48 protein-coding genes (2 of these 48 cut by a window edge) are annotated in these 57,671 nt (G+C 59.6%); 22 read left to right on the top strand and 26 right to left on the bottom strand.

Annotation, left to right across the window (positions count from 1 at the left end; genetic code table 11):
* Positions 1 to 1,098 carry the final stretch of a tetratricopeptide repeat protein gene (locus ACSQ9D_RS22200; protein WP_436284122.1) on the top strand. It extends 1,782 nt beyond the left edge of the window, so only the last 1,098 of its 2,880 coding nucleotides appear in the window; its start codon lies beyond the left edge, outside the window; it ends in the stop codon at positions 1,096 to 1,098.
* A 24-nt stretch (positions 1,099 to 1,122) separates the two neighbouring features.
* Positions 1,123 to 2,415, top strand: coding sequence for a tetratricopeptide repeat protein (locus ACSQ9D_RS22195; RefSeq protein WP_436284121.1), 1,293 nt, complete (start codon positions 1,123 to 1,125; stop codon positions 2,413 to 2,415).
* Positions 2,416 to 2,455: 40 nt separating this feature from the next.
* Here ACSQ9D_RS22195 and ACSQ9D_RS22190 read toward each other — a convergent pair whose 3' ends face one another.
* Positions 2,456 to 3,322 carry a hypothetical protein gene (locus ACSQ9D_RS22190; RefSeq protein WP_436284120.1) on the bottom strand — a complete coding sequence of 289 codons (867 nt, stop codon included), beginning with the start codon at positions 3,320 to 3,322 and terminating at the stop codon, positions 2,456 to 2,458.
* A 420-nt stretch (positions 3,323 to 3,742) separates the two neighbouring features.
* On the opposite strand from ACSQ9D_RS22190, the gene ACSQ9D_RS22185 reads away from it, so the two are divergent.
* From ACSQ9D_RS22185 to ACSQ9D_RS22120, 14 genes are all read left to right on the top strand, one after another.
* Positions 3,743 to 4,114 (top strand): hypothetical protein, encoded by a 372-nt coding sequence (locus ACSQ9D_RS22185; protein ID WP_436284119.1) that lies wholly within the window; start codon positions 3,743 to 3,745, stop codon positions 4,112 to 4,114.
* Positions 4,115 to 4,826: 712 nt separating this feature from the next.
* Entirely contained in the window at positions 4,827 to 6,266 is a 1,440-nt protein-coding gene (locus ACSQ9D_RS22180; protein ID WP_436284118.1) for an exopolysaccharide biosynthesis polyprenyl glycosylphosphotransferase, read from the top strand.
* Between the two features lie 50 nt (positions 6,267 to 6,316).
* Positions 6,317 to 7,366, top strand: coding sequence for a dTDP-glucose 4,6-dehydratase (rfbB, locus tag ACSQ9D_RS22175; protein ID WP_436284117.1), 1,050 nt, complete (start codon positions 6,317 to 6,319; stop codon positions 7,364 to 7,366).
* Entirely contained in the window at positions 7,363 to 8,259 is an 897-nt protein-coding gene (gene rfbD / locus ACSQ9D_RS22170) for a dTDP-4-dehydrorhamnose reductase (protein WP_436284116.1), read from the top strand. Before rfbB ends, rfbD begins: the two co-directional genes overlap by 4 nt.
* A complete protein-coding gene (rfbA, locus tag ACSQ9D_RS22165) occupies positions 8,256 to 9,140 on the top strand; it encodes a glucose-1-phosphate thymidylyltransferase RfbA (protein WP_436284115.1) in 885 nt (294 codons plus the stop codon). The genes rfbD and rfbA overlap by 4 nt, the downstream gene beginning before the upstream one ends.
* A complete protein-coding gene (gene rfbC / locus ACSQ9D_RS22160) occupies positions 9,137 to 9,697 on the top strand; it encodes a dTDP-4-dehydrorhamnose 3,5-epimerase (protein WP_436284114.1) in 561 nt (186 codons plus the stop codon). The genes rfbA and rfbC overlap by 4 nt, the downstream gene beginning before the upstream one ends.
* A gap of 70 nt (positions 9,698 to 9,767) precedes the next feature.
* Positions 9,768 to 10,151, top strand: a complete 384-nt coding sequence (locus ACSQ9D_RS22155; protein ID WP_436284113.1) for a VanZ family protein — start codon at positions 9,768 to 9,770, stop codon at positions 10,149 to 10,151.
* Positions 10,152 to 10,253: 102 nt separating this feature from the next.
* Positions 10,254 to 11,291, top strand: a complete 1,038-nt coding sequence (locus ACSQ9D_RS22150; protein ID WP_436284112.1) for a LacI family DNA-binding transcriptional regulator — start codon at positions 10,254 to 10,256, stop codon at positions 11,289 to 11,291.
* Between the two features lie 298 nt (positions 11,292 to 11,589).
* Positions 11,590 to 12,669, top strand: coding sequence for a Gfo/Idh/MocA family protein (locus ACSQ9D_RS22145; protein WP_436284111.1), 1,080 nt, complete (start codon positions 11,590 to 11,592; stop codon positions 12,667 to 12,669).
* An 11-nt stretch (positions 12,670 to 12,680) separates the two neighbouring features.
* Positions 12,681 to 13,583, top strand: a complete 903-nt coding sequence (locus ACSQ9D_RS22140) for a sugar phosphate isomerase/epimerase family protein (RefSeq protein ID WP_436284110.1) — start codon at positions 12,681 to 12,683, stop codon at positions 13,581 to 13,583.
* A 65-nt stretch (positions 13,584 to 13,648) separates the two neighbouring features.
* A complete protein-coding gene (locus ACSQ9D_RS22135) occupies positions 13,649 to 14,881 on the top strand; it encodes an ABC transporter substrate-binding protein (protein ID WP_436284109.1) in 1,233 nt (410 codons plus the stop codon).
* A gap of 110 nt (positions 14,882 to 14,991) precedes the next feature.
* Positions 14,992 to 15,894 (top strand): carbohydrate ABC transporter permease, encoded by a 903-nt coding sequence (locus ACSQ9D_RS22130; protein WP_368515601.1) that lies wholly within the window; start codon positions 14,992 to 14,994, stop codon positions 15,892 to 15,894.
* Positions 15,891 to 16,718 carry a carbohydrate ABC transporter permease gene (locus ACSQ9D_RS22125; protein ID WP_436284108.1) on the top strand — a complete coding sequence of 276 codons (828 nt, stop codon included), beginning with the start codon at positions 15,891 to 15,893 and terminating at the stop codon, positions 16,716 to 16,718. Before ACSQ9D_RS22130 ends, ACSQ9D_RS22125 begins: the two co-directional genes overlap by 4 nt.
* The gene (locus ACSQ9D_RS22120; protein WP_047519340.1) at positions 16,715 to 17,785 is read left to right on the top strand and encodes an ABC transporter ATP-binding protein; all 1,071 of its coding nucleotides are present in this window, start codon (positions 16,715 to 16,717) and stop codon (positions 17,783 to 17,785) included. Before ACSQ9D_RS22125 ends, ACSQ9D_RS22120 begins: the two co-directional genes overlap by 4 nt.
* A gap of 43 nt (positions 17,786 to 17,828) precedes the next feature.
* Here the strand turns inward: ACSQ9D_RS22120 and ACSQ9D_RS22115 are convergent, their stop codons facing one another.
* The 3 genes from ACSQ9D_RS22115 to ACSQ9D_RS22105 are packed head-to-tail and all read right to left on the bottom strand — an operon-like array spanning position 17,829 to position 22,627.
* Positions 17,829 to 18,860, bottom strand: coding sequence for an aldo/keto reductase (locus tag ACSQ9D_RS22115; RefSeq protein ID WP_436284107.1), 1,032 nt, complete (start codon positions 18,858 to 18,860; stop codon positions 17,829 to 17,831).
* 48 nt (positions 18,861 to 18,908) lie between these two features.
* Positions 18,909 to 20,807: an ABC transporter ATP-binding protein gene (locus ACSQ9D_RS22110; protein WP_436284106.1), complete on the bottom strand. Its 1,899-nt coding sequence runs from the start codon at positions 20,805 to 20,807 to the stop codon at positions 18,909 to 18,911.
* An 11-nt stretch (positions 20,808 to 20,818) separates the two neighbouring features.
* Positions 20,819 to 22,627, bottom strand: coding sequence for an ABC transporter ATP-binding protein (locus tag ACSQ9D_RS22105; RefSeq protein WP_436285141.1), 1,809 nt, complete (start codon positions 22,625 to 22,627; stop codon positions 20,819 to 20,821).
* Between the two features lie 449 nt (positions 22,628 to 23,076).
* Between ACSQ9D_RS22105 and ACSQ9D_RS22100 the strand changes: the two genes are divergently transcribed.
* A complete protein-coding gene (locus ACSQ9D_RS22100; RefSeq protein ID WP_436284105.1) occupies positions 23,077 to 24,483 on the top strand; it encodes an FAD/NAD(P)-binding protein in 1,407 nt (468 codons plus the stop codon).
* On the opposite strand, the gene ACSQ9D_RS22095 is transcribed toward ACSQ9D_RS22100, so the two are convergent.
* From ACSQ9D_RS22095 to cyoA, 5 genes are read right to left on the bottom strand one after another with little or no spacing between them, the layout of a single operon-like run.
* Positions 24,484 to 25,239, bottom strand: coding sequence for an SURF1 family protein (locus tag ACSQ9D_RS22095; protein WP_436284104.1), 756 nt, complete (start codon positions 25,237 to 25,239; stop codon positions 24,484 to 24,486). It lies immediately after the preceding gene.
* A 46-nt stretch (positions 25,240 to 25,285) separates the two neighbouring features.
* Entirely contained in the window at positions 25,286 to 25,687 is a 402-nt protein-coding gene (gene cyoD / locus ACSQ9D_RS22090; protein WP_037118684.1) for a cytochrome o ubiquinol oxidase subunit IV, read from the bottom strand.
* Positions 25,684 to 26,304, bottom strand: a complete 621-nt coding sequence (gene cyoC / locus ACSQ9D_RS22085; RefSeq protein ID WP_436284103.1) for a cytochrome o ubiquinol oxidase subunit III — start codon at positions 26,302 to 26,304, stop codon at positions 25,684 to 25,686. Before cyoC ends, cyoD begins: the two co-directional genes overlap by 4 nt.
* Before the next feature lie 4 nt (positions 26,305 to 26,308).
* Complete coding sequence (cyoB, locus tag ACSQ9D_RS22080; protein WP_436284102.1) at positions 26,309 to 28,312, bottom strand: cytochrome o ubiquinol oxidase subunit I; 2,004 nt, start codon at positions 28,310 to 28,312, stop codon at positions 26,309 to 26,311.
* 45 nt (positions 28,313 to 28,357) lie between these two features.
* On the bottom strand, positions 28,358 to 29,527 hold the full coding sequence (gene cyoA, locus ACSQ9D_RS22075; protein ID WP_436284101.1) for a ubiquinol oxidase subunit II: 1,170 nt from the start codon (positions 29,525 to 29,527) through the stop codon (positions 28,358 to 28,360).
* A gap of 380 nt (positions 29,528 to 29,907) precedes the next feature.
* Between cyoA and ACSQ9D_RS22070 the strand changes: the two genes are divergently transcribed.
* Positions 29,908 to 31,239, top strand: coding sequence for an MFS transporter (locus tag ACSQ9D_RS22070; protein ID WP_436284100.1), 1,332 nt, complete (start codon positions 29,908 to 29,910; stop codon positions 31,237 to 31,239).
* A gap of 71 nt (positions 31,240 to 31,310) precedes the next feature.
* Here ACSQ9D_RS22070 and ACSQ9D_RS22065 read toward each other — a convergent pair whose 3' ends face one another.
* The 10 genes from ACSQ9D_RS22065 to ACSQ9D_RS22020 all read right to left on the bottom strand — a co-directional run bounded on the left by ACSQ9D_RS22065 (position 31,311) and on the right by ACSQ9D_RS22020 (position 45,939).
* Positions 31,311 to 31,778, bottom strand: coding sequence for a cyclic nucleotide-binding domain-containing protein (locus tag ACSQ9D_RS22065; RefSeq protein ID WP_037118675.1), 468 nt, complete (start codon positions 31,776 to 31,778; stop codon positions 31,311 to 31,313).
* Positions 31,779 to 31,871: 93 nt separating this feature from the next.
* The gene (locus ACSQ9D_RS22060; protein ID WP_436284099.1) at positions 31,872 to 34,586 is read right to left on the bottom strand and encodes an ABC transporter transmembrane domain-containing protein; all 2,715 of its coding nucleotides are present in this window, start codon (positions 34,584 to 34,586) and stop codon (positions 31,872 to 31,874) included.
* A 195-nt stretch (positions 34,587 to 34,781) separates the two neighbouring features.
* Positions 34,782 to 35,930 carry a glycosyltransferase family protein gene (locus tag ACSQ9D_RS22055; protein ID WP_436284098.1) on the bottom strand — a complete coding sequence of 383 codons (1,149 nt, stop codon included), beginning with the start codon at positions 35,928 to 35,930 and terminating at the stop codon, positions 34,782 to 34,784.
* Positions 35,912 to 37,159 carry a glycosyltransferase gene (locus ACSQ9D_RS22050; RefSeq protein WP_436284097.1) on the bottom strand — a complete coding sequence of 416 codons (1,248 nt, stop codon included), beginning with the start codon at positions 37,157 to 37,159 and terminating at the stop codon, positions 35,912 to 35,914. The genes ACSQ9D_RS22055 and ACSQ9D_RS22050 overlap by 19 nt, the downstream gene beginning before the upstream one ends.
* Before the next feature lie 11 nt (positions 37,160 to 37,170).
* Complete coding sequence (locus ACSQ9D_RS22045; protein WP_436284096.1) at positions 37,171 to 38,379, bottom strand: glycosyltransferase family protein; 1,209 nt, start codon at positions 38,377 to 38,379, stop codon at positions 37,171 to 37,173.
* A 90-nt stretch (positions 38,380 to 38,469) separates the two neighbouring features.
* Positions 38,470 to 39,642, bottom strand: a complete 1,173-nt coding sequence (locus ACSQ9D_RS22040) for an ABC transporter permease (RefSeq protein WP_436284095.1) — start codon at positions 39,640 to 39,642, stop codon at positions 38,470 to 38,472.
* On the bottom strand, positions 39,643 to 40,641 hold the full coding sequence (locus tag ACSQ9D_RS22035) for an ABC transporter permease (RefSeq protein ID WP_037118665.1): 999 nt from the start codon (positions 40,639 to 40,641) through the stop codon (positions 39,643 to 39,645). It lies immediately after the preceding gene.
* Between the two features lie 3 nt (positions 40,642 to 40,644).
* The gene (locus ACSQ9D_RS22030) at positions 40,645 to 42,555 is read right to left on the bottom strand and encodes an ABC transporter substrate-binding protein (RefSeq protein ID WP_436284094.1); all 1,911 of its coding nucleotides are present in this window, start codon (positions 42,553 to 42,555) and stop codon (positions 40,645 to 40,647) included.
* Positions 42,549 to 44,441: an ABC transporter ATP-binding protein gene (locus ACSQ9D_RS22025; protein ID WP_436284093.1), complete on the bottom strand. Its 1,893-nt coding sequence runs from the start codon at positions 44,439 to 44,441 to the stop codon at positions 42,549 to 42,551. The genes ACSQ9D_RS22030 and ACSQ9D_RS22025 overlap by 7 nt, the downstream gene beginning before the upstream one ends.
* Before the next feature lie 154 nt (positions 44,442 to 44,595).
* The gene (locus tag ACSQ9D_RS22020) at positions 44,596 to 45,939 is read right to left on the bottom strand and encodes an adenylate/guanylate cyclase domain-containing protein (RefSeq protein WP_436284092.1); all 1,344 of its coding nucleotides are present in this window, start codon (positions 45,937 to 45,939) and stop codon (positions 44,596 to 44,598) included.
* Positions 45,940 to 46,374: 435 nt separating this feature from the next.
* On the opposite strand from ACSQ9D_RS22020, the gene ACSQ9D_RS22015 reads away from it, so the two are divergent.
* On the top strand, positions 46,375 to 47,727 hold the full coding sequence (locus tag ACSQ9D_RS22015) for a nucleotide sugar dehydrogenase (RefSeq protein ID WP_436284091.1): 1,353 nt from the start codon (positions 46,375 to 46,377) through the stop codon (positions 47,725 to 47,727).
* On the opposite strand, the gene ACSQ9D_RS22010 is transcribed toward ACSQ9D_RS22015, so the two are convergent.
* Complete coding sequence (locus ACSQ9D_RS22010; RefSeq protein WP_436284090.1) at positions 47,717 to 48,895, bottom strand: DUF3095 domain-containing protein; 1,179 nt, start codon at positions 48,893 to 48,895, stop codon at positions 47,717 to 47,719. The two genes, ACSQ9D_RS22015 and ACSQ9D_RS22010, sit on opposite strands and share 11 nt — an antisense overlap.
* Before the next feature lie 124 nt (positions 48,896 to 49,019).
* Between ACSQ9D_RS22010 and ACSQ9D_RS22005 the strand changes: the two genes are divergently transcribed.
* Positions 49,020 to 49,499: a class I SAM-dependent methyltransferase gene (locus tag ACSQ9D_RS22005; RefSeq protein WP_436284089.1), complete on the top strand. Its 480-nt coding sequence runs from the start codon at positions 49,020 to 49,022 to the stop codon at positions 49,497 to 49,499.
* Here ACSQ9D_RS22005 and ACSQ9D_RS22000 read toward each other — a convergent pair whose 3' ends face one another.
* Positions 49,500 to 50,378, bottom strand: coding sequence for an FkbM family methyltransferase (locus tag ACSQ9D_RS22000; RefSeq protein WP_436284088.1), 879 nt, complete (start codon positions 50,376 to 50,378; stop codon positions 49,500 to 49,502).
* On the bottom strand, positions 50,375 to 52,096 hold the full coding sequence (locus tag ACSQ9D_RS21995) for an adenylate/guanylate cyclase domain-containing protein (protein WP_436284087.1): 1,722 nt from the start codon (positions 52,094 to 52,096) through the stop codon (positions 50,375 to 50,377). Before ACSQ9D_RS21995 ends, ACSQ9D_RS22000 begins: the two co-directional genes overlap by 4 nt.
* A 192-nt stretch (positions 52,097 to 52,288) precedes the next feature.
* Here ACSQ9D_RS21995 and ACSQ9D_RS21990 point away from each other — a divergent pair, with 192 nt between their 5' ends.
* Together ACSQ9D_RS21990 and ACSQ9D_RS21985 are read left to right on the top strand one after the other, a co-directional pair.
* The gene (locus tag ACSQ9D_RS21990) at positions 52,289 to 53,377 is read left to right on the top strand and encodes a glycosyltransferase family 4 protein (protein ID WP_436284086.1); all 1,089 of its coding nucleotides are present in this window, start codon (positions 52,289 to 52,291) and stop codon (positions 53,375 to 53,377) included.
* On the top strand, positions 53,374 to 54,123 hold the full coding sequence (locus ACSQ9D_RS21985; protein WP_436284085.1) for a polysaccharide deacetylase family protein: 750 nt from the start codon (positions 53,374 to 53,376) through the stop codon (positions 54,121 to 54,123). The genes ACSQ9D_RS21990 and ACSQ9D_RS21985 overlap by 4 nt, the downstream gene beginning before the upstream one ends.
* Here ACSQ9D_RS21985 and ACSQ9D_RS21980 read toward each other — a convergent pair.
* From ACSQ9D_RS21980 to ACSQ9D_RS21965, 4 genes are all read right to left on the bottom strand, one after another.
* A complete protein-coding gene (locus ACSQ9D_RS21980; RefSeq protein WP_037118646.1) occupies positions 54,120 to 54,950 on the bottom strand; it encodes an MBL fold metallo-hydrolase in 831 nt (276 codons plus the stop codon). The two genes, ACSQ9D_RS21985 and ACSQ9D_RS21980, sit on opposite strands and share 4 nt — an antisense overlap.
* Positions 54,951 to 55,321: 371 nt before the next feature.
* Positions 55,322 to 56,038, bottom strand: a complete 717-nt coding sequence (locus tag ACSQ9D_RS21975) for an ABC transporter ATP-binding protein (protein WP_436284084.1) — start codon at positions 56,036 to 56,038, stop codon at positions 55,322 to 55,324.
* On the bottom strand, positions 56,019 to 56,783 hold the full coding sequence (locus ACSQ9D_RS21970) for an ABC transporter ATP-binding protein (RefSeq protein ID WP_436284083.1): 765 nt from the start codon (positions 56,781 to 56,783) through the stop codon (positions 56,019 to 56,021). Before ACSQ9D_RS21970 ends, ACSQ9D_RS21975 begins: the two co-directional genes overlap by 20 nt.
* A protein-coding gene (locus tag ACSQ9D_RS21965; protein WP_436284082.1) for a branched-chain amino acid ABC transporter permease crosses the window boundary here: on the bottom strand, positions 56,780 to 57,671 show its 3' portion. 125 nt of this gene lie beyond the right edge of the window; only the last 892 of its 1,017 coding nucleotides appear in the window; its start codon lies off the right edge, out of view; it ends in the stop codon at positions 56,780 to 56,782. The genes ACSQ9D_RS21970 and ACSQ9D_RS21965 overlap by 4 nt, the downstream gene beginning before the upstream one ends.

Genomic DNA, 57,671 nt, shown 5'->3' with positions numbered 1-57,671 from the left:
GAGGCGTCGGTTCCGACCGGAAATCCGGAGATGCTCTTCGAGCTGGCGAGGCTTTACATCGATCCCGATCCAACACTCGAGCCAGATCCCAAGAGGGCCACCTCCCTCTTCGTCGAGGCGGCGTCCAGGGGCAGCATCCCGGCCATGTTGCGGCTGGTGGACATGAAGGTAGCGACCGCCGACGGCGGCGGAGCGGATTGGCAGCAATGGCTCACCCGCGCCAACGCGTCTGGCGATTTGCGCGCGCTGCTCAAGCGAGCCGAACTTGAAGGCGACACCGAGCGCCAGGCAACTGTATTGAAGGCCGCCCTCAGCCGGCCGCTTTGCCTGGAGAAGGAAAAGATACAGGTTGCCCTGGCGATACGAACCATGCCGCAATTCAGGCAGGACTATCTCGGTCTCTTCGATCAAGTGATGGCCGAGCCAACGAAGGATCCAAGTACGCAATACCAGGTTGCCCGTTTTCTGCTGACTGAACGGCCGGCCGAAAAGGCAAGGGCAATCGAGCTCATGAAGGACGCTGCCGAGGGCGGAAAGCGCGAGGCCATGCGCGAGATCGGCCGAATGTATGGTACCGGCGAGGGTCTGCCGGTGGATGACAAGAACAGCTACATGTGGCTGCTGAAAAGCGCGCGGCTTGGCGACGAGGGGGCCCTGGAAAGCCTGGTGACAGAGATCCTGTCGCAGCAGACCACGCTCGACAACCCGACAAGCGGTGACGAGAAGGTGGAAGCGCTGCTGCGCGATCTCGCAGCGCAGAATTCACCGCAGGTCGCAACGCTTCTGTCCAGGCTTTATCTGCGGCTCTCCGAAGGCAGCCCCGCGTTCACGCAAGCAGCCAAGACTTGGACGCTGAAGGCAGCAACGCTCGGGAATGGAGCCGCCATGCTCAACGTTTCCGATTTCTACGCGGCTGGCACCCACGGGTTCGAGCACTCCGATGCCAAGAGCACTGAATGGCTCTCGAAGGCGGCGCATACGGGCTACCGCGGCGCTTTCGAGAAATATGCAATCGCGCTGCAGATCGGCTTCGGCACAAAAGCTGATTCCGAAGAAGCGCAACGCTGGCTGAGCAAGTCGGTCGACTTGGCAAACTGAAACGTCAATGCAGGAGTAGGCGTCATGAAGAGCATCCCACGCATATTGCTGACCGCTCTGATGGCAACATCAACGCTCGCGACCGCCGAAGCGGTGAAGATCATAAAGCCGACGCCAAGGCCCGTTATCGAGACATACGCGAATTGGGAGGAGCTGCGGATCGCGAAGGGCTGGCCCGAAGTCAATGCGGCGGTCAAGCTTTCCTTGCCCAAGCGTCTGTTGATCGCCACAGCGGCACTTACCACACCCGACCGAAAGGTACGCGATCCCAATTATGGCTTCGCCCTTTTGCTCGCAGGTCCAACGTCGCGGGACGCCACACGGCTTCTCGCCAAGGGCGTCCTGATGAACGAATATGCCTTTGGGGACAGAACCCCGGCCGTCCTGCGCTCGCTTGCGGCGGAGGCCATGCGTGGGTGCAAGAGCTGCGTGGCGGCCTACGGATTGATTCAATACGCCGGGTTGGATGTCCCGCAAAATGACGTCGTGGCCTATAAGTGGTATCGATGGGCAGCTGTTGTCGGGAATGCCAAGGGCATCGAGGCGACAGCGCTCGCTCTTGCCGAAGGCCGCGGCACCCCAAAGAACATCCCTGAGGCGAAGAAATGGGCGAATCGACTTGAACCGGCACGCCGGGCAAAGCTCTACACCGAGATTGCCAAGCGCATCGTGCTCAGCAAGACGCCGGACGATGTCGCGGTGAGCTCAGACTTGCTGCTGAAATCGATAGCGCTCAATCCGCTGGACGCCGGCAGACCCGCGAAGCAATTGCTCAATCTCGATTACCCACAATCGGTACAGGACGAAGCGATGGCTGCCATCCGGGCGGAGGGACGGGCGGCCGATCCAAATGCGCTGAAGGTGATGGCACAGGTCCTTTGGAAGAAAGACAAGCCGGAGGCGGTCGACGAGGCAATTTCGATATTCCAGACCCTGGCGGAACGCGGCAACGCTGATGCCATCGATTATCTGTCACGGGCTCTGTCGCGTTCCGATGTCGACAAGCGCCGGAAGGACCAGATCATCGGCAGTCTTCAGTCGGCTGCAGCCAGCGGATACGCGAGAGCCTCAAAGGTGCTTGGCAATGCCTATTACTACGGCACCGGCGTCGATGCCTCGCTTGCGAAGGCACAGACCTATCGCGAAAGCGCAGCCAAACAGAATGATCCCGAGGCGCAATATCTTCTGGGCATGATGATGCTTCAGTCGACCGACAACGAGCAGGACGACGCGACAGGTCGGCAGTGGTTGGAGAAGTCGGCAGCGGGCGGGTATCCCCTGGCGCAGGCCGCGCTTCAGAAGCTGTCATCCAATTGAGAAGCGGGCCGAGACACCTGGCTGCCGGCGGCAGCAACCGTCAGCATTTGGCGAGTGGTTCGACCGGTACCTTGCCCTTTTTCTTTTCCTTCCTTTCGGAGTTGCTGTGCGAGGTGTTGCCGCACACCTTGCCCTGTGGACCGCGCTCTGCGCGCACGACCGCTACTCCGACTTTGCGAAACGTATTGCCATAGACATCGTTGTTGAGACCATCCTTGTCGCTGTCACCACCGAGACGCACGCCAGCGCCTCGCACATTGCTAACCGTGTTGTAGCGGAAGACGTTGTTGTTGCCGCGGGAATCGAAGCCACCCGAGTTCTTGTCCTTCTGGCCGGAACATTGATTGTGCTCGACGATGTTACGGCTTGACCCCTCCTTGATATCAACGCACTCGTTGCCCTTGGTGTCGATGACATTGTGATGAACGTGATTGGCGTTGGAGGCGTCCACGGATCGGTCCGGAGCTCCATGTGCGCCGCGCTGCTCCGGCGCCGTGCCAATGTAGATGCCCTCGCCGTTCTTGCCTCCGCCTCTGAAGGCGAAGTCGTAGCGGCCGCAATTGCTGATCTGCGAATAGGCAATCTCGTTTCGACGCGTCTGGTAGCGCAGCCTGATGCATTCACCACCGGCATTTTTGACGGACATGTTCAATATTCGCAGGCCGGTTACGCCGTCTCCACGCGCCTTGCCGATGACATAGATGAGCTTGTCGCGGTAACTCCTCTTGTTGTTACCGGCGCCGACCTTTCCATCGACGGTGAATCCGCGCAGCACCGTATAATCGTGGTTGATTTCAATCACCCGCGGCGCGCCGGATCCTTTGACGATTGCCGACCGAGGACCGGTGATCACGATCGGTTTGCCAGGCTTGCCGTTTCGGACCGTCTTGAAATCTTCATAGTACACTCCGGGTTTCAGCCGGATCACATCACCTGGCTCTGCTTTGTTGAGGGCAGCCTGGATGCTGTGCCCTGGCGATGGAGAAACATCAATTGTCGCCGCGAAACCCGCACCGGCGAACGCCGCGCAGCTGCAGAAAACCGACATGCGAGCGACAACAAAAGACGCCAAGAATCCATGAGCCATTGTGAACCTCTTCGCATTCGCCAAAGGATTTAGCTGGCAGTGAAAGCAGCGCTTCCCGAAGGCAAGATCAAAGTACATTCCTGCCCACTGGCCCATAGAAAGAATTTCTCACAAGACTATGTCAAATCATTGATAGAAGCTTGGATCATCTCTCGTTTTTCTTTCTAAAATTCGAAAAAATCTTGTCGATTAACTTGCGTTAATATAGCTTTACATTGTTGACAACGAAGGAGCTGGACCATGTTGAGATTATCCCTTGTCGTCTCCGTCCTACTGTCATTGTCCGTGCCTTACGCTTTCGCCGACAGCCCTTGGTACCAGATTATTCCGGTACCAAACGCGCCGGGCTGCAAGGTCCTTGCCGACCCGAATGGCAGGCCAATTCAACAACGATACGAAACGGGCGGGGCACGCATCTATGCCATCGGTGGCAAGGCATGTCCGAAAAAATTCCCGGGAGAAAGCTACGCCACGATTTCGACCGCGCGGTCGATCACGACGGATGGAAACTTCGCGCGTATCATAACCAAGACGCGCAAATTGGTGGTCAGCCGCGGGGGCACGGGCAACCACTATCAGTTCGCAATCAACAAGCTTGATGCGGTGAGATAGCCGCGACCGGCTGGAAACGGCGCTGGAGCGAAGACGTTGGTCCGTTCGCACAGGTCCGATTGCCATCAGCAAGAGGGCTCCGGCGCCAACCAGTCGTCGACCGCCCATGCGTCAAATGCGAACGCGGTTTGGGCCGTTGTCGCGGGCGACGAGCCCAAAAAACATCATCCAATTTCTCGGGCGACCGGAGGTAAGACGCGCTCATGTGCGGGGCAAATAGCGTTCTTGAGGACGCGCCAGTCGTTATTGCCAGTCGCGGGTTGAGCCATCGGGCATCGTTTGGAATTCTGTGTCGTTGTCGATTGCGCTGAGGCGCAAATGCTGCGCAACAGCTATCCGCCCATACCTTAAAAGACCTGCCGAACGACCAACCTTGGTAGCTTTGTACGCGAGTGGAACCCGGTGCGAGCGTTTGCTCGAGAGGGCGATACTACGCATCTCGTTGATAGATTCGGCGTCCTCTAACTGGTTGATTCGACTAAACTTTGTCGGGCGGCGTGGTGAAAGAGGACACCGACGCGCAACTTGACCTCAGCAGCAGACAATAAATTCCTTCGCTGCCCACAAGTATCAAAAATATATTTAAAGTATACCCTAAGTAAAATATTCTTTTCAAAAGGCATCTCCCGTTACGCAATAAGGCGTATTCGAGGATAATTGTTGCGTACGTTCAACTCATGTTAACTATTAGGCAGGGTTGAGGGTGTGAAACATGACCATTCCAGTCGAGCATAACTGGGACCCGCACCTTTCCGTCAAGAGCGACCGGAGATGGTTCGGTTTCAATAGCTTTGCGATCACCGGCATTGCGGCGACGTTCGATTTTATTCTTCTCCTCGCGGCAAGCGCCGCGGGCCATTTGTTTTACGAACGGATTGCCTTTGGCGGTCTTGCTGACCCGTCACTTTACGTTGGGATCGGCCTGCTCGTTGCCACGATTTTTGTGCTTGCCATGTTTGGCGTCCATGCCTATCGACCCGGCGAGATGCTCTCGTTCCGCCGCCAGTTGGTGTTGATTTCTGCACTTCTGCCCGCGGTGCTTTTGTTCCTTCTGGCCGTTGTCCTGTTCCTAAAGCTCGACACGACAGTATCTCGGGGTGCAATCATAACGACGTCGGTTCTCTCCATGGGTGGACTGATCGCTTTGCGCCTGTGCTGGCACCGCCATCTCCACAGAGCCGTTGCACGCGCTGCATTTCCCACCCGTCGCGTCCTTTTGATTTGCCCAGGCACGATGCCGACCGAACCTGTCGTTCAACGTGCCGCTCTTAGCGGTCTTTCCGTCAAGTACACGATGCGGATCGCCGAGGCCGATCTGGCCCTGGCGTCAACCAGCGACGCCTATGAGAAACATGGCATAGCCGAGGTCGATGAGGTGCTGGTTGCCTGGAGTGACTACGCGAATTTGCGTGCCCTGGAAGAGTGCCTGATCACCCTGCGCCAATTCTGTGTGCCGGTGAGCGTCATGTTCGGCGGCATCGTTGGCGACGTCGTCGAAGGCTTTGCGCAGACGGTGGGCGAACGGCGTGTATTTCAGACACACCGCCCGCCACTCGACGTTTACGAGCGCGGGTTGAAAAGAGCGTTCGATATCGTCTTTTCGATTGCCGCCCTGGTGCTCATGTTTCCGATCTGCGCCGTGGTCGCTGTCGCCATCAAACTCGACAGTCCCGGACCGGTCTTTTTCGCGCAATCTCGAAAGGGCTACAGCGGCCGCGCGTTTCGCATCCTCAAGTTTCGCAGCATGTCCGTCATGGAGGATTCCACTGACGTGCGCCAGGCGACACGCAACGATCCTCGCGTCACTCGAGTTGGCAGCTTCATTCGATCAACCAGCCTGGACGAACTGCCTCAATTCTGGAACGTCCTTCGAGGCGACATGTCGGTGGTCGGGCCGCGCCCACATGCGTTGGTTCACGATGATCTCTACGGAGCGCTTATCGCTCAATATGCCTCACGCCGGCATGTCAAACCGGGACTAACGGGCTGGGCTCAGATCAACGGATGCCGAGGCGAAACTCCGACTGTGGATCGGATGGCTGATCGTGTTCGCCATGACATCTGGTACATCAATAACTGGTCGCTGTGGCTCGATCTGAAAATAGTCTTCTTGACAATGATCTGCATGGTTGACCGCAGCAACGTTTACTAGGTGGTCATCGTTGGCGAGTATTTAGAGTGCGTGTGAAGGGTGTGTAAGCGATGATTTTGGTGACTGGCGGCGCCGGTTTTATCGGCTCGAACTTCATTCTTGACTGGCTGGCTCAGAGCGATGAGCCCGTTCTTAACCTCGACGCGCTGACCTATGCTGGCAATCGTGAGAATTTGGCCTCGCTCATGGGAGACGCCAGGTACACATTCGTCCATGGAAGCATTGGCGACGGTGCTCTGGTAGCCAACCTGATGACGCGATACCAACCGCGCGCAATCGTGAACTTCGCCGCCGAAAGTCATGTTGACCGCTCGATCCACGGGCCCGAGGACTTCATTCAGACCAACATCGTGGGTGCATTCCGCTTGCTGGAAGCAGCCCGAGCCTATTGGGGCGGGTCAAGGGATCGCCAGGAGTTTCGTTTCCTGCACATCTCGACCGATGAGGTTTTCGGCACACTGCGGGCCGGTGATCCTGCCTTCGACGAACAAAATCAGTACCAGCCCAACAGCCCTTACTCCGCCAGTAAAGCAGCTGCGGACCATCTGATGCGAGCCTACCATCACACCTACGGCCTGCCCGTGTTGACCACCAATTGCTCCAACAACTACGGTCCATTTCACTTTCCGGAAAAGCTCATTCCTCTGGTCATTCACAACGCCATTTCAGGTCGGGAATTGCCGCTCTACGGCGATGGGCGGCAAATTCGCGACTGGCTCTATGTAAAGGATCACTGCAGCGCTATTCGGCGGGTGTTGGATGCAGGCCTGCCGGGGCAGACCTACAATATCGGCGGCTGGAACGAGCGGACGAATCTTGAGGTCGTGATGATGCTCTGCGACGTGCTTGACGAACTTAGGCCAAAAGCCGATGGCAGCTCCTATCAGGAACAGATCACATTCGTGACCGATCGTCCGGGCCACGACCGGCGCTATGCGATCAACGCGCGCAAGATCGAAGCAGAGTTGGGTTGGCGACCAGCCGAGACGTTCGAGACCGGCATCAGGAAGACCGTTCGCTGGTATCTGGATCATCCGGACTGGGTCCGCAATGTCACCTTGGGCAGCTACCGCAACTGGATCGCAAAGCAATACGCATGAACATCCTGCTGCTTGGCAAGAACGGCCAGGTGGGCCGGGAACTTCATCGAACGCTTCTTCCGCTCGGTGCGGTGACGGCGCTGGAACGGCGAGACGTCGACATGGCCGCGACTGACACCCTCCCTGCGATCTTGGAAGCTTATGCGCCCGATCTCATCGTCAACGCCGCCGCCTGGACTGAGGTTGATCGCGCAGAATCGGCGCCGGATGCCGCTTTCCGGGTCAATGCCGATGCGCCGCAGATTATCGCGCGCTTTGCCCGCGACCGCCGTGCGACGCTCATTCATTACTCGACAGACTACGTATTCGACGGCCGGAAAGAGGGGCCATACGTCGAACGTGACGACACCAATCCGCTGAACGTCTACGGGCAATCAAAGCGAGCAGGCGAGCAAGCGATCGAGGCATCAGGCTGCCGGTTCGTTATACTGCGGACGAGCTGGGTTTTCTCGGCGACGGGTGCCAATTTCATCAACACCATCCTTCGCTTGGCGCGAGAACGGCCGACGCTGCGTATTGTTGCCGACCAGTTTGGCGCGCCGACATCAGCCGAACTTATCGCCGACGTTACGGCGCTGGCGGTGGCAGCTCATCGCCAAGGGCAATTTGGCAGCGGCATTTATCATCTGACGGCGCAGGGCCAAACCAGCTGGCATGAACTTGCATCCTATGCCGTTTTACGTGCCCGTGAACTGGGGTTCACACTGCGGACTGATGTTGCCGACATCGAGCCGATTGCGACGGAGGAATACCCGCTGCCTGCTGCGCGGCCGCGGAACTCCTTGCTCAACAGCGATGCACTCGCCAGTCGCCTGGGATTGGATCTGCCGCACTGGACCGTGCACGTAGACAGGATGCTTCATCAACTGAAAGAACGGGAGCCGCAGACGTGACTCGAAAAGGCATCATCCTCGCCGGCGGTTCCGGTACCCGCCTGCATCCCGCGACGTTGGCGATCAGCAAGCAGTTGCTGCCGGTCTTCGACAAACCGATGATCTACTATCCGCTGAGCACGCTGATGCTCGCGGGTATCCGAGACATACTCGTGATATCGACCCCGCAGGATACCCCGCGCTTTGAGGCGTTGCTGGGGACCGGCGAGCAATGGGGCATCAACTTCTCCTATGCCGTACAGCCGTCGCCCGATGGCCTGGCCCAGGCCTTCGTCATCGGCGAGGACTTTCTCGAAGGATCACCGAGCGCCCTTGTGCTCGGCGATAATATTTTCTACGGACATGACCTGCCGCTTCTGCTTGCCAGCGGTATGTCGCGCACAAGCGGCGCAACCGTCTTCGCCTACCATGTGCTCGATCCCGAACGCTACGGTGTCGTCGAGTTCGACGGAGCAAACAGGGCCCTATCAATCGAGGAAAAGCCGTCTCGAGCGAAATCGAACTATGCCGTAACAGGCCTTTATTTCTATGACGAGAGGGCTGTCGAGTATGCCAAGCAGCTCAAACCCTCGGCGCGAGGGGAGCTTGAGATTACTGATCTGAATAGCCGCTACCTCGATGAAGGAAGCCTGACAGTAGAGATCATGGGGCGCGGCTATGCCTGGCTCGATACGGGTACCCACGACTCTCTGCTTGACGCCGGCCAATTCATTTCGACGCTGGAACACCGCCAAGGTCTGAAGGTCTCCTGCCCAGAGGAGATTGCCTTCCGAAACGGCTGGATCGACGGTGGGCATCTCGAGCGCCTGGCTGCACCACTTGCCAAAAGCGGCTATGGCAAATACCTGCTGCGGCTTGTGGCGGAGGCCGGCAATCAATGAAGGTAAAGTCGCTGGCGATCGCTGACGTATTGCTGATCGAGCCGACGGTCTATGGCGACGATCGCGGCTTTTTCTTCGAGAGCTTCAATCAGGCGCAGTTTAATGCGCTTGTCGGTCAAGACCTCACCTTCGTGCAGGACAACCACTCCAAATCGGCAAGGGGCGTGCTGCGAGGACTGCACTACCAGATCAAACAACCGCAGGGAAAACTGGTGCGCGTCGTCGACGGAGAGGTGTTTGACGTTGCCGTCGACCTGCGCAAGGCGTCGCCGACCTTCGGCAAATGGGTCGGGGAAACCCTGTCGGCTGACAACAAACGGCAACTGTGGATTCCGGCCGGTTTCGCCCACGGCTTTCTTGTGCTCTCCCAGTCGGCGCAGTTCCTCTACAAGACCACGGATTTCTATTCGCCGGAGAACGAGCGAGCAATTATTTGGAATGACCCCACGCTGAACATTCGCTGGCCGATCGATACGATGCCCATTCTTTCGGGGAAGGATGCGGTGGCGCAGGCGTTCCCAGATGCGGAAGTCTTCACCGAGCCACTGGATTCCTGAATTCGCTTTCGTCGCATGGTTGAAACCTAGCCAGCGCTTCTGCATGTTCGTGCAAAGCGGCGACAAGAGGATGTCTTTCGTGTCCGACCAAATTGTCAGTGGGTTGCACCTGGTCGTCGTTGCGCAGGCAATCGCATGGCTGCTGTTTGCCTTGATTCTCTTCGTGACGATTGCCCCCATCAGGCTGCGCCCGCGAACGATCACCCGCGTCAACCTCGACAGAAGCCTCGCTTTCGCGTCAATGGCGTTCTTCTTTGTCCTCGGCTATTCACACTCCGCGGCACTGGTTGGTATCGCCTGTGTGATCGGCGCGGGCATTTCGGAATTGCTGCAGCTCCTGTCGCCGTCGCGCCATGCGCGACTGCCAGACGCAATGGCGAAATCGACCGGAGCCGCCGCCGGCGCCCTCGTGGCGATGGTGGCGCTGGCGACATCCGGCTCAATGGCAATTTAAGTACCGGGCCCGCATCGCTCGTCGTAAGGACGCTTTCCGGAAACGTTTTAGTATGGCAGATAGGAAGGCAAAACGTTCCATCGGGGAGGAAGATTGCCGCAGATGAAGGGTATTCGCCAACTCGCCAAGCATCTCGACATTTCAATCGGGACGGTTTCGCGTGCGCTAAACGACAGGCCCGACGTCAACGAGGGGACGCGCAAGCGCGTGCTCGCGGCCGCCGAAGAGCTTGGATATGTGGCGAACCAGTCCGGACGCAGCCTGCGTCAGGGCACGACAAACGTCATCGGCCTGATGATCGAATCCAGCAAGGAGACGGTCGAAAACAGCGACAACTTCTTCCTTGGCGTCACCGGCGGCTTGCAGAGCGTCCTGTCCCGTCACAAGCTTGACCTGCTCATGCTGCCGTGCCCGAATGATGAAGACCCCCACGAGTATCTGAAGCGGATGGTCGCGCGGCGGATCGTCGATGCCATGATCATCTCGGCAACGCAGCGCGTCGACAAACGCATCGACCTGCTGGTGAAGGCCAAGATACCGTTCGTCGCGCTGGGCCGCAGCACATCGGGCGGCAACCACACCTGGATCGATCTTGACTTCGAGGGCGTTGCTACCTGCGCCGTCGATCGCCTGGTGTCGAAGGGACATCGTCGTATCGCCATCGCCGCACCATCAAACGATATCAACCTCGGCTACATCTTCGTCGATACCTATCGGCAAGCGCTTGAGCGGCATGGCATCACCTTCGATCCGTCGCTGGTCATCCGCGTCAAATCGAGTGAGCAGGGCGGCTATCAGGCCGGCCACGAGATGCTGCGGCTCGACAGCAAGCCGACGGCGATCATCCTTATTTATGAGCTCATGGCGATTGGTCTCTACCGGCGTCTGACTGAGGCAGGTATCATTCCCGGCCGCGATCTCGCGGTCATCGGCTTCCGCGAAGAACCGCGCGGCAAATTCCTGCAGCCATCACTCACCTGCTTTCGCATGTCACTGCGCGATCTCGGCGTCGAGCTTGCCGAAACCTTGCTTGCGACAATGCCGGCCTATGCGGCGCACTACCCAAAGGGCGCACGCAACACGATCTGGCCTCTCGAACTTGTCCCCGGAGAAAGCGACGCTTTTTCTCTCAAGGCATAAGCTCGGATGTTTTGCCAGTCTGCTTACTGCAGCTTAAATGTGGCGCAAGTCAGCGTCCTCGTTTGCCGAGGGACGACCTCGGCGCCGATGATATCGTCTGTTTGAACGATCCATCCTCGCCGCAACGCTCGTGCACCGGTCAGCCTGGCAAATCGATGGGGATATTTTCCATGCTGCGGCGCAATATCGATTTGCCTAAGAGCCCGCATTTGCAGGTGTTTTCCGCAGCATTCTTGCAAAAACCACATGGTATTGACACCAGGAAACGTTTCCGCTTAGTATCGTAAACGTTTACGGGATGCGTTTCGGGAGGAAAACCAGAAACGATCCACCGGAGGAAATCGTGATTTTGAATGCCGTTCTATGCGGGTGCGGAGCCATGTCCAAGGGTTGGCTGCGCGCTATCAAGGAAACCCCGGCTCTTAAAGCCGGCATTAAGGTCAAGGGTCTCGTCGACGTCAATCCGGCAGCAGCCGAGGCGCTCGCCGCCGAGTTCGGCCTCGAAGGGGCTGTGATCGGCACCGATCTTGCCGACGTCATCAAAAGGTCCAAGGCCGACATCGTGTTCGACGTCGTCATCCCGACGGCACGGTTCAACGTCGTCTCCACTGCGCTGAAGGCTGGCTGCCACGTTCTCAGCGAAAAGCCGATGGCAACCTCGCTTGCCGAAGGGGCGGTTCTGATTGATCTGGCGGCCGAAACCGGCAAGATCCACGCCATCATCCAGAACCGTCGCTTCATCTCGGGCGTGCGCCGCATGCGCCGCTTTATTGAGAGCGGATCAATCGGTGACCTGACTGCCATCCATTGCGATTTCTTCCTCGGCCCGCATTTCGGGGGCTTCCGCGAAGAGATGGACAATGTCCTGCTCCTCGACATGGCGATCCACACTTTCGATGCCGCCCGCTATGTCGCCGACAAGAAGCCGCGCGCCGTCTATTGCGTTGAACGCAACCCCAAAGGCTCCTGGTACAAGCACGGCGCGTCTGCCAATGCGACCTTCGAATTTGCCGATGATGTCGTCTTCACCTATCGCGGCTCCTGGTGTGCGGAAGGCGAGCGCACCAGTTGGGAAAGCGAGTGGCGTCTCGTCGGCTCCAAGGGCATGCTGACCTGGGACGGCGCCGATACGTTCAGCGCCGCTGTTGCCGGCATTGAGCCTGGTCTGTTGCATGGCTTTGCACCCGTAAACGTTCCCGAACCCGCTCACGAGGAAGAAACGCATGGCCATGCCAGCGTCATTTCGAGTTTCGTGGAGGCGATCAACACTGGCAAGCGGCCTGAGACGGCAAGTTCCGACAATATCAGAAGCCTCGCCATGGTCTTCGGCGCGATCGAGAGCGCCAAGACCGGCAAGCGCATTGAAATTTCAGCATAAGGAAAGAGATTGTGAGCAACCCTGCCAAGTCCATTCGTATCGGCACCATGGTCAGCGCCTCCAAGGGCGGTGCCGACAAGCGTATCGGCCAGATCGCCGATATGGGCTTCGAAAGCTTCGAACCCTTCTTCTGGCAGACGACCAACGGCCAGGATCTTGCCGAACTTGGCAAGCGCTGCGTCGATGCCATCAGCGGTCGTGACATCACCATTTCGACGCTTGGCATGTTCGGCAATCCGCTGGAGACCACCGACATCGACCTTGAGACGCTGCAGGGCTGGAAGGAGTGCATCGACAATGCCCACCATTTCGGCGCAACCTGTGTTGCCGGCTTTACCGGCCGCATCCGCAACAAGCCGCTGACCGACAGCCTGCCGCGCTACAAGGAGATCTGGAGCGAGCTTGCCAAGCGTGCAGCCGACAAGGGCATCAAGATCGCCTTCGAAAACTGCGCGATGGACGGCAACTGGGCGAGCGGCGACTGGAATATCGCGCACAACCCGGATGCCTGGGAACTGATTTTTAACGAAACGCCGGACGATCATGTCGGTCTGGAGTGGGAGCCCTGCCATCAGATGGTCTATCTGATCGAGCCGCTGGCGCAGATCCGCAAGTGGGCAAAAAAGATCTTCCACGTGCACGGCAAGGACGCGACGATCCGCTGGGACGTCATCAAGGAACACGGCATCTTCGGCAAGGAAAAGTTCGTCTTCATGCGCACGCCGGGCTTCGGCGACAGCAACTGGACCGACATCATTTCTGAACTGCGGCTTGCCGGTTGGTCCGGCTCGATCGACATCGAAGGCTGGCACGACCCGGTCTATCGCGACGATTTGGAAATGACCGGTCAGGTTTACGCACTGAACCATCTCAAGCATGCCCGGGGCGGCGACTTCGTCGTCGATCCGGTCTGATGACATCGTGGCCGGCGAGGAGGAATCGCCGGCTTCCGACAGGATAACCACAAAGGAGGAGAACTATGGGTATCCGCAAGTTTGCAATGATCGGCGCTTTGGCGCTGGCAGGCGTCTCTCTCTTCGGCCTGGCCGCCAAGGCTGAAGACGTCACCTTGACCCTCTGGTCGCTGGACAAGGACATCCAGCCGGCACCGAACCTCGTCAAGGAATTCAACGCCCAGAACAATGGCATCAAGATCGAATATCGTCTGATCCAGTTCGATGATGTCGTCACCGAAGCCATGCGCGCCTATGCCACCGGCCAGGCACCTGACATCATTGCCGTCGACAATCCCGAGCATGCGATGTTTGCTTCGCGCGGCGCCTTCCTCGACATCACCGACATGGTCAAATCATCTTCGGTCATCAAGCCGGAAAACTACTTCCCCGGTCCGCTGAAGTCGGTCGAATGGGACGGCAAGTACTACGGCGTGCCGAAGGCGACGAACACGATCGCGCTCTACTACAACAAGGACATGTTCAAGGCCAAGGGCCTCGACCCGAACAAGCCGCCGCAGACCTGGGACGAACTCGTCGAGGATGCCCGCAAGCTGACCGATCCGGCCAAGAACGTCTACGGCCTTGCCTTCTCGGCGAAGGCGAGCGAGGAGGGGACCTTCCAGTTCCTTCCCTGGGCCCAGATGGCTGGCGGCGGCTACGAGGACATCAACGCCGAGGGCACGGTCAAGGCATTGGAAACCTGGAAGACGATCATGGACGAGAAGCTTGCTTCTCCCGATACGTTGACGCGCGGCCAGTGGGACTCGACCGGCACCTTCAATTCGGGCAATGCCGCCATGGCGATCTCCGGACCTTGGGAGCTCGATCGCATGATGAAGGAAGCGAAGTTCGACTGGGGCGTTGCCCTTTTGCCGGTTCCGAAGGAAGGGGCGGAGCGTTCTTCGGCAATGGGTGACTTCAACTGGGCGATCTTTGCCAGCACCAAGCACCCGGCTGAAGCCTTCAAGGCGCTCGAGTTCTTTGCCTCGCAGGACGACAAGATGTTCAAGAACTACGGCCAGCTTCCGGCCCGTTCCGACATCACCATCCCGGAGACCGGCGAGAAGCTCAAGGATGAGGCGCTCAAGGTCTTCATCGAGCAGTTGAAGTACGCCAAGCCGCGCGGCCCGCATCCGCAGTGGCCGAAGATCTCCAAGGCGATCCAGGATGCCATCCAGGCTGCGCTGACCGGTCAGATGAGCCCGAAGGATGCGCTCGATCAGGCTGCCGACAAGATCAAGGCTGTTCTCGGCTGATCTTCCCCGCATAACCGGATGGTCCTCGGGCCATCCCACCATTTCCTCCCGGCAGGGGCTGTCTTGAAGCGCAAGCGTCAGGCAGCCCCGTTCGGAGTATCGGAGGACCGATGAGACGGATTCTTTCAAGCGTCAGGGACGGCCGCGGCTTCGACATTGCGCTCGTCGCCTTTCCGCTGACGTTCCTGTTCCTGATGGCGGGACTGCCGCTTATCTACAATGTCGTGATGAGCTTCCAAGAAGTTGACATGTTCAGCCTCGGCACGTTTTCGCGTCCCTTCGTCGGCTTCAAGAACTACGTCGACCTCTTTGCGCAGCCGGAGACCTGGCCGATCCTCGGCAATACGGTCATCTTCGTGGTCGGGTCGATTGCGGGTCAGTTCCTGATCGGCTTCGGCCTGGCGCTGTTCTTCTGGGTGAACTTCCCCGGTGCATCGTGGCTGCGCGGCCTGTTCCTCGTCTCGTGGGTCATGCCCGGCCTGGTCGTCGGCGCGATCTGGAACTGGATCCTCTCCGGCGACTTCGGCGTCCTCAATTTTATTCTCAAGGAAAGCGGCATTATCGGCGCCAACATCTTCTGGCGCTCCGATCCGCATTTTTCACTTTATGCCGTCATCATCGCCAACGTCTGGCTCGGCACTGCCTTTAACATGATCCTGCTATCAGTCGGTCTGTCCGGCATCCCCGGCGACCTCTACGAGGCGGCCGAACTCGATGGCGCCAATGCCTGGCAGCGCTTCTGGACGATCACGCTGCCGATGATGCGCTCGACGATCGGCGCCATCATCGCGCTTGGCCTGATCTTCACGCTACAGCAGTTCGACCTCTTCGCCGCGATCACGTCCGGCGGTCCGAACAACTCGTCCAACGTCACACAGTACTGGGCTTGGGATTTGTCGTTCCGCCAGTATGATTTCGCCAAGGGCGCGACGATCTCCGTGATCATGATCGTCTTTGTCATGTTCGCCTCGGTCGTCTATGTCCGCTCGACACGCCATGAGGTGCGCGGATGAGCGAGACCATGCGCAACCGCCTTATGCTTGGGATCGCCATCGTCATGGCAGCGATCTATCTGTTCCCGCTCTACTGGATGTACATCACCGCACTCAAGGGCGGATCGGAGATGTTCGCCACGCCGCCGAGCTTCTGGCCGGGCGATCCGCAGTGGGGGACCTTCGGCTATGTCTGGGAAAGCCGCGACATGGGCCGCTATCTCTGGAACTCGCTGGTGATTGCCGTCGGTGCCGTGACGCTGATCACCGTCCTCGGCGTCGGCTGCGCCTATGTTCTGGCGCGCTACCGCAACGTCTGGGTCGATATCGGTCTGTTCCTGATCCTGATGCTGCAGGTTTTGCCGGCATCGTTGATGGTGACGCCGATCTTCGTCGGTTTCTCGCAATTCGGCATGCTCAACTATCCCAGGCTTGCCGTCATCATTGCGATTGCCGCCAAGAGCATGCCCTTCTTCGTCGTTCTGGTGCGCGCCACCTTCATGGCCGTGCCGCTGGAACTCGAGGAAGCTGCGCTCGTCGACGGCAACAGCCGCGTCGGCGCCTTCTTCAATATCGTGCTGCCGCTGGCGCGTAACGGCATTCTGGTCAGCGCCATCCTGATCTTCATGCAGGCCTTCGGCGAGTTCGTCTATTCGAAGTCGATGATCCAGGCAGCCGAGCTTCAGCCGGCAAGCGTCGGTCTCAACTCCTTCATGGGGCCGAACACCAATGAGTGGAACAACATCATGGCTTACGCCACGATGTATGTGACGCCGATCCTTGCCATCTTCGTTCTCTTGCAGCGCCGCATCGTATCCGGCCTCACCTCTGGAGCCCTCAAATGACCAATCAGATCGAGCTCAGCGGCGTCAACAAGCATTACGGCGCGTTCCATGCCCTGAAAAATATCAACCTGTCGATCGCCAAGGGCACCTTCGTTGCCTTGGTCGGCCCCTCCGGCTGTGGCAAGTCGACCCTTCTGCGTTCGCTTGCGGGCCTTGAGAGCATCTCCGAGGGCGAACTGAAGATTGCAGGCGAACTGATGAACAATGTGCCGCCGCGCAAGCGCGACGTCGCCATGGTTTTCCAGTCCTATGCGCTCTATCCGCACATGACCGTCGAGGAAAACCTGACCTACAGCCTGCGTATCCGCGGCGTCGCCAAGGCGCAGGCCAAGAAGGCGGCCGAAGAGGTTGCGGCAACCACAGGGCTAGCGCATCTCTTGAAGCGCTACCCGCGCGAGCTTTCGGGCGGTCAGCGCCAGCGCGTCGCCATGAGCCGCGCCATCATCCGCCACCCGAAGGCGTTTCTGTTCGACGAGCCGCTGTCCAACCTCGACGCAGCACTTCGCGTCCACATGCGCAAGGAGATCCGCGCGCTGCACGACCGCTTGCACGCGACATCCGTCTACGTCACCCACGACCAGATCGAGGCTATGACGATGGCCGACCATGTTGTCGTCATGCGCGAGGGTATCATCGAGCAGCAGGGCAAGCCGCTCGATCTCTACGACAAGCCCGCCAACAAGTTCGTTGCAGGCTTCATCGGCTCTCCCGCCATGAATTTCATTCCGGCGGTGATAGCCGACGATGGCAAGAGCCTGGCGATCGATCTCGACACCGTAAAGCACAAGATCGCCATCGACCACCAGGTCCAGCCGGGCCGCAAGGTCACCGTTGGCATTCGCCCGGAGCATATGGGCATAACGGCGGCAGGGCAGGGCACGTTCGACGTGCCGGTGGCGGTCGTGGAATCGACTGGCTCATCCACCTTCGTGACTGCAGCGACGACGCCAGAACTGACGATCGTCGAGACCGGCCGCGGATCAGCGCGAGCGGGCGAGACGATCGGTGTTGTTGTCGATCCTTCGCAGTTGCATCTCTTCGACGATACGAGCGGCGTGCGCCTCTGATCAAAGTGGCAGCCGAAATGCCTTCCGGCTGCCACGACCAATTTTACCGTCCGCCTTCGATTTTTCGATGCCGCTGGTTCGTGCCGCCGGCACCATAGGGGTAGTCGGCCACCTCAGGCCGGCTCACCTCGGTCAGCTTCGTCATCTCCTCATCGGAGAGGCAAAGCTTTGCCGCGGCGAGATTGTCCGAAAGCTGTTCGCTCGTTCTCGCCCCCAGGATAACAGACGTCACGGCAGGTCGTGCCGCCGTCCAGGCGAGTGCAACCTGCGCCATGCTGACGCCGCGGCCCTTGGCAATCTCCTCCACCGTATCGATGATCGCCCAGGTGCGCTCCTGCGCATTGCGCTCAGCGTAAGATTCCATGCCCCTTTTCGGGTTCTCACCGAGGCGGGTGGCGCCGGTCGGCATCTGGTCACGCCGGTATTTGCCCGTCAGCCAGCCGCCGCCGAGCGGTGACCATGGCAGCAGACCCATGCCGGCATCCTGGCATGCCGCGACGATCTCCAGCTCGATGTCGCGCACCAGAAGGCTATATTGCGGCTGCAGCGTTACTGGTCGCGTATAGCCGCGCGCCTTGGCGATTTCCACGGCTTTGGCGATGTGCCATCCCACATAGTTGGAGAAGCCGTAATAACCGATCTTGCCGGCCGATACGGCATCATCGAGAAAGCGCAACGTCTCCTCGATCGGCGTCAGCGCGTCCCATGCATGCATCTGATAGAGATCGATATGCTCGACGCCGAGACGCGAAAGCGAAGCGTCGAGCGCCTGGTTCAGGTGGCGGCGCGAAAGGCCGATGTCGTTTGGACCGGGACCCATCGGGAAGCGCCCCTTGGTTGCGATCACGGCCTGTTTTGCCTCGGTCGGCCGCGTCTTCAGCCACTGGCCGATGATCTCCTCGGACTTGCCGGCGCTGTAGACATCGGCGGTGTCGACGAAATTGCCGCCCCAGGCGAAATAGTCGTCGAGAAGCTTGTGCGATGCCGCTTCATCAGCCTCGGCGCCGAATGTCATGGTGCCGAGGCAGTAGGCGGCGACGACCGCTCCACTATGGCCAAGCCTGCGATAATCCATGGAAGATCCTCCTCTTCAATCAGTAACGTTGCTTGGAAAGGCCTGAATTTAAGTGGCTGAACCGTTCGCCGCCGTTTCTTCCAAAACCGTGTCCGGAATATCGTCGAACGACGCGTAGTTCAGATTGTAGAGCCTGGAATAGAGCTTGCGGTTTTTCATCAGCTGTTGATGGTTCCCGGTCTCGATCAGTTCGCCGTTCTGCAAGACGATGATGCGATCCGCCTCCCGGATGGTGGCGAGGCGGTGGGCTATGACAAGTCCCGTGCGGTTTTCGAGGAGCTTGACCAGCGCCTTCTGGATCAGCATTTCCGTATAGCTGTCGATATTGGCCGTCGCCTCGTCGAGGACCAGGATTTTCGCGTCGGCCACCAGCGCGCGGGCAAAGCTCAGAAGCTGACGCTGACCAAGAGATAGATTGCCGCCACGCTCGCCGAGCATGCTGTCATAGCCCTGCGGCAGGCGCATGATGAAGTCATGGGCGCCGACGGCCTTGGCAGCCTCGATGACCTGTTCGCGGGTCGCCTCCGCCTTGTGGTAGCGAATGTTCTCGAACACCGTGCCGGTAAACAGGAATGGTTCCTGAAGCACCATGGCGATCTGGTTGCCGAGCGAATCCTGTGTCAGATCGCGCACATCGTGCCCGCCGACCAGCACTTGGCCCTGCTGAACGTCGTAGAAGCGGTGGATCAGCGACATGCAGCTCGACTTGCCCGAACCTGTCGGGCCGACAAGGGCAACCGTTTCGCCCGGATTTACCTTGAAGCTGACATGCTTGAGAACCGGGAGCTTGGGATTGTAGCCGAAGACGACGTCGCGAAATTCAACCGATCCGTCCATATCGGCGGAAAGCTCCTTGGCATTTGGGGCGTCCCTGATGTCAACGGGCACGTCGAGAACTTCCGTCAGCCGCTGACCGGAGGCCATGGCGCGCTGCATCACCGAATACTGCAGCGTCAGCGACCGGATCGGGTCGAAGAACCGCTGGATATAGAACAGGAAAGCGACAAGGACGCCGACATCGAGTGCCTGGTTGAGCACACGTGCACCACCGACGACAATGACGAGGGCCATAGCAACACCGGTCAGCGAGTCCACGATCGGCACCATCACCTGGGCGTAGCGCGCCGCCGTCAGGTGCGTTTTCAGGTTCGCCTTCGCCTTGTCGTCATAGAGCATGAAGTTGACGCCCTGGCGGTCCATGCTCTGGACGGCGCGCACGCCATGGATCGCCTCGGCCAGCGCTCCGTTTGCGACGGAATTGGTCTCGTGCGCTGCCATGAAGGACTTGCGCGCCAGCGGCAGCCAGAAGAGGCGCACGACAAAAAGGATCGGCAGGACGGAAAGCGTCAAAAGGCCGAGCTTGAAGTCGAGATAGAGCATGACAAAGACGATACCGAACAGCAGCGCGATATCACCGACTGACAAAACGGAGGTTTCCAGAAATTCCTGCATAGAATTGACGTCGCCCTGAAGGCGCGACATCAGGCGCCCGACCTCGGTCTTGTCCATGAAGGAGAGCGAAACCCGCTGCAGGTGCGAAAACATCGCCTTGCGGATGTCGAAGAGAACGTCTTCGGCAACATTGCCGACCAGCGTCTCCTGCGCATAGCTGGCGCCGTAGTTGATCAAGATCGCGATTAGAAAGACGACCATCGACCACGTCAGCGCTGAATGGCTTCCCCCGGGCCGCATGCCGTGATCGATCGCATAGCGGATGATCAGCGGGATCAGCAACTGCATGGCCGTGAACGTCAGAACGGCGCCCACCGACAAGAGAACCTGCCGGCGGTAGGGATGCACGAAGGACCAGATGCGTTTGACGATGTTGCCGTCGAAGGCTTTGCCGAACATCTCCTCCTCGACGCGGTGGGAGCCGACAACGGCGCGCGGCGGGCGGCGTCCATCCTCGCGGACGTCGGAGCGTTCGGTTTCCAGTTCCTCGGCCATTATGTTCCTCCCTAGGCGCTGAGGGCCTCGTCGCCCGGCCGCACCTGTAGATCGAAAAGCGCCTTGTAGCGTCCGCCCGCGGCCAGCAACTCTTCGTGTGTGCCCCGCTCGACGATTTCTCCATGCTCGACGAACAGGATCTGGTCGGCATGCATCAAAGAACTCAAGCGATGCGCCACGATGATCGTCACGCGATCGGCCGCATATTTGCGCATTGCCGCGCGGATGCGCTGCTCGGTCGCGGCATCGATCGCCGCCGTCGAATCATCGAAGACCATCACGGCAGGCTTCAGCATCAGCGCGCGGGCGATCGACAGACGCTGGCGCTGCCCGCCCGACAGCGACACGCCGCGTTCGCCAACGACCGTTCCATAGCCGGTCGGCAGGCCGAGCACGTAGTTGTGCAGCTGCGCGCTTTCGCTCGCCCGCTCGATCCGGGTTTCCTTTGCCCAGGGGTCTCCATAGGCGATGTTGTTTTCGATCGAGGTCGTGAACAGGAAGGAATCCTGCTGCACGACGGCGACGGCGCGACGCAGCGACTGCAGCGTCGCCTTGCTAATGTCCTGCCCGTCAATGGTAATCTTGCCCTTCGTGACGTCGTAGAAGCGCGGGATGAGGTGGGCAAGCGTCGACTTACCGCTGCCTGGCGGACCAACGATGCCGATCGTCTCGCCGCGCTTTGCCTCGAAGGAAACATCGCGCAACACCTCGTGCATCGGCGAACTCGGATAGGCAAAGCTTACATTCTCGAAGCGAAGCGTACCGTCACCCAGCGCCAGATCCGTTGCATCCGGCGCATCGCGCACGGCGACCTCGAGGTCGAGCAGGTTGAAGAGACGACTGCCGCAGGTCGAGGCACGTGCGAAGGCATTGACCATCAGACCGAGCTGGCGAACCGGCATCTGCAGGATCGTCATGAAGGTCAGGAACGAAGCGAGCGTACCGACGGTGATCTCGCCGGACATCACCTTGCCGCCGCCGATCCACAGCACGAGTCCCATGGCCGCGAAGAAGGAAAAGGTCATGGCGCTCGTGTTGACAACGCGGATGCCGACGCGCTGGTGGGCGAGTGTGAGAGCGCTCTTCGAGGCCTTCTCGAACTTCCTCATCTCGTGCGCCTGCGCGGCAAAGGCGCGTACGACGCGGATGCCCCCAAGATTTTCCTCCATGATGCGGGTCAGCACCGATAGCCGCTCCTGCAGCTCGAGCCAGGTTGCGCGCAACCGCAACTGCGTGGCCGAGGAGCGCCAGCCGACGAATGGCACGAAGCTTAAGGCAAGCAAACCGAGAACGACGTCTGTGGAAAGCAGCATATAGGCGCCGATGCCAATCAGCATCGTCAACAGCACCATGCGCACCAGCGCCGTCGAAAAGTACATGCGCACACCTTCGAGGTCGAGCAACCCGATGGTGATCAGGTCGCCTGAATGGACGCTGTCGTGAAAGCTGAAGGAGAGCCGTTGGATCTTCTCGTAGCAGGCAAGGCGCAGCTCGTAGCCGATATGGTGGCCGACGCTTTCGCTGTAATAGTTCTGGATCATCGTAAAGATGCCGCGTAGGACGCTGGCGCCGAGCAGCATCAGCGCGGTCGTCAAAAGCGCGTCTTGTGCAAGCTGCCCTGCCTGACCGCCTTCCATCGCGATCTGCGTGTGGTCGACGGCCTGGCCGAGCAGGCGGGGGATCATCAGCTGGAAGGTGGAGGCCACAAGGGTTGCACCAATGGCGAAACCGGATTGCCAGGGATGGCGAAACGCCATGACGGTGATGCGCACGAGCGTGAAGAGGCCTTTGCCCCAGCCTGCCGCAATCGCCTTCGCCATCGAAGCCGAGGGCTTCGTCGCGCGTGTTAAAGCATCGCTGCTCACGGTAATCTTCCAAACAGAGGTGTGGTCGGACGCTGGTCCGGAAAGACGGCGAATCCATGAAGGATTGATTAGCGCCCTTACTTTTGCCGATTCCCTTCGGCCCTTCAAGTCAAGAATTCACCAGTTGGTTATTTTATCGTGAGCTCACCAAGGACAAAAAGAGCCGGCGGAATGGCACCGTTGGTACTCAAAATATCGATGCACTTTCCAATACTTATCTCCTCAAGACGATAGGGGTGGGAACAAAATGCTTGCCTAAATCGTCTTTTGGAGCTTTCATACACGACCAGTTTGATAGACTAATAGGCGGTTCAAAACCGCGTGAACCTTCGCAACGCGCGAGCGATTTTTCCCGCGTTGAAACCAATCGAGACACGATGCGCAAGGGTCGCAGGGGAGTTGAGATGACGGTTCAAGGCCTGTTTTCTTCGAAGTCAGCGGCGGCAGCACAGATCTCCGCCATGCCGCGTTTTGCCATTGTCGGCCGCGGCTTTTCCGGAATGATGACGGCAATCGCCCTGATGAAGACGGTGCGTCTGCCTTTTCATTTGCAGCTTTTCGATCCCAATTCGTCGGTCAGCGGTGGACAGGCACTCTCCTCAACGCGTGCCTCAACGATCCTGAATACGCGCGTGCGGGATCTTTCGGTTTGCGCCGGCGATAACGACGATTTCAACGACTGGCTCTGTAGCAACACGGAATTCCGCGCCGCCGTACCTGCAGCGATCCCGGGATTTCGTCAGATCTTCGTGCCGAAGGAGATTTTCAGCGACTACGTCTACCAACGCTTCTCGCAAGCCTTGTCCGCCCGCAAGGACATCACCGTTCAGGTCTGCCACGAACCGGTTGTGGCGATCCGCAGGAGCCACGGCAACCGCTTCCTGCTCGAAAGCGCCAATCCCGCCAATCCTCTATTCGACACAGTCATCCTCGCCACCGGCTACGGCTTGCCAGAGATCGACGAACCGGAGCAAGAGCCGTCGCCGGTCAGAGCGCAGCGCCTGATCGCACGACCGCACACGGTCCTGCTCGGCAGCGGCATCAGGGTCGTCGATCAGCTCCTGCAGTTGCGCGATGCCGGCTATGCGGGGCAGGTTACCATTCTTTCCCGGCGCGGTTTCCTGCCGCAGAGCCATACGCCGAACGCCGCCGATCCGGTTTTTCCCGCAGATGCTCTGCCATCAAGCCTTCCCGACATCCTGCGCTTCATCCGCAGCGCCTGCCGCCAGGCAGAGGAGGAGGGCCGAAGCTGGCAGTCCGTCATGAACGGATTGCGCAAGCACGCCCGGTCTTTGTGGCGCGCGCTGCCGGCCCATCAAAAGCACCAGTTCAACCGGCATCTGAGAGCCATCTACGACAGCCATCGCAACCGACTGCCGGAGGCCATTTACGCCCGTCTTCAGAGCGAGCTGGCCGGTGGTAACACGGTTCTTCGCCGCGGCGTCGTGGGACGCCACGGCCTGGGCGGCCTCTTCTTCCGGCCCGCCGGCTCGCAATCCGATGAGATCGTGCATGCCGAGCGCGTCCTGGATTGCCGCTGCCGCGGACCGCAATTGAGCGCACCACTGCTCGCAAGCCTGGTAAGCGAAGGCTTGGCTCTGGCGGACGAATTATCACTGGGCCTGGCCGTCAATCAGCGCGGCCAGCCTTGCCTTGAGGATGGATCAACGGCCGATGGACTGTTTGCCGTCGGCCCACTTGGCCTCGGCAGTCTGCCTGACATCGATCTCGTTCCCGAGATCGTCAGTCAGGCTTTTGCGGTGGGAGAGCATGTCGCCCAGCGCTTCTACCCGCACAGCAAGGCTGTCTGATCAGGCCCGATGGGCGCGCAACTCACTGCGGGCAACGAAGGCAAGCAGCCCGGCAGCCATGATCGCCAGCACGAACCAGGTCAGCGCATAGACCAGATGGTTGTTGGGGAAGACGATCTGCGTCAACCCGCCGACCGGCAGGCCGCCGGGATTGGGCGCCGCATCGGCATCGATGAAATAGGGGGCGACATCAGCGACGTTTCGGCGCTCGGAGATGGCAGCCACATCGCGCGAATACCAGCGCTCATTGGCCGGATCGTTTGATTTGAGCAGCGTACCCTTCGGCTCCGTGATCCTCAGCAGCCCGGTGATCTTCACCGGCGTCGGTTTCTGCCCTTCGCTGCGGGTTGAAGGATCGCGCTTGTCCGCTGGTACGAAGCCGCGGTTGATTAGGATAGACGTCCCGTCGGAGAGATAAAGCGGCGCCATTACCCAATAGCCGGGGCCGAGCGTCGTCGACGCGTAGATCAGCGTTTCCTTGTCGTTCTGCAAGATGCCTTCGGCCGTCACATGACGATATTCGTCCTTAGCGCGGCTGACCTGTCCCCACGCTGGGCGTGCCGGCGCGCGAACCGGTTCGGCATGAACACGCTGATCGACGCGGGCAATCAGGTCCTCTTTCCAGGAAAGCCGTTCGACCTGCCAGACACCGAGCGAAACCAGCACGGCAATCATCGCCACCATGAGGCCGCAGACCACCGCCAGCTTGGCGGCAGTATGCTGTCTTTGTGCTTTTTTGGAGGGAATGCCGGCCATGACCAGAAACCTTTGCGGGCGGCGTGACCGCCGCCCGCTCCTGCCCTTAGGGCATGTTCTTCATCATTTCCGGGCTCATCGGCATCATGTTTGTGTTCAGATGATGCATGACCCAGAGGGAGCCGGCGAGCGCGATGGCGACAAGCAGAAGCGTGAAGATCAGCGCCATCATCGTCCAGCCGCCTTCCGAGCGCGGGTTCATATGCAGGAAGAAGATCATATGAACGACGATCTGAACGGCGGCGAGCCCCATGACCCAGGCGGCGGTGACGGCTGAGTTTTCGAACACGCCGGTCATGACCAGCCAGAACGGGATCGCCGTCAGGATGACCGACAGCACGAAGCCGATCATATAGCTCTTGAAGGTGCCGTGGGCGGCCTCGTGTCCGTGGCTGTGACCGTGATGGGCTTCGTGAGCGTCCTCGGTTGCAGGTGCGTTAGAGGTCATCCGAGAACTCCCATGAGATAGACGAAGGAGAAGACGCCGATCCAGACGACGTCGAGGAAGTGCCAGAACATCGACAGGCACATCAGGCGGCGACGATTTTCCGGGATCAGGCCGCGCATCGACACCTGCACCATCAGTGTCACCAGCCAGACGATGCCGAAGGTGACGTGCAGACCGTGCGTGCCGACCAACGTGAAGAAGCACGACAGGAAGGCACTGCGGGTCGGGCCGGCACCTTCGTGGATCAGGTGCGCAAACTCGTAGAGTTCGAGACCGAGGAAGGCCAGGCCGAAGATGCCGGTAATGGCGAGCCAGAAGAGCGTGGCGCCCTTCTCCTTCCGCTCCATCTGCAGCATCGCAAAGCCGTAGGTGATGGACGACAGAAGCAGCATCGAGGTGTTGATCGCCACCAGCGGCAGATCGAAAAGATCGGCCGGCGACGGCCCGGCCGCATAGTTGCGGCCGAGAACGGCATAGGTTGCAAACAGCACCGCGAAGATGAGGCAGTCGCTCATCAGGTAGAGCCAGAAGCCCAGCATGGTGCTGCCTTCCGGATGGTGCTCGTCGGTCAGGTAGAATTCAGGCTTGTTGGCCTTGTCGATCACAGTATCGCTCATGGTCTTACACCTGCTCGGCAAGCAGCGCCGTACGCTTGCCTTCCGTTTCCGTGACTTCCTTCGCGGGGATATAGAAGTCGCGCTTGTAGTTGAAGGTATGGCCGATCGCCACGGCAATCATGGCTGCGAACGACAAGGCGGCGAGCCACCACATGTACCAGATAAGGGCGAAGCCCAGCACGACGCTGATCGCGCCAAGGATGACACCGGTTCCGGTGTTCTTCGGCATGTGGATCGGCTTGAAGCCTTCCAGCGGGCGGGCATAGCCGCGCGCCTTCATGTCGTACCAGGAATCATGGTCGTGGACGACTGGCGTGAAGGCGAAGTTGTAAGCCGGAGGAGGCGACGAGGTCGACCATTCCAGCGTCCGGGCATCCCACGGATCACCCGTCGTGTCACGCAGCTCTTCGCGCCTGAAGAAGCTGACGACGAGCTGGATGATGAAGGAGGCGATGCCGATCGCGATCAGCACGGCACCGAATGCGGCGATGATGAACCAGATCTGCAACGACGGATCCTCGAACTGAGACACGCGGCGGGTCACGCCCATCAGGCCAAGCACATAAAGCGGCATGAAGGCGAAGTAGAAGCCGATCAGCCAGAACCAGAAGGACATCTTGCCCCAGAACGGATCGAGCTTGTAGCCGAAGGCCTTCGGGAACCAATAGGTGACGCCCGCCATCAGACCGAACACCACGCCGCCGATGATGACGTTGTGGAAGTGGGCGATCAGGAAGAGCGAGTTGTGCAGCACGAAGTCTGCCGGCGGAACGGCGAGCAGGACGCCGGTCATGCCGCCGATGACGAAGGTCACCATGAAGCCCATCGTCCACAGCATCGGCACTTCGTAGCGAATGCGGCCGCGATACATCGTAAACAGCCAGTTGAACATCTTCGCCCCTGTCGGGATCGAGATGATCATCGTGGTGATGCCGAAGAACGAATTGACGCTGGCGCCCGACCCCATCGTGAAGAAATGGTGCAGCCAGACGAGATAGGACAGGATCATGATCACGCAGGTGGCATAGACCATCGAGGCGTAGCCGAAGAGACGCTTGCCGCAGAAGGTGGCAACGACTTCGGAGAAGATGCCGAAGGCCGGCAGCACCAGGATGTAGACTTCCGGGTGGCCCCAGATCCAGATGAGGTTGATATACATCATCGGATTGCCGCCAAGGTCGTTCGTGAAGAAGTTCGTGCCGGCATAACGGTCGAGCGAGAGCAGCGCCAGCGTCGCTGTCAGGACCGGGAAGGTCGCGACGATCAGGATGTTGGTGCACAGCGACGTCCAGGTGAAGACCGGCATCTTCATGAAGCTCATGCCGGGTGCGCGCATCTTCACGATGGTCGCGATCAGGTTGATCCCTGAAAGCGTCGTGCCGATACCGGCGACCTGCAGACCCCAGATATAATAGTCGACACCAACGCCCGGGCTGTAGGCGGACCCCGACAGCGGCGGATAGGCCAGCCAGCCGGTCTGGGCGAACTCGCCGATGAAGAGCGAGAGCATGATGATGATCGCGCCCGCCGTCGTCATCCAGAACGAGAAATTGTTTAAGAACGGGAAGGACACGTCGCGCGCGCCGATCTGCAACGGCACGACAAGGTTCATCAGACCCGTGACGAACGGCATCGCCATGAAGAAGATCATGATGACGCCATGGGCGGTGAAGACCTGGTCGTAATGATGCGGCGGCAGGTAGCCACCCGATCCGTTGAAGGCGATTGCTTGCTGCAGGCGCATCATGATCGCGTCGGAAAAGCCACGCAGCAGCATGATGAGCGCGAGGATGACGTACATGACGCCGATCTTCTTGTGATCGACGCTCGTCAGCCATTCACGCCAGAGATAACCCCAGAGCTTGAAATAGGTAACAACACCCAGAAGCGCGATGCCGCCAAGCGCGACGACCGCAAAAGTCACGACCAGGATCGGCTCGTGATAGGGGATCGATTCTAGGGTCAACCGACCGAAGATGAACTTCAGGAGGTCAGGATTGGAAAACATGGATTAACCCGTCCATTGATGTCGTATCGACGCAAAGCGCCAGGTCTAGTTGTTGTTCTGCTGCGCTGGCGCTGCATCGCCGCCGGTGCCTTGGTCCATGCCGGGCATCGCGTGCCCGTCATGCTGCATCCCCGGCATCGTCTGCGTGTCGCCGGCCTCGCCGTTCGTAGCGTCTGCCGGCTTGGTTTCGATGGCATCGTGGCTTTCGGCCGCAGGAGCTGCGTGTTCGCCACCGGTCTGACCGGCGTGGCGGTCGTCGTAGCGCAGCTTTTCGCGGTTTTCGGCACTTTCCTTGCCACCCCCGCCCATCATGTCGATGTGCATCATCTCGTTCATGCACATCTTGCCGGGTGCCGCGCACATGTTGAGGATTGCGTTGAAGAGATCCTTGTCGACGGACGCGAAGTAACGCACCGGCTCCCTCTCACTTGGCCGCTCGAGCTTCAGATAGGTATCCCTGTTCAGCGCAGTGCCCTTTTCCTTGACCTGTGCCACCCACTGATCGAAGCCCTGCTGGTCGACGCCATGGAACTTGAAGCGCATGTGCGAGAAGCCGGCACCACTGTAGTTGGCCGAAAAGCCGTCAAAGACGCCTTGCTTGTTGATGACAGCGTGCAGCCTGGTCTCCATGCCGGGCATTGCATAGATCTGGCCCGCAAGCGCCGGGACGTAGAACGAGTTCATGACCGACGAGGAGGTGATCCTGAAACTGATCGGAACGTCGACGGGCGCGGCCATTTCATTGACGGTCGCAATGCCGAGTTCGGGATAGAAGAACAGCCATTTCCAGTCGAGTGCGACGACTTCGACGGTCAGCGGCTTGGCATCGGCCGGGATGGCGCGCTCAGCGTCAATCCGATCGAGAGGACGAAAGGGGTCGAGCTTGTGCGTGCTGATCCACGTAATGGCGCCGAGCGCGATGATGATTGCCAGTGGTGCCGACCAGATGACCACTTCGAGACGTGTGGAATGGTGCCATTCGGGATCATAGGTGGCTGCCGTGTTGGACCGGCGGTAACGCCAGGCAAACAGCAGCGTCAGGAAGATCACCGGAACGATGATCAGCAGCATCAAAACCGTCGATACAATGATCAGGTCGCGTTGCTGCACAGCGATATCGCCCGAAGGCGACATGACCACCAAATTGCATCCTGCCAGCGTCAAAAGCAGTGGCAGAATGAGGAGATGGCGGGAAAACTTTGGCAGTTTTTGCACGTCTCTATGCTCTTGTTGTTTCGTCCAAACCGCGACTAAAGCACTGTACCTGATAGCAACATGAGGTGTTTGGTCGCAGTGCAGCAGAAATGCCGCACTGCGGGATAGGGCACGTGGCGCAGGATGTCAAAATCCTGATAAAAATTCGAAGGATTTTTGCGCGCAACCCTTTTCGAAGGGCTAATATATCCGCCAAGCCTGATCATGCCAGCCTTTTGCAGTCCGATTTCGCGGCACGGAACGCGATTTTTTATCCACATCTAATTTTCGGAGCAGGAAGATGAACTATTTACGTCGATCAGACTTGATAAGCGCAGTGGTTTGATCAAGATCGCTGCTGAGGCGCTTTGCCACAGGGTGCCTCGACAGGGAGGCGTTTCATGGCGAATACTACACATTACGGACCATCATCCACATCGATGGAACAGGATGCGCGGCGAATTCATGCCGACAAGCCGGTATCACCCGGCAGCATCGCGATCGGCGTCGTCATCGGGCGCATGTCGGAATTCTTCGATTTCTTCGTCTACGGCCTGGCATCCGTCCTGGTCTTCCCTCAGCTCGTCTTTCCTTTCGCACCCGATCGACTGACGGCAACACTCTATTCCTTTGCGATCTTTTCGCTCGCCTTTCTGGCACGCCCGGTCGGATCGGTCGTGTTCATGACCATCGACCGCATCTACGGCCGCGGCGCCAAGCTGACGATCGCATTGTTTCTGCTCGGCGGCTCGACGGCGTCGATTGCGTTCCTGCCGGGCTACAACGAGATCGGCGCCTGGTCGATCGCCTTGCTGGCCCTGTTCCGGCTCGGCCAGGGCTTTGCACTCGGCGGCGCATGGGATGGTCTGGCCTCGCTGCTTGCACTCAACGCACCGCCAAACCACCGCGGCTGGTATGCGATGATCCCGCAGATCGGGGCCCCGATCGGCTTTGCGCTGGCAAGCGTGCTGTTTGGCTATTTCATCGCCAATCTGTCCAATGAAGACTTCCTGAGCTGGGGCTGGCGCTATCCGTTCTTCGTCGCCTTTGCGATCAACGTGGTTGCGCTCTTTGCGCGTTTGCGTCTCGTCATGACGCCGGATTTCGGCCAGGCGCTGGAACAGCACGAACTCGAAGCAGCACGGATCCGTGATGTGCTGCGCGTCCATGGACGCGACATTCTGCTCGGGGCCTTCGTGCCGCTCGCAAGCTTTGCCATGTTCCACCTCGTGACGATCTTCCCGCTTACCTGGATGTACCTCTACGGAACCCAGCCGATCGGCACGTTCATGGTCGTGCAGATCGTCGGCGCAATGGTCGGTCTCGTCGCGATCGTCGTCTCCGGCATGATTGCAGACCGCATCGGCCGGCGCGCCCAGCTTGCCATCTGTGCCGTGCTGATCGCGATCTTCAGCTTCATCGGTCCGTTCCTGATGGGTGCCGGCTCCGAAGGGCAGGATGCCTTCGTCATCATCGGCTTCGGCGTGCTCGGCCTGTCCTTCGGCCAGGCGACTGGCTCGATTTCATCGCGCTTCGGCAGAGGCTACCGCTATACGGGCGCCGCCTTTACCTCCGACCTTGCCTGGCTCGTCGGCGCCGGTTTTGCGCCGCTGGTCGCACTCACCCTGTCCAGTCGTTTCGGCCTGCCTTTCGTTGGCTACTACCTGCTGTCGGGCGCCGTGTGCACACTCGCTGCTCTGGCCTTCAGCAGGGCGCTCGAACAGCGCGACTGAATGCGCGAAAACGGCAAAAGGCCTGCCTCACGATCTGAGGCAGGCCTTTTGCGTTCAAGACGTTGAAATCGCTACATCGCTACCTGCGGCTGCTTCGCCGCACGGGCTGCAGTCAGCTCTGCCGTTGTATGGTTCAGACGGTCTGCCAACACCCGCATGATCTCGACGGCCATTTCGGGGAAATCGCTGAGCAATTTCAGGAAGTGTTCCTTGCTGATGCGCAGGACTTCCAAAGGCGAGGTGGCGCGAACCGTCGCGGTGCGCGAGACGTCACATAGAATGGCGATTTCGCCGACGATGGAATTGAGTTCCACATCGGCAACCTTGATGTCGCCGGCAGGCGAATGGACAAGAATGTCGGCAGTTCCCGACAGAACGACATAAGCGGCATCGCCCGGATCGCCCTGATGGAAGAGGTCCTGTCCGACGTTGTATGTCATGCGATCGGAAGTGAAGGCCAACAATTTGAGTTTCGCAGGTGCTATCCGCGAGAAGATTGGCACCCGCCGCAGCATTTCGACTTCGTCTCTCAACAGCATAAACGTATTATCCCTGTCGCGCTGTTCGGTGCCCGACGTTTGACCGTGGCACCTCGCAAGGGGCGCCATCTTTATTGTCCCCTCACTAGAATATTACGATAACAGTTCCTTGAACATACCGTTTTGTTCGGAAAGCTCCGGAAAGTTGCCTGCTTCGGCCAGCGCGCCGCGGTCAAACAACAGGATTCGATCGAACATTTCCGCGAGTTTTGCGTTCGAAAGCACCCAGATGATGGCCGGCCGTTCGCCTTCCTTGTGCAATCCTTCGACAATGTTGCGGGTGATCTGGTCCTGAACACGCTGGTCGAGCGCTGACATCGGCCGGTTGAAGACGAAATAGTCAGATCGTTTGAGAAGCGCACGGGCAAGATTGAGCTTTTGCCGCTGCACCATTGTCAGGCGTTTGCCGCCCGAGCCAACGTCAAATTCAAGCCCGATCGACAAGACGTCGTCGAACAGGTCGAGCTTGTCGAACAGGTCACCCATGATGGCCCGGATACGGTCGGACGCGTCGGCCTGCTGGTAGGCGATACGTCCGAACAGGACGTTGTCCATCAGGCTTGCCGAGGAGATGAAGTGCTCCGGATCGTATCGTTCGATGACGGCGGCGAGATCTTCTGGAATGTTCTCGTGGAACTGCTTGCGGGCATTGACGATCTTTTCCATCAGCTCGTCTGTCAGCAGACCAAAACGATGCCGCGGCTCGATATAGGCAAAGCTTAGCCGAATAATGGCCGAACGCTCGTCGGGAGTAGCATCATCAAACCGTCGGCTCTGCAGTTTCTGCAACAGAGCCTGATAGGTCGGGATATCGTCTGCCGTCATGAAGGTCAGCTGCTGGAAGAACGGGTGATCCGGCGGCAGGTCATGAAAGAGTTCGACGGCGTTCTCCGCGATCTCAAGCCCCATGGCATAGAGATCGTTGCTGAGACCAGTCTGGCGAAACAGCGCCTGGAAATAGGGATGCGCCGCCAACCGGCGATTGTTCATCATCGGCCGCTTCATCGAACCGAAGAGCAGGTTCTCGCCGACCGTGGCCTGCGGATTGTAGGCGTCGAAATCAAACGGCACGACAATGTTGCCGAGCTCGGTTTCCTGCATGCGCTGGCGCAATGCCGATCGCAGATCGACGATGTGTTCGGCGAGCGCCACATGCACACTCGTATTGACCGTCGATCGAAGCGCGAGATCGAGAATGTCCTGCGAAATGAGCACGGCATCGAGCACCGGCCGGATCGCCGTTAGGATGTCGTCTGGGCCCGTCGCACCGGCGGCCTGATAGTCCACCCAGTCGCTGTTGATATCCATTGTAGGATTGCCGGCCTTGACGGCCTCCTCAGCGTACCACTTGGCCTCCAGAGCCTCCTTGCCGTCATATTGTGGCTCGCGCAAGGGGGCGTGCTTCAAGCCGTAAAGGAGATTGTCCCGCAGCGTCCCGTGGAAGAAGTAGGTGTCGGCGGATGCGTAGGAAATGCGCCGACCGGTAATGGACTCGGGCAGATCGAGAAGGTCCTTGCCGTCGATGGTCACGCGGCCGGAGTCCGGCCACACCAGCCGACCGAGAGCTTCCGCGAAGGCTTCCGCGCCGCTGGAGTTCGGGCCGACCACCGCGACCGTTTCGTTCGGTTTGATCTCGACCGAGACGTGATCGACCAGCCGCGCGCCGCTATCGTCGCTCACAGTCAGATTTGTGATCACGAGCGGGGCCGACAATGCGCCTATCGCCGCAGCCGGCATCTCCTGGATCTTGCCATCGATCAACGGCTCCACATTGAACTGCTCGTAGACCTGCTGGTACTTGACCTGCACGTCCTGACGCATCTGATCCCAGTCGATCAGCTCCTTCAGCGGACCGGGCAGGTCCTTGTAGGCGCTGATGACGGCCACAAGCTGACCGATATCCAGACGCCCCTGCAGCGCCAGATAGCCGCCGATCGCATAAAACAGGAACGGTGTCACCTGGGCCAGGAAGTTGTTCAGGAACTTGACCAGAAATTTCCACTGATAGAGATCGTATCGGATCGAGAAGATCAACCCAAGCCGCGTGGCAATGTCGGCACGCTCGAAATTCGACGTGTCGTTGCCATGAATTGTGCCTATGCCGTCGACGATCTCGCCGACGCGGCCAGACAGTTCGCGTGCTGTGAGCTGACGCTGGCGGCCAAGCTCAAGCAGCCGCTTTCTCATGCGCGGGATCACGACCGCCTGGACACCGACGATTGCCGCAGCGATCATCCCGAGCCAGAAGTTCTGAATGATGATAAAGGCGAGTGCCGTCAGCGCCTGGCCGCCGAGCAAGGCCGGCGAGACGAAGGCATCGCCCGTGAAGCCGCCCATCGGCTCCACTTCATCCTTGATCATTGTCGCGATCTCAGCCGACTTGACGCGCTTGAAATGCGAGGGAGGAAAGCGCAGCACACGGTCGATCAGTTCGAAGCGGATGCGGCGCAGCATGCGCTCGCCAAGCCGTCCCTTGTAGGTGTTGATGTAGAATTTGAAGAGGCCGTTCAGGACAACGAGGGCGAGGAAGACGAGGCTCAGCCCCATCAGCATCTGCAGCCGGTCAAGCTCGACACCCTTGAAGAACTCGACTTCGCCGATGACGGGAAACGTGTAGACGAGGCGCATGAAGGTTTGCGTTGCGCCCTGGCCCTCGAAGCCCGAACCCTGAATCGGTCCGTTGACGATCTGCTTCGGCAGATCAAAAGACAGGAAATAGGGGATCATCGAAACTGCAACCACTGTCAAAATCCAGAGTTGCTGCAGCCGCGTGTTCGACCAGATGTAACGCGCGAGGCTTTTTTCCATTGCTAACCGTCAGTTGCCTGGGAAATCTGGGGGCAGTGAACCTGCGGCAAGACAAAGGGGAATGCCGAAAACAGGACCATGCAACCGGACCGCCGGATCTCATAATGAAAACAAGGCGAATCGGCTTGCCGTCGTCATGCCGATTCTCGCCGGGACGTTGTTTATATCACATGACTTTCGCAAATTGCGAGGGTTTCAGCCTATCATTGAACGAATGATTGCCGCTGTTTTGTCAGCACCGCTAAGATCCAGCGACATCGGTGCCGCGCGCCGCGCCGCAAGTGCGGTCCTGACGGCATCGGCAACGATCTCGGGGGTCAGGCCGGCCTCCGGCAGGATATCTGCAAGCCCGAGTGCCTGCAGCCGTTGCGCACGAACCGTCTGTTCCGTCTCTCCACCAGCGACAAAAGGAATGAGGATCGCCCTGCAATCGGTCTGCAGCAGATCGCCAATGGTGTTGTAACCCGCCTGCGAGATGGAAACGCGCGCGCCGCGCAGCAGCGAAGGGAAATCCTTGCGAAACCGGACGAGGGTAACATTCGACGGCCTTGCATTCGCCAAGCCGGCGAAATCGGCCTCTGGAAGGTTCGGCCCGCTGATAAGCAACCACCGCAAATTCGCCGGCAACAGGGCGGCGGCTTTGTTGGCGACACGAAGCAGATCGAGGCCGACCGCTCCGCCACCGGCGGATGCAATAATGTCAAAGGTCTCCTCGGGATCGGCCGAGGGTGCGGCCGCCACCATGCCGGTATAGCGAATTTTGGATGCGATCTTCGACATTAAGGGAAAAGTATCTTCCAAACGCACGAAGTCGGGATCCCCGTGCACCAGAACGCCGTCAAAATGGTCCCGGACAAGCCCGACGGTCTCCTCGTCGCGTCCCGGCTTGCGGTTCTGCTGCAGGATATCGCGCACGGAGCTAAAAACTTTCGGTCGAGGATGCGTCTTCTCGATGGCTTCAAGAAGCGGAAGCAATTCGAACCGCATCTGCCGGCGACCAAAGGGAAAAGCTTCGATGATGACGACATCGGGCGCTGAATCACAAAAGGCGGCAAGCAGCAGATCGCGACGCCGGCTCAGGAACGCCTCGTCGGCGGCAACGCCATTGTCGTTTGCAAGTCCGGAGAAACCCGCATTGCTCGCCACGACCGGCGGCAGTGCCACCGTCTTGATGCCGTCTGCGGGGAAACCTGGAACCGGCAGACCGCCGGTCACAACGGTGACGTCGAACCCGTCGCTGGCGAGCGCGCTGGCGATGCGGCTTGCCCGAGCAATGTGGCCGATGCCAAGCAAGTGTTGGACATAGAAGAAGACCCGGGGCGCGTTCATGAGGCTTTCTGCCATTCGTCTTCAAACAGCCGGCCAAGCTGATCGATGCTCGCCTCATGATCAAAGTGCTCGCGCACGCGCTGTTCGGCAGCGTCTCCCAACCGCGACCGCAAGGCGGGATCGCGGATCATTTTCTCAAGTGCCACTGCAAACGCTGCCGGGTTGTCCGGCGGCACCACCATCCCGTTTTCGCCATCGACAAGAAGCTCTGGCACGCCGGATACCGACGTCGAAATGCAAGGCAGGCGCTGGCTGGACGCCTCCACCAGCACGTTCGGCAAACCGTCGCGATCACCATTGGAAGCAATCCGGCAGGCAAGCGCAAAAACATCGGCCCGGCGATAATGATCGAGCACATCTTCCTGGGCAAGTGCACCCTTCCAGTTGATCCGATCCGCCAGACTAAGGTCCGCAGCAAGTACCTTCAGCTTCGACAGCTCGTCGCCACCGCCGATATGTTCGAAACGCCAGTTCAAGTCGCCGGGCAGGAGGGCCAGTGCCTTCAGCAGCGTTTCGTATCCCTTCTTCTCCACGGCGCGGCCGACGCTGAGAATGAAGGTCGGATCCGCCGGGTCGCTGCCGTCACGCTGCGATCGTTTGCCGCCGAAATGCCCGAAACGTGCCAGATCGAGCCCGTGATAGCTCAGATGCACAGCTTCCTTGCGCGGTGTCAGCGTCCGCATGTGCTCGTATCCGCTTCGCGTGCAGGTCACGGTCCAGCGGGCACTGCCAAGTTTCTCATGCAGTTCCCAATCGGGCGATGTCCAGATGTCCTTGGCATGGGCAGAGCACGTCCACGGCACGCCGGTAAGAATGCTCGTATATTCGGTCACGGAGGCGGGGGTATGAATGAAATGCGCGTGCAGCCATTCGCCATTGTCTGGCCACTCGCGTGCGAGCACCATCGCCTGTCCAAGCCGTCTGAAGCGGTTGCGCGAGAGGTCGCGCGACAGGTCCTTGAAGAAGCGTTTCCAGAGCGCCTTGATGCCGGCCTTGCGAAAGCTCGCCATCAGTCCCTTCAGCACGCGGATCGGCTCCTCGTGGAGATACTCCGGCAGATAGACGACGCGTGCCCTGATCTCGTCATGCACCGGATGCCGCTTCTTGTCGGTGGGGCGGCGCATCGAGATCAAGGTCAGGTCGAAGCCGGCCTTCTCCAGACCGCGCAGCTCCTGGGCGATAAACGTTTCCGAAAGGCGCGGATAGCCCTTCAGCACGACAAGGATCTTACGACGTTGCGACAATGTCTTGGTCTTCAATCGGCCCCGACGACGGACAGGTGGCGGCCGCGGCCATCCAGCCAATGTCCGACCGTCTGCGAGATATGATCCAAGCCTTGCAGTTGCAAGGTACAGTCACTCTTTGACGGCGGCACGCGTTCGGGCAGTCGTTTCAACGCTTCAGACATCACCGTCGGATCTGCGGACTGATCCGGCAGCAACATATCAACGAGCCCGAGCGCGCTTGCCCGCTGGGCGCGTAGCAACTGCTCTTCCCGCGGCTTCACGCGAGGAACAATAAGGGCAGGCTTGTCGAAGGAGAGGATTTCGCAATAGGTGTTGTAACCACCCATGGCCACGACGCCCGTGGCACCCACCATCAACTCTTCCATGTGGTTATCGAACTCGATCACCTCGATGTAGGGGATGCGGGATCCTTTGGCCACCAGCTTGGAGCGCTCGGCCGCTGGCATGTAGGGCCCCAGCACGACGAGGGCCTTTTGTTGCAAGGTCGGATCGTTCTCATAGGCATTCATGACATCGTGCACCAGATCTGACCCATCGCCGCCACCGCCCGTCGTGACCAGAATGTAGTTGTCCGAACGTGCATTGATCGAGGTCTTGCTCGTGGAGACACTGCGCTGCAAGAATCCTACGAAATCCATCTTTCTACGCACACTTGCCGGAACGTCGAGGCCGACGAGCGGATCGTAGAAATCCGGCGGGCCGTAAACCCAGACGGAATCGTAATAGTGGTCGATCTTTTGCATGATGCCGTTTCGCTTCCATTCGGCATCGAGCAGGTGTGGCGCATCCATGATTTCGCGCAGCCCAAGCACCAGAACGGTGCCGCGCGCCTTTAGATACCCCAACGTCTCCTCGACCTCACCCTTCAGCCCCATCGGCTCCTTGTCGACGATGAAAATGTCGGGTTGGAACGTTTCAGCCGTGTGGCGAATACTCGCCTCACGCATCTTCAGCGTTTCATGCAGGTCGATGTGGCCCGCCATCGATGTATATTCGCCGTTGCGAAGCTTGATTACGCTCGGGATCTTCACGAAGTCGACGCGCGCTCGATAGTCGAACGCGCCGGCGATCGTGGCACCGGAGATAATCAGAATGTTGAGGCCGCGATAATCCTCGACCAAAGCATGCGCGATCGCGCGGCAGCGGCGCAAATGGCCGAGTCCGAACGTGTCGTGGCTATACATGAGGATACGGGCATCTTCCAGGCGCCGTGCCATGGGCAATCCTTTTGCGCTGTAGATCATACTAGCACCGTCGGTTTCTGTTGGCCGTCAGAAGACAGAGCAGCGCTCCGCCGGGGCTGGCCGCTATTTGTAGGGATCTGCCGCATCGCGCAAGCCGTCTCCCAGAAAGTTGAACGCCAAAATTACCAGAACGACCGGTATAATCGGAAAAAGCAACCATGGATAGAATGCGATGACGCTTACGCTCTTTGCTTCTGTCAGCAGAATGCCCCAACTGGTGATCGGCGGACGCAGACCCAGGCCAAGAAAGCTGAGTGCCGTCTCGCCGAGAATCATCCCAGGGATCGAAATCGTGGCAGAGGCGATCAGATGGGACATGAAGCCGGGGACAAGGTGTCGGCCAATGACGCGCGGTGTGCTGGCGCCCATCAGCTGGGCAGCCTGCACATAATCTTCTTCACGCAGAGCCAGGAGTTTCGAGCGCACCGCTCGTGCCAGCCCTGTCCAATCGATGATCCCCAGGATGACCGTGATCCCGAAATAGATAACGATCGGGCTCCAGGTGACCGGCATGATCGCCGCCAGCGCCATCCAGAGCGGCAGGCTCGGCAACGACTGCAGCACTTCGATCACGCGCTGAACAATCAAATCGAAGGCGCCGCCCCAATAGCCGGCAAGGCCGCCGATCACGATGCCGAGGCAGAAGCTGATCGTGATGCCGATCAGGCCGATCGTCAGCGAAATGCGCGCGCCGTAGAGAATGCGGGAAAGCACATCGCGACCGAGGCGGTCAGTCCCGAGCAGAAACATCTGTCCGCCGATTGCCGGGCAGACCAGATGCAGGTCCGAACTCACCAGCCCCCAGAACTTGTAGGGATCGCCGCGGCAGAAGAAACGGATCGGCTGCACATCGTTTGGCTTGTCGGTGTAGATCCGGTGCAGCGTGTCGAGATCAAGCGACATGCTTCGCCCGTGGACGAAGGGGCCGACAAACTTGCCGTTGTTGAAGAAATGGACGCGCTGTGGCGGCGAGTGGATGAAATCGACATTCCTGGTGTGCAGCCCGTAGGGCGCAATGAATTCGACGACGACAATCATGAGGTAAATGGCAAGCAGGAAGATACCGGAGGCAAGCGCCAGCCGGTGCTGCTTGAATTTCCACCACATCAATTGCTTCTGCGAGGCGAGATGGATGCGCGATTGCGCAGACGTCATCCCTTCCGTCGCCATGGGATCGAAGGGTGCAGTCGAAACATAGTGCGGCAGCGGCGCGCCGGGCGGTGGCAAGGGCGACATCTATTTGGTGCTCCTGCCTTGCAGGCGGATACGCGGATCGAGGAAACCAAGCGCAATGTCGGAGACGAGAACACCGATCACGTTGAGAAAGGCGAGGAACATCAGGAAGGAACCTGCGAGATACATATCCTGGCTCTGAAGAGCCTTGATGAGCATGGGCCCGGTCGTCTCCAGCGAAAGCACGATCGCAACGATTTCCGCGCCTGAGATGATTGAAGGCAGGATCGATCCGATATCGGCAACGAAGAAGTTGAGAGCCATGCGCAGCGGGTATTTCACGAGCGCGCGAAGTGGGTGAAGCCCTTTGGCGCGGGCGGTCACGACATATTGTTTCTGCATCTCGTCGAGCAGGTTGGCGCGAAGCCGCCGGATCATGCCGGCCGTCCCTGCCGTTCCCACGATGATCACCGGTATCCAGAGATGCGAGAGGATCGAACGCGCCTTTTCCCAGCTCATCGGCTCGTTGAGGAACCTCTGATCCATCAAATGCCCGATCGAAACCCCGAACCAGATATTGGCGAAGTACATCAGGATCAGAGCCAGCATGAAGTTCGGGATGGCGATGCCCAGAAGACCGAGAAAGGTCAACCCGTAGTCTCCCCAACTGTACTGATGGGTCGCCGAATAGATCCCGATCGGAAATGCGATGAGCCAGGTCACCAGGATGGTGGAAAAGGAGACGAGCATCGTCAACCAAAGGCGATCACCGACGACATCGGAAACCGGCAGCTGGTACTCGAACGAATAGCCGAAGTCCCCATGAAGCATGCCGCCAACCCAATAGAAGTAGCGGACGATCTCGGATCTGTCGAAACCGTACTGCTTGCGAAGCTCTTCGATCTCCTCGAGGTTGGCGCTTTCCCCCTGGGCACGCAGTTCGGCGATCTGGCTCTCGAAGAAGTCACCTGGCGGCAGTTCGATGATCGTGAAGACCAGTGCCGAGATGATGAACAGCGTCGGCACCATCGCTGCGATGCGCCAAAGGATGTATTTCAGCATGCCTCAAGCCTCCTTGAACCAGAAGGCATCCGGCATATAGAGGCCGAGATAGGACGTTGGATCGAAACCATAAAGGGCCTGCTCAGGCACGTTCTGCAGCTTGGCGGAGCTGAGGATCGGCTGCAGGGTGCCGTTGATGAGGCCGATCGAGAAGACCTGTTGGGTATAAAGCGCCAGCATCTGATGCCAGATCACTTCGCGCTCTTTGAACCTCGCGGTCTCGCCCCACTGTTGGAGAAGATCGACCAGCTGCTTCACTTCCGGCAGATCGGGGGCGCTGCCTTCCTGCCCAGCAGACAGGTGGTACATTCCCCAAAGCGGCCATTGCAGCTGATCGTCAAGCGTCGGTGCAAGCTGCCCGGGAGGCATGTCGGCGGTTGCGACGCCGTTCTCGATGCCGAACCAGATCGACATCATGATCGTGCCGCTCATGGCGCGGCTGCGAAAGACATCACGCTGCGACGTGCGGGTATAAAGGGCGAGACCGACCGCGCGCCAATGGTCACGCACCAGTTCCAGCACGTCAGTGTCGAGATTGCTTTCCCCGGCCGTTTCCACGGTGATTTCGGCGCGGCGCCCGTCAGACAGCAGACGAATGCCGTCGTCGGCACGGTTCGTCAGTCCGAGCTCGTCGAGGAGCTTGTTTGCCTGATCCGGATCGTGGGCAATGAAGGCTTCGGCATACTCCGGCTTAAAGAGGGGACTATCGGGAAGAACGGTATCAGCACTTGCCCTGCCAAGGCCGTAGAAGGCGACCATGTTGATCTCGTGCCGGTCGATCGCCATCGACAGCGCGCGGCGGAATCGGGTTTCTCGAAACAGGTTACGCCAGACCTCGTCGGCGCAGTTGAGGTTTGGCAGCAGCGCCACGCGCGAGCCGCGCACCTGCTTCCACAGGTTGACCTTCACCGGAAACCGCTTTTCGGCATCCTTAAGGAACGTGTAGTCGTTGAAGTCGACGCCCGTCGCCTGCAGGTCGGATTCACCGGCGCCGGCCTTGGCGGCGATGATCGAGGACGAACTGACGTTAAGGATGAACTTGTCGATATAGGGGAGTTGCACCCCGTTCTCGTCGACCCGGTGGAAAAACGGGTTTCGCACGAACACGAACTGGTCGGCCGGCAGCGGCGTGGTGTTGCGCCATGGATCGAGCGTCGGCAGGTTCGGGTTTTCAGGGCGTGAGGAGCGCGACATCTTGATGTGCAAGTCCGCCCATTTCTTGACGCGGTTTTCCTTCATCAGCGCCGATAGGCGAAAGTCGTCCTGATACTTCTTGTGGAACTGCTTGAGATAGTGCCCTGGCCCGACGATCACGAGCGGGATTGGGCCGGCGAGCGCCGGCATGAACATCGGATTGGGTCGTTCCCAGGTGTAGCGAACCGTCAAAGCGTCGAGCACTTCAAATTTCGGCAGCTTGCCGTGCGGTCGCAGCTCGAGTGCGCCGCCCCCAGGCGTCAGATCCTTGCTGAGGATCACATCGTCCCACCAGTAGCGGAAATCGTCCACCGTAAAGGGTGCGCCATCGGACCAGCGGTGACCCTCGCGAAGATAGAAGGTGAAGACCGTGTCATCCTTGGATTCGAAACCGATGAGAATATCCGGCTGGAACATCAGATGCTTGTCATAACCGATCAGGCGCGAATAGCCGTAGACGGTCATGTAGCGGATGTCCTTTTGGCTGCCGATGATCGTGCGAACCGTTCCGCCATAGACGCCGGGTTGCCGCCCCGCTTCCTTCATGTTGACGATGCGCGGATGCGTCGGCAGGCGATCCACCATCGGAGGAATGCGGCCCGCGCGCAACCAATCCCTGAGAAACTCCGGCTCAATGTCACGATCGGCCGCTGCCTTGACGAGGGAAGGCGCTATTGCCGAACCGATAACACCACCAAGAAATGTGCGCCGCGTTACCATGAGCGAAGCTCCTTTGCGTCTGCACCCTTGCGGGCCCGCACAAGATGGCCATTGCCGAGATCGGCATAGTCGAGCTCGGAAGCATCATCATGCTCGGCCGTAAAGGTAATGCCCCAGTTCTGCTTGTCTGCGGCGCCATTTTTTCTCAACGCCTCGAAATCGAGCGGCCGATTGAGGTCGGGGAAGGGGACTGCCGCCAACAGCGACTTCGTGTAGGGATGCACCGGATCACGCAAGATAATCTCGCGCGGCGCGATCTCGACGATGCGCCCCTTGCACATCACTGCGATGCGGTCGGCCATGTAGTCGACGACCGCCAGATTGTGCGAAATGAACAGATAGGTTAGCCCGAGATCCTTCTGCAGGTCCTTGAGCAGATTGAGGATCTGTGCCTGGACGGAAACGTCGAGCGCCGATACCGGCTCGTCGAGAATGATAAGTTTCGGCCCAAGCGCGAGCGCACGGGCAATGCCGATACGCTGGCGCTGTCCGCCGGAGAAACTGTGCGGGTAGCGATTCAGGTAACGCCGGTCGAGGCCGATCGCGCCCATCAACCCCTCCACCCTCTGCTTGCGCTCCGCACCGTCCCCACGATCGTGAATCTCCAGCGGCTCGCTGAGGATATTGCGCACGGTCATGCGCGGCGACAGCGAGGAGACCGGATCCTGGAAGACCATCTGTATCTTGGTGCGCAGCGCCTGCAGATCGTCACCGGAGACGGACAGGACGTCGATCACGTCCTTGCCATCGTTGAAGATGACCGAGCCGCCGTCCGGCGTCACGGCCCGCATCAATATCTTGCTGACCGTCGTCTTGCCGCATCCGGATTCGCCGACGAGCCCGAGGCACTCCCCTCGGCGGATATCAAAGCTGACATCGTCAACAGCGTGAACAAGTGGCACTTCGCGCGTTCCAAACAAGCCGCGGTTGCGGGTCTTGAACGTCTTGGAGAGGTTGTTGACGGAAAGGAGGATCTCCGGCCCTTCGGCCTTCACCTTCTTCTTGCCGATCAGGGACTCCAGGTTAACCGGAACGTCGCGCAACGCCTTAAGGCGCTCGCCCGGCTTCATGTCGAAATGCGGCACGGCCGCCATCAGGCCCTTGAGGTATGGGTGCTGAGGGTTGCGGAAGATCGACTCGACGGGTCCCGCCTCCATGATCTCGCCGTGATAGATCACCACCACCTCGTCGGCCATGTTGGCGACGACGCCGAGATCGTGCGTGATCAGCAACATCGCCATTCCGAGCTTGTGCTGGAGGTCGCGCAACAGTTCCAGGATCTGCGCCTGAATCGTCACGTCGAGGGCGGTTGTCGGCTCGTCGGCGATCAGCAGCGCCGGACTGCAAATCAGCGCCATGGCAATCATTGCGCGCTGGCGCATGCCGCCCGACAGTTCGAAGGGGTACATCTCGAACGTGCGCTTCGGATTGGCAAAGCCCACGAGACCCAGCATCTCCTCGGTCTTCTCGCGTGCTTCCTTCTTGTCGGCTTCCGTGTGGATGAGAAGCGCTTCTCCGATCTGATTGCCGACGGTGTGGAGCGGCGACAGCGAGGTCATCGGCTCCTGAAAGATCGTCGCCATGCGCCGGCCGCGCAGGTCACGCATCTCTTCGCTGTCGCGCGAATATTGCAGAATATCGGTCGTTTTGCCGTCCAACGGATCGGTGAAAAGGATACGCCCCTCGGCTTTCGCCGGATTCGGGAGAATCCCCATTATGCTCTGGCTGATGACCGATTTGCCCGAGCCGGATTCTCCGACGAGCGCAGTGACCTTGCCCGGCAAAATACGGATGTTCGCGTTCTTTACGACGCGCAGGCGATCGCCGAAAACCGAGAAGGAAACGTCGAGGTTCTCGATGCGCAAAAGATCCGAGGCGGACGCCATACCAATGAAATTCCCCAGTTTTTCTTTGTTCCCGTTAAGGCACACTATCGTACCGCAATCGGGGTGTCCAGTTGATGACGGACACGGCAAAACTGGCGCATTTCATAGGCTGGACACGTTCAAATCTCGACTGTCTCTGGGGTTGCCAGCACCTCTATTGAATGAACTCCTCCACCGTTGGTCTCTTGGCCTGCTTGCGGGCATCACGATGAAGCAGGATGACCTGCTCCGCCTCAGAAAGTGGGGTTGGTGCGACTTCACGGAAATTTTCTTCGACATGCAGGGCAGGCGCCGGCACGTGCGGTTGCAGAACCGTGACCTTCTGGCGGATGCCGCGCAGCTTTTCCTCTCCTAGGGTGCGCCACTCGCCACCGCAGTAGCCGGCGAAAGCCTGGCTCGCGACCACCTCGCTCGAATATTTCTTCGTCAGCGATTGCAGGCGCTGGACCTCGTTGACAGCAGAGCCGAAGGCCGAAAAGGTCAGCCGGTCCTTGAGGCCGACATTGCCGAACATCACGTTGCCGACGTGAAGGCCGATCCCGTAGGAAACCTTGCTCAAGCCCGCCTCCACTCGTTCCCGGTTCAATTCCGCGACCCGTGCTTGGGCCTGATGGACCGCTGAAAGGGCGGCCTGGCAGGCAATCTTGGAGGGATCCTTGTGCCGGCCGCAGGGATAGACCGCAAGGAAGCCGTCCCCGAGGAAACTTAGGATCTCACCACCATTGCGATTGAACGGCGCAGCGATTGCGTCGAAGAACTGGTTCAGCGTATCGATGTAGGCCTGCCGGCCTTCCTTTTCGGCATACACGGTCGACTGGCGCATATCGCCCATCACGAGAGCGGCACGGATCGTCTCGCCGTCGCCGCGACGGATCTGGCCATTCAACACACGCTTGCCGGCATCGCCGCCCAGATAGGTGGTCAGCATGTTGTTGGCGAGCTTGCCGAGAACTGCCATTTTGGCCGCAACGGCAAGGTGGTTCTGCATACGCAGCAGCGCATCGATCATGTCGTCGGAAAAACCGGTATGGCTGTCTGTCGACCACGATCCCATCATACCCTGCACCGAGCCATCGCCGAACGGTTGGACGAACGCCAAATAGTCGGTGATACGCTCTTCGCGCAGATCGACGAAGACCGGAAACTCGGCTGCCCCATCGGCCGGGATGCGACGGCGGATGTGCTGGAGGTTGTTGTCCAGGAGGTAGTAATACGGGCTCTGCAGAAAGCGGTCCGGTTTCTGCCCTGCGGTATGGCGATATCCTTCGATCGTCACGCCACTTGCGCGTCGCCATGTGAAGCTCAGCGCATCGTAGAGCGGGTGCAGCATGGAAAATGTGAGATGCACGCGCGCGATCGGCAGGCCGGCGGCCGCAATGCGTTCGCAAAATCCGCGAACGATGCTCTCTAGATCATCCCCGGCCAACGAGGAATTGGTCAGCCATTCAGCGACCCGATCCAACAAAATAGAGGAGACGCTGGATTCGATCGTGCCCATTCTCGGTAGTATCCTCATAAAGGACGTCCACTCCTGAAAAGCGTCAGCCACCCAGCCTGCAGCAACGCCGTGCGCAGGGCGGGTAGGAGGATGGACGAGCGGTAATATTGTGTCAACGATCTGCCGGGAACCCGGCAGCGGCACCTGTCAAACCCTTGATAAAGTGGGCAGGATAGGCAGTCCTTTCTCGCGGTTCGTTATTCAACCTAAATAGGCATGGGGCAAACCCCAAACAATGGCATCTGTACATTTTCTGGCATTGCGATGAATGTCTTCGGGCACACCGAGTCTTTTTGGTCACACTGGTTAGACCTGCGGGATGATCGAGGCGCATCCTTGGCGCGAGTTTCACGATTACGTCAGTGGGCAGTGATTTGCGGGCGGGTTTCAATTGCCACGGTCTTCCATTAGATCAGGGTACCGTTCAGCACTCAGATGAGACCTGCCTTGGCCAGTTCCTTCGCCTACGACATCCTTTCAAGCAAGATCGAAACCCGCAGCGCCCGAGCCGGTGTCATAGGCCTCGGCTACGTCGGCCTGCCGCTGGCAATCGCCATTGCCCGCAGCGGTTTTGCCGTTACCGGCTTTGACATCGACGCCAAGAAGATCGTCGCGCTCGAGGCGAGGCGTTCCTACATCGATTCTGTCGGAAGCGATGATCTCGCTGCCGAAATCGACAGCGGGCGCTTTTCTGCCACAACGGACTTTGCCAAGCTTGCGGCCTGCGATGTCATTGTCATCTGCGTGCCGACGCCGCTCACCAAGCACCGCGACCCTGATCTGTCCTTTGTCGAGGCAACGTCCCGCTCGATTGCCGAGCATCTGCGAGCCGGCCAGCTTGTGGTGCTGGAATCGACGACTTATCCGGGCACCACGGACGACATCGTCAAGGTCATCCTTGAGAAGACCGGCCTGAAATCGGGCAGCGACTTCTTCGTCGGCTTTTCGCCGGAGCGTGAGGACCCGGGCAATCAGCACTATCACACGGCGACCATTCCAAAGGTCGTCGCCGGGGACGGTGCGCAGGCACTGGCGCTGATGACGAGCTTTTACGGCGCGGCGGTCAAAACCGTCGTTCCGGTGTCTTCCAACGCAACCGCAGAGGCCGTCAAGCTGACGGAAAACATCTTCCGGTCGGTCAACATCGCGCTCGTGAACGAGCTGAAGACCGTCTACGCCGCCATGGGGATCGATGTTTGGGAAGTGATCGACGCTGCAAAGACCAAGCCATTCGGCTACATGCCCTTCTATCCCGGCCCGGGCCTCGGCGGCCACTGCATCCCGATCGATCCCTTCTACCTCACCTGGAAATCCCGCGAATACGAGTTGCCGACGCGCTTCATAGAACTCGCCGGTGAGATCAATTCGGCCATGCCGCGTTACGTCGTCGGCAAGCTTGCCGAAGCACTCGACATCCGCGCCGGCAAGGCCCTTAGCCGCTCACGGGTCCTGGTTCTCGGCCTTGCCTACAAGAAGAACGTCGCCGACATTCGCGAGAGCCCTTCACTACGCCTGATGGAGATCATCGAAGAGCGCGGCGGCAAGGCCGATTATCATGATCCCCATGTTGCTGAGATCCCGTCGACGCGCGAATACCAGCATCTGAAGGGCCGGACGTCGGTGAACCTCACGCAAGAGACCTTGGAAGCCTACGACGCCGTCCTAGTGGCAACCGACCATGATCAGCTCGACTATGCGGTCATCGCAAGCAGTGCCGCGCTGATCATCGACACGCGCAACGTTTTTGCGCGTCTCGGGCTACACGCCGACCACATCGTCAAGGCGTGATCTTGACCGCTGACAGCGTCTTGCCTGTGATCTGGCTCGCGGCGACGGCGTAGCCGCCGCTGGCGCCATCGATGAAGTGCACGTGATCGCGCGAAAGCGGCGTGGGAACAAAACAGGTCATCAGCGCTGAGGCCTGCCGGTGAAGGCCAAAACGAGCAATGCCCTTGGCTTTCGCCTCTTCGAGGAGCGCCTGAATACGGCCGAGACGTTGCGCGTCGACATCGATCGTCATCTTCAGGCCATCGTCGAACTTGCGGAAGTCGGAGTTTCCGGAAACGTCCTGCGTGTAACGCCGGGCATCGAAGCGGCCGAGCTTGGCGCCCAGCTTGTGCAGGACGACCACGAGACCGATTTGAAGCATGATGAACAGCTTCTGCTTCAGCCGCTTTCCCGGCATTGCCGTTGCGCGCGCCTCTCGATCGACACCCTTCATCGAAAAGGCAAATTCGGGGCCGTCCGGAGGAACCGGATGGCCGCCGCGGCCCTGCTCGGCAGAGATGGCCACCACCTCCATCACGAGCTTGCGGAACGATGCGCTGGGGCGACCGCCTTCGGCCGGTACTGCGATAATGGAGACGATCTCGCCGTTGTGCGCCGCGATTGGGCTCCATCGGCACGACAGTCCGGTCAGATCCGGCCGTGTGCCCGGCGGTGCGGGCTCAACACCATAGCCTCCGCTTTTCATCTGGCGCTCGGCCCAGCTGGCTCCACCGCCGGCAAACATCGCATAGGTGACGAACGGGCTTGCAGCATGGCGCGCGACGCGAACGTCCAGGCCTTCCTTGCGAATATCTGCGAGGGGTACGACCGCAATGCGTAGCGTCAGGCCCATTTCCTCCTCGACCCATCGCTGCGCCGCCGCCAATGCGCCACGCGCTACATCCTCGAGATTCCCCGGTAATGCGACCACGGCACCATCGCCGCCGAACACGAACGGGTAGTCGCCCTTGTCAACCGCATTCAGCACCGCGGAAATGACGCTCACGCCCGCCATGTTCACGTCCTTGTAGCGGCCGGCGGCGATCGCCTGTGTCGAACCGACGATGTCGGCGAGCGCCAGGAACCAGCCGTCAGGGAGCGGGTGATAGTTGCTCGTATCGGTCACGCGCTCAAAGTCGGTGAAGACCGGCACGTCGGCAAAGAATCTTTCATTTGAAACGTCGTTCATGTGAGGAGCCTAGCACAGACCCATGCAGCGACTGCAACGCCATTTTGCATCTACGGCAATCGACTTCATACAGTTTCATGTGTTAGCACCGATGTCGAAAATTAGTGAATGGACAAGGACATAGATGAGCCGTCTGGACAGCTTCATCCGCCGCTTGACGGCGCAGCGCGACATATTGAATGCAATCGTCGCCCTCGTGAACGGCACCGAAGGTCCGGTTCTGGAATTCGGCCTCGGCAATGGCCGCACCTATGATCATCTGCGTGAGCATTTTCCGGATCGTCGCATCATTGCCTTCGATCGCGAGGTCCGCTCCTATTCGTCTTCGACGCCACCGGCGGAGAATATGGTGACCGGCGATATCCGCGAATCCGGCCAGACTTTCGTCGGCATCGGGGCAGCACTCGCGCATGCCGATATCGGCACCGGGCACGACGAGATCGATGCCATCACGCTGACGTGGCTGCCGCAACTCATGGTCGGTGTGCTTGCCAGGGATGGTATCGCGGTCAGCGGCCTGCCGCTGGAGCGCCCTGAACTCGAACCACTGCCCTTGCCAGCCGGCGTCAAGGAAGGCCGCTACTTCCTCTATCGGCGGAAGTGATCAGGGAAGAAAGAGCACGTCGTATTGCTCGATGCTGCCCGGCAGGTCGATGACTTTCATCTCCTGCTCGTCCTCCTCGAAGAAGACCAGGCAATTCTCGTAGAAGGCGGCGAGCGTCTTGATGAACTCGCGTGTCTGTTGCGGACCGTAGAAAAGCGGTGTGAACTCCATGTAGAGCGGCACGCGGCGCGACAGCAGCGGCAGCATCGAGCGGCAGGCAACCGGCTCATAGCCCTCGATGTCCATCCAGACGAGGCCAATATCGGCAGGATCGATAAAAAGCTCGTCGAGGATCTGTTCCACCGGCTTGACCGGGACACTCGTCTTCCGGTCGCTGACGCTCTTTCGAAACGCGCTGCTTTTTCCATGATTGTTGGCGTTCATGTAGAAGTCGATCTCGCCCGATGTCGCTCCGGCGGCGCAATTGACCAGCGTCACGATTCCCTCGAGCTTGTTCTGGCGGATATTTTTCTGCAGCAGCGGGAAGTTGCGCGGGTCGGGCTCGACGCTGACGATACGGTCATAGGCGCCGCTCAGCGCGAAGTAGACGGTCTGCGTGCCGATGTTTCCGCCGATTTCCAGAAGATAGCCATGCTTGTGCATCAGGCCGCGCTCGCGCAGGACCGTGATCAGGCGGTCGACATGCTCGCGCTCGAAGTGTCCCTTTCGGAAGACCTTGCGACCGATATAGTCCGCCGGCGAGAAGGTCATCAGATGATCGCCCGCATCGACCGTCATCGACACAACCCGCGGTCCGATATTCTCGATCAACAAACGCCTGCCGGTACGGGTGTTGAAGAACCTGCTTGCGACAGCATTGCGCGCTCTTCGCAGGCGCTTCTGCCAGAATTTGGCCCTGAGCCAGTCGCGGCTCGTCATGCATCTTTTCCTTCGACCAGTTCAGCGGCTTTGTCACTCGGAATGACATAGACTTTCAAGGGCAGGGCGCGACCGCGCACACTGATTTCACGGCTTTCCACGCCGGCCGTATCGGCTCCGGAAAGGTTTGCGACCGTTTCGGAAATAACGATGGCCGCATCGAATTCCTTGGCCGCGGTCTCCAGCCGGCTTGCCACGTTCACCGTATCGCCGATTGCGGTGAGGCTGCGCACCCGACCATAGCCAAGCGTTCCGACGACGGCCGGCCCCGTATGAATGCCGATGGCGATGTGAAGCGGCATGGAAAGTTCGTCCGAAAGTTCGGCACCGAGCTTTTCGATGTCGCGCACGATGGCCGCGGCCGCGGCAAGCGCCTGGCGACACGCCTCTTCCGGCGAGCTACCGATGCCGAAGAGTGCCATGGCGCCGTCACCGATGAACTTGTCTATGCGCCCGCCGGATTTCTCTACGGCGTTGCCGACCAGCGCAAAATAGCGGTTGAGCAGAAATACGATGTCGAAGGGCAGGCGCGTTTCCGTCAGTGAGGTGAAATGGCGGATGTCGCAGAAGAGAACGGTGATCTCGCGCTCGCGTCCAGGGCTCGTCTCCTGGGTGTTTGGCGGCAATGTCGTTTCCGTCGCCGCAATGAGCAGCGGCGCGACTGTCACGTCGTGCGTCGGTCGCAGCTGGCAGGCAAGCCGCACGTCGGCGGCGGCTTTGATCCGTTTGAGCGTCGATTGCTCGAGCTTGTCAGGCGGCGGCAGGTCGTCAAACCGGCTGAGAATCTGGACCCGGCAGGTCGAGCATTGCCCCTTGCCGCCGCAGACAGAATAATGCGGCAGGCCGCCGAGCCTGCTTGCCTCGAGAACGGTAAAGCCACGCGGCACGCTGATTACCTCACCGCCCGGATAGCGCACCGTGATTTGGTTGACCCGCTCCCGCCAACGTCGCCAGGAGCGGGCACCAACGACGATCAAAAGCGCGCCGGAAAAGGATCCGTAAAGTCCGGCTCGGATCATGGCGAGCTGACGCTGCGCTTCTGGGTCCGAGTAATAACGGATGTTGAGGTTCTCGCGGTAGCGATCGGTGTTGACCATGCCCTCGTAGGCGGGTTCCGCAATCGTCCTGCCCATTTCGATGAAGCCGAGGATAGCAAGCACCGGCAGCAGGATCGCAACGGCAAGCAGCAGGGCAGCGATGCTGTCATACCAGGGCCTGTAGCGCAGCCAGAAATGCAGACCGATACAGCCGTGAATCCAGACGGCCAAAAGAGCCGCGACCTGTCGCCACCCGTTGCCCGGCGACGTGATCCAGAGAAGGCGAACGATCGTCTCGTAATCATCTCGGTGCTGGAAGAGCGCGTGCGCGATGCGCGTGCCGATGACATGGTCAATCAACAGCAGCGGTATCGAGATACCGAGCACGATCTGAGCCAATTCGCCCGCCGGCATCACCAGGCTGCGACGCATATAGACGGCACGCAGAACCAGCGTAATGTGAACAAGAACGGCCCCGTAGAACACCACCGTTCCCAAAGGGTTGCGCCAGATCGCCAGGAAAAGCCTTCGCCCATCGTCAGCTGCCGAGACGGAAATCAGACCCAGCGCATGGTTGGACAGATGCAGGAGCACGAAGACAAACATGACGAGCCCGGAGCCAAGCCGAGCCCGTCTGATTGAGCGCTGTGAAAAAATACTGGTGGCAGCGATGGTCGCCATTCATTCCCGTTCTTGAATACCGAATGACAAATGCAATAGAGATGACGGAATTGAGGTGCAATTACCGCCACTGCGATTGCGATCGCCTTTCACATGTTATCAGCAAAACTCAAGGAAGCCGACAATAGCGGAATTTCTCGTGGCAAGCCCAGACATCGATTGTGAACAGTGTGTGTCGGCGGAGGTGCAGTAATGCGGGTTGCGTTCTACGCACCGTTGAAATCCCCGAACCACCCCGTTCCGTCCGGCGACCGTCTGATGGCGCGCCTGCTCATGCGGGCTCTGGAGCTTGCCGGGCATTCCGTCGAGATCGTCTCGGCGTTCCGCAGCTTTGCCGCGACACCCGAGGAAGCGATCGGCCGGCGGTCCGCCGCAGAGGCTGAAATGCAGCGCCTGCGCAACGACTGGTCCAGTCAGCAGCGGCCGGATCTCTGGTTCTGCTACCATCCCTACTACAAATCGCCCGACCCCTTCGGACCGACGCTCTGCCGGGAATTTTCCATTCCATACGTCACAGCCGAGGCATCCTATTCGGCGAAGCGAGACATAACCGACTGGGCGCCGCTGCAGAGGCTGGTGGTGGATGGCGCCCGCGACGCCGCCGTCAACATCGTTTTGACGGAGCGTGACAGGGCGGGTCTGATGAAGGCCCTGCCGACAGGTTCATTCGCCGCGCTCAAGCCTTTCATCGACACTGCGCTTTTCGAGACCGCCTTGCCTCAGGCAGAGCCACAACGCCTGATCGCCGTCGCGATGATGCGCGGCGGCGACAAGATGCAGAGCTACACGATGCTCGCCGAGGCGCTGGGGCTCCTTCGGGATCGTCCCTGGACACTGACAATCGCCGGGGATGGGCCGATGCGGGCCGACGTGGAGCGGTTGCTTGGCGTGTTCGAACCGGATCGCATCGAATGGCTCGGAGAGTTGAGCGCCGGCGAGATCGCTGATGAGCTCAGCCACTCCGGCATCTATGTGTGGCCGGGTTGCGGAGAAGCCTACGGACTTGCTTACCTGGAGGCCCAGGCGGCAGGATTGCCGGTGGTCGCCCAGAGGACCGCTGGCGTTCCGGAGGTGGTCATCGACGGCATCACCGGCGATCTGACACCCCAGGGAGATGTACCGGCCTTCGCAGCGGCAATCGCGGCTTTGCTTGACGATCGCGTCAGGCGCTCGACAATGGGGACAAGCGCGCGTCACTTCGTTCTGAACGAGCGTTCGCTCAAGGTCGCCGCGTCAGCGCTCGACACCATTTTGCGGACTTACGTGAGACGAGAAGTATGAGCGACGATCAGATCTGGACCCCACTGCGACAGGAGCTGGACCGCTGGCGGGCAGCAGGTTGCCAGGCACGATTCTGGTTGCGCGACGACGATGCCACCGAGCCGACTGACGCCCTCGAAATCCTGCTGGAGGTCACTCGCCGGGCTTGTCTCCCGGCAACAATTGCGGTCGTTCCAGCCTCTACCGGAGAAGCCCTGGCGACACGTCTGTCCCGCGAAGGCCACATCCTTGTCGCCGTGCACGGCTGGTCGCATGCAAACCATGCCGGCCCGGACGAAAAGAAACAGGAACTCGGCTGCCACCGGTCGGCGGACGTCGTGCTCGGGCAATTGCACGATGGACTTGTCGCCCTTCAAGACCTTTACGGCCCAAGGCTGGTCCCGATGCTGGTGCCGCCCTGGAACAGGATAAGCGAGGCGCTGGTCCCCCAACTTGGCGCGCAGGACTTCAAAGCGCTGTCGATATTCGGCAGAGCTAAGGCCGGCGGTCCGATCCGCCTGCTGAACACGCATGTCGACGTCGTCAACACCCGCCGACAGCGCGGGAACCGCCCGCATGGCGATCTGGTCGCAGAACTGGTCGCGCAATTGCAGGCTCGCTTTGCAAAGGACGATGAGCCGGTCGGCATACTCACCCACCATCTGGTGCATGGCGCCTCGGAATGGGAGTTCCTGACCCGTCTCTTCCAAGAGACCGGGCATCATCCGGGCGTCGCCTGGATGTCGGCGCGCGATCTGCTTGACTAGATTTCGAGGACCTGATTGTCCCTTGCGGCGAAAGCTCCCGGGAACGAAGCCTGTGCCTCCTGTTCCATCCGCTCCAGCTGCGTATCCGTTCGCGAGGGTGCATGGTGGAACAGGGCAAACTGCTTGGTGCCGGCCATCTTGGCGAGTTCGACACCGTGCTGCCATGTGGAATGGCCGAAGCCCTTGAAGCGCTGCATCTCGTCTTCGTTATACGTGCAGTCGTAAACGGCAAGATCGACGTCTTCCATCATCTCCAACGCGACCGGATCATAGACGCCGGGGATATGCTCGATGTCGTAGATCAGCGCCACGGAGCGTCCCTTCCATTCCACACGGTAACCAATCGCCCCGCCTGGATGGTTCAGCATGAAGGTCTTGATCTTGATGCCGGGCCGTGGCTCCAGCGTCTGACCCGCATGAAAGTCGCGAAAGCTCATCGTTGCCTGGCAGATGTCGGTTTTGACAGGGAACCATGGCGGGCTGATGAACTGCTCGATCATCTCGCGGGTGCTCATCTTTCCGTCAAGATGGCCGGACCAGATCGTCAGGTCGATGGTGGGATAGTAAATCGCCTTGAAGAACGGAAGACCGATGATGTGGTCGTAGTGACAATGGCTGAAAAACAGGTCGACGTCCCGGACGTCCTCATTCAGCATGGCAAGCCCGGCTTCGCGTACGCCTGATCCGGCGTCGAAGATCATCCGGTGTTCACCGCAGCGAATTTCGATGCACGAGGTGTTGCCGCCGTAGCGATCGAATTCGGGGCCCGAGACCGGGATGCTGCCGCGAACGCCCCAAAACTTTACCTGAAACAGATCTTTACTCATCGCGTCTTCAAAATGGGCCCACCCCACAACGCCATCGTAATCATACTTTGATGAACAAGCGAAGCGTTGATTTCCATAGGCTGCCCTGTATCCTTCATACCGTTTCTACCAGCCGTCAGCAGAATGGTAGATATTCCTAAGCAATCGGTTTTCACGTCGCAACGCAACTGCTTATGGTTTGTTTTTGGTGAACGGAGCATGACGCCTGACAAGACAAAAGCGGCACGTTCCGCATTTCTTGTCCATTAAATGGTTTCTCAACTGCGCCAATACAATTGTCGGCTCCTGCGTCGATAGTATGAGAACGACAGGTGCGGGCAGGGCGCTTCTGTTGGAACGGCAACGCGACGATCGCGCCGCGTGGTGGCAAGTTAGTGCAATCCGCCCACGCCCAGCAGACGCTCGACGGCATCGTGGTCGTCGGACAGCGCCTTCGGCGTGCCAGCCCAGGCGAGCCGGCCGCGCTCAAGCACGATCACATGATCGGCAAAGTCGAGCGCGCTTTGGATGCGCTGCTCCACAAGAAGGATGGTCATATCACCGGTCTTTGCAAGTTCGGCGAAGGCCGCCATCAGTTCCTCGCAAATGACGGGCGCCAACCCCTCGAGTGGCTCGTCCAGCAGAAGTACCGACGGACGGCCGAGGATCGTGCGCGCCGTGGACAGCATCTGCTGCTCGCCGCCCGAAAGCTGGTTGCCGAGGTTTCGGCGTCGCTCCTTCAAACGCGGAAACATGTCGTAGGCTTCGTCCAGGGCGCTCTTGGCGCGGCCTTTCAGGCCGACGAAGAGGTTTTCCTCCACTGTCAATGTCGGGAAAACGCAGCGCGCCTGCGGCACATAGCCCAATCCCTTGTGAGCGCGTGCAGCACTAGGCATCGCCGTCACATCGGCCGCACCGATGCGTATCGTGCCATCATAGCGTTTGGTCTGTCCGGCGAGCGTGGCGAGCAGCGTGGTCTTGCCCATGCCGTTGCGGCCGAGCACCGCAAGGCGCGCGCCGGCGGGAACAGAGAACGAAACGCCGTCCAGAACGCGTGTCGGCCCATAGCCGGCAGATAGGTTTTCGACCTCAAGCGGCGTGGCTGGCATGGGCATAGCTCCCGAGATAGGCCTCGCGAACGCGGGCATCCTTGGTGACATCAGCAGGCGATCCGTCGAAGATGATCGCTCCTGCAGCGAGAACGACGACGCGCTTGGCGAAGCGGAAGACGAGATCCATGTCGTGCTCGATCATCAGGACGGCGAGATCGGCGGGCAGGTCGGCAAGCGCCTGCTCGATGCGCCCGGTATCGCTCTGGGGAACACCGGCGGCCGGCTCATCAAGCAATAGCACCTTTGGCCGCAAGGCCATGGCAACGGCAATCTCCAGGAGACGCTGCTGGCCATAGGCGATCTCGTTTACTCTGCGGTGCATGAGATGGGCGATGCCAAGCGTGCCGAGCAGATCGCTCACCTCGTCCATCACATCGGGCATGGCAAGAAAATGTCCGAACATGCGGCCCGTGCGTCCCTGACGCTGGAGGATGGCAAGCGCCACATGCTCGGCCGGCGTCATCTCGAGGAAGAGCCGGGTAACCTGGAAGGATCGTACCAATCCGCGCTTGACGCGGCCGTTGGCTCTGACCTTGGTGACGGTTTCGCCAGCAAGACGAACATCGCCGGAATCCGGCCGCAAGTTGCCGGTCACGAGATTGACGAACGTGGTCTTGCCGGCACCGTTCGGTCCGATCAGCGCCACGCGGTCGCCCGGTGCCATCGACAGCGAGACGTCGTTCGTCACAGCGAGGCCGCCAAAGGATTTCTTCAGATTGATGACTTCAAAGACGGCACTCATTGTCCGGCCTCCCGTTTGCGGGCCAAAAACGCCGCGGTGGAGCCGTAGAGCCCCTTCGGGGCAAACAGAACAACGGTGATCAACAGCGCGCCGACCATCGTCAGCCAGTGGAATGGGTTTGCAGCCGAGACGTAATCCTCGAAGAGCATGAAGATCACGGTCCCGGAGAGCGCACCAAACAGCGAACCTGTGCCACCGAGGACGAGCATGACCAGCGACTCCGCCGAAAGCGTGAAGGACAGGCTGTCGAGGCCCACGACCTGTGTGGTGATGGCGTTCAGCGCCCCTCCGATACCGGCGACCGCGCCTGAGATCACGTACATCCTCATCAGGGCCGCCTTCGGTGACGCGCCCATGGCACGGATGCGCACATCATCCTCCTTGATGCCGCGACACAGCATGCCGAACGGAGAGCGGACAAGCAGGCGCAGGACCACGAAGACGATCAGCAGCAGGACAATCGCAAAGACATAGGCGGTGTGGCCGTAGAGATCGAATTCGAAGTAGCCGAAGATCGGATCAGTGGAGATGCCCGAAAGCCCGTCACTGCCGCCCGTCCAGCTCGACGCCTTGTTGGCGAACTCGTGAAACAGGTTGATGAGTGCGATCGACAGCACGAGTTGCGGCAGACCATGGCCGCGCAGGATGACGGCGCCGCTGACCAGCCCGGCGACAGCGCCTCCCGCGATGCCGGCAAGCGTCATCAGCAGCGGGTCGTTGATGCCGTAATGGGCCGAGAGGATGCCGGCCGCATAGGCGCCCGAGCCGAAGAGGGCTGCATGGCCGAGTGTCGCGACGCCGCAATAGCCAGTGACGAGATCGAGCGACAGGACAAGCAGAGCAACGGCAACGATGCGGGTGAGCAGCGCAAGATTGTCCGGAAACAAG

It is taken from the genome of Rhizobium sp. LjRoot258 (assembly GCF_964254185.1).
Classification (GTDB): domain Bacteria; phylum Pseudomonadota; class Alphaproteobacteria; order Rhizobiales; family Rhizobiaceae; genus Rhizobium.
The sequence above is the reverse complement of the archived record's forward strand: the minus strand, read 5'-3'. Positions and strand labels throughout refer to the sequence as shown.

Excerpts from the sequence above, each read along its gene's own strand:
- ACSQ9D_RS22195 (WP_436284121.1), top strand. The coding sequence starts at position 1,123 with ATGAAGAGCATCCCACGCATATTGCTGACCGCTCTGATGGCAACATCA.
- ACSQ9D_RS22185 (WP_436284119.1), top strand. The coding sequence starts at position 3,743 with ATGTTGAGATTATCCCTTGTCGTCTCCGTCCTACTGTCATTGTCCGTG.
- ACSQ9D_RS22180 (WP_436284118.1), top strand. The coding sequence starts at position 4,827 with ATGACCATTCCAGTCGAGCATAACTGGGACCCGCACCTTTCCGTCAAG.
- rfbB (WP_436284117.1), top strand. The coding sequence starts at position 6,317 with ATGATTTTGGTGACTGGCGGCGCCGGTTTTATCGGCTCGAACTTCATT.
- rfbD (WP_436284116.1), top strand. The coding sequence starts at position 7,363 with ATGAACATCCTGCTGCTTGGCAAGAACGGCCAGGTGGGCCGGGAACTT.
- rfbC (WP_436284114.1), top strand. The coding sequence starts at position 9,137 with ATGAAGGTAAAGTCGCTGGCGATCGCTGACGTATTGCTGATCGAGCCG.
- ACSQ9D_RS22155 (WP_436284113.1), top strand. The coding sequence starts at position 9,768 with ATGTCTTTCGTGTCCGACCAAATTGTCAGTGGGTTGCACCTGGTCGTC.
- ACSQ9D_RS22150 (WP_436284112.1), top strand. The coding sequence starts at position 10,254 with ATGAAGGGTATTCGCCAACTCGCCAAGCATCTCGACATTTCAATCGGG.
- ACSQ9D_RS22145 (WP_436284111.1), top strand. The coding sequence starts at position 11,590 with ATGCGTTTCGGGAGGAAAACCAGAAACGATCCACCGGAGGAAATCGTG.
- ACSQ9D_RS22135 (WP_436284109.1), top strand. The coding sequence starts at position 13,649 with ATGGGTATCCGCAAGTTTGCAATGATCGGCGCTTTGGCGCTGGCAGGC.
- ACSQ9D_RS22130 (WP_368515601.1), top strand. The coding sequence starts at position 14,992 with ATGAGACGGATTCTTTCAAGCGTCAGGGACGGCCGCGGCTTCGACATT.
- ACSQ9D_RS22125 (WP_436284108.1), top strand. The coding sequence starts at position 15,891 with ATGAGCGAGACCATGCGCAACCGCCTTATGCTTGGGATCGCCATCGTC.
- ACSQ9D_RS22120 (WP_047519340.1), top strand. The coding sequence starts at position 16,715 with ATGACCAATCAGATCGAGCTCAGCGGCGTCAACAAGCATTACGGCGCG.
- ACSQ9D_RS22115 (WP_436284107.1), bottom strand. The coding sequence starts at position 18,860 with ATGGATTATCGCAGGCTTGGCCATAGTGGAGCGGTCGTCGCCGCCTAC.
- ACSQ9D_RS22110 (WP_436284106.1), bottom strand. The coding sequence starts at position 20,807 with ATGGCCGAGGAACTGGAAACCGAACGCTCCGACGTCCGCGAGGATGGA.
- ACSQ9D_RS22105 (WP_436285141.1), bottom strand. The coding sequence starts at position 22,627 with ATGGCGAAGGCGATTGCGGCAGGCTGGGGCAAAGGCCTCTTCACGCTC.
- ACSQ9D_RS22100 (WP_436284105.1), top strand. The coding sequence starts at position 23,077 with ATGACGGTTCAAGGCCTGTTTTCTTCGAAGTCAGCGGCGGCAGCACAG.
- ACSQ9D_RS22095 (WP_436284104.1), bottom strand. The coding sequence starts at position 25,239 with ATGGCCGGCATTCCCTCCAAAAAAGCACAAAGACAGCATACTGCCGCC.
- cyoD (WP_037118684.1), bottom strand. The coding sequence starts at position 25,687 with ATGACCTCTAACGCACCTGCAACCGAGGACGCTCACGAAGCCCATCAC.
- cyoC (WP_436284103.1), bottom strand. The coding sequence starts at position 26,304 with ATGAGCGATACTGTGATCGACAAGGCCAACAAGCCTGAATTCTACCTG.
- cyoB (WP_436284102.1), bottom strand. The coding sequence starts at position 28,312 with ATGTTTTCCAATCCTGACCTCCTGAAGTTCATCTTCGGTCGGTTGACC.
- ACSQ9D_RS22070 (WP_436284100.1), top strand. The coding sequence starts at position 29,908 with ATGGCGAATACTACACATTACGGACCATCATCCACATCGATGGAACAG.
- ACSQ9D_RS22065 (WP_037118675.1), bottom strand. The coding sequence starts at position 31,778 with ATGCTGTTGAGAGACGAAGTCGAAATGCTGCGGCGGGTGCCAATCTTC.
- ACSQ9D_RS22060 (WP_436284099.1), bottom strand. The coding sequence starts at position 34,586 with ATGGAAAAAAGCCTCGCGCGTTACATCTGGTCGAACACGCGGCTGCAG.
- ACSQ9D_RS22055 (WP_436284098.1), bottom strand. The coding sequence starts at position 35,930 with ATGGCAGAAAGCCTCATGAACGCGCCCCGGGTCTTCTTCTATGTCCAA.
- ACSQ9D_RS22045 (WP_436284096.1), bottom strand. The coding sequence starts at position 38,379 with ATGGCACGGCGCCTGGAAGATGCCCGTATCCTCATGTATAGCCACGAC.
- ACSQ9D_RS22040 (WP_436284095.1), bottom strand. The coding sequence starts at position 39,642 with ATGTCGCCCTTGCCACCGCCCGGCGCGCCGCTGCCGCACTATGTTTCG.
- ACSQ9D_RS22035 (WP_037118665.1), bottom strand. The coding sequence starts at position 40,641 with ATGCTGAAATACATCCTTTGGCGCATCGCAGCGATGGTGCCGACGCTG.
- ACSQ9D_RS22030 (WP_436284094.1), bottom strand. The coding sequence starts at position 42,555 with ATGGTAACGCGGCGCACATTTCTTGGTGGTGTTATCGGTTCGGCAATA.
- ACSQ9D_RS22025 (WP_436284093.1), bottom strand. The coding sequence starts at position 44,441 with ATGGCGTCCGCCTCGGATCTTTTGCGCATCGAGAACCTCGACGTTTCC.
- ACSQ9D_RS22020 (WP_436284092.1), bottom strand. The coding sequence starts at position 45,939 with ATGGGCACGATCGAATCCAGCGTCTCCTCTATTTTGTTGGATCGGGTC.
- ACSQ9D_RS22015 (WP_436284091.1), top strand. The coding sequence starts at position 46,375 with ATGAGACCTGCCTTGGCCAGTTCCTTCGCCTACGACATCCTTTCAAGC.
- ACSQ9D_RS22010 (WP_436284090.1), bottom strand. The coding sequence starts at position 48,895 with ATGAACGACGTTTCAAATGAAAGATTCTTTGCCGACGTGCCGGTCTTC.
- ACSQ9D_RS22005 (WP_436284089.1), top strand. The coding sequence starts at position 49,020 with ATGAGCCGTCTGGACAGCTTCATCCGCCGCTTGACGGCGCAGCGCGAC.
- ACSQ9D_RS22000 (WP_436284088.1), bottom strand. The coding sequence starts at position 50,378 with ATGACGAGCCGCGACTGGCTCAGGGCCAAATTCTGGCAGAAGCGCCTG.
- ACSQ9D_RS21995 (WP_436284087.1), bottom strand. The coding sequence starts at position 52,096 with ATGGCGACCATCGCTGCCACCAGTATTTTTTCACAGCGCTCAATCAGA.
- ACSQ9D_RS21990 (WP_436284086.1), top strand. The coding sequence starts at position 52,289 with ATGCGGGTTGCGTTCTACGCACCGTTGAAATCCCCGAACCACCCCGTT.
- ACSQ9D_RS21985 (WP_436284085.1), top strand. The coding sequence starts at position 53,374 with ATGAGCGACGATCAGATCTGGACCCCACTGCGACAGGAGCTGGACCGC.
- ACSQ9D_RS21980 (WP_037118646.1), bottom strand. The coding sequence starts at position 54,950 with ATGAGTAAAGATCTGTTTCAGGTAAAGTTTTGGGGCGTTCGCGGCAGC.
- ACSQ9D_RS21975 (WP_436284084.1), bottom strand. The coding sequence starts at position 56,038 with ATGCCAGCCACGCCGCTTGAGGTCGAAAACCTATCTGCCGGCTATGGG.
- ACSQ9D_RS21970 (WP_436284083.1), bottom strand. The coding sequence starts at position 56,783 with ATGAGTGCCGTCTTTGAAGTCATCAATCTGAAGAAATCCTTTGGCGGC.